The sequence below is a fragment of the Campylobacter sp. BCW_6460 genome, from assembly GCF_001762705.1.
GTDB classification, from domain to species: domain Bacteria; phylum Campylobacterota; class Campylobacteria; order Campylobacterales; family Campylobacteraceae; genus Campylobacter_D; species Campylobacter_D jejuni.
The window spans coordinates 114,244-169,767 of sequence record NZ_MJXI01000002.1; the positions used below are offsets into that span (position 1 = coordinate 114,244).

A 55,524-nucleotide genomic window follows, 5' to 3' on the forward strand; every position below is an offset into this window, starting at 1 on the left:
ACATCGAAGAAAGAGAATGGATTTAAGGAGAATCAATGGCTAATAGTGAAATAAAAGAGTTAGCAAAAGAATTATATGTTGCTGGATTTGATATTTTAAAAATTGCAAAAATTTTAAATCGCAATGAAAAAACAATAAGAAATTACAAAGCAAAAGATGGAGACTGGGATAAAGTTAAAACAAATATTTTAACTTCAAAAATCAAAGATAAAGAAAGCGCTTCTCTTTATGAAAATTTTACAGAGCAGATGTTTTGTGCGATTGAAAATATTAATGCTGATGAAAAAATGAATGCTGAGAAAAAAACCGAAGCTATTGCAAGAATTGGAGATAGTTTTTCTAAGATGAGAAAAGTAGCAAGGCTAGAAGATCCAAGTAATTATCGTTTAAATGTTGCTAAAAAAGTGGTTGAAATTATTATTAATCATTTAAAACACGATAAAGATTGTGTAGCAAAACTGATCGCACTTTTAGAAAGTGGTGCGATTGAAAAAGAAATTCTTAAAATGGATATTTAATGCTTTTTTCAAAAGAAGAATTGAATGAATTTTTAGCAAAAAGTGAGCAAAAACACGAAGACGCCCCTAGTGAACTAAAAAGTGCAATGCAAAGAAAAGACTTTTTAGAATGGATGGAAGAACTTAAAAATGAGTTAAAAACTCAATTTGCTAATGAAAGCCATTTAGATCCTAGTTTAAAAAACGAAAGAATTAAAAGAGCAAAAGTAGATTTTGATTATTTTGCAAGAACTTATTTTCCACATTATTTTACCATTAAAGGTGAATGTGCTTTGCATTTGCACTTAAATAAAGTCTTTACAAAACTTGCACTTAAAAAAGATAAAGGAGAAAAACACGCCATAGCAGCACCAAGAGCACATGGCAAATCAACCTATACCTCGCAACTTTTTCCGCTTTGGTGCTTAATTTTTCATTATAAAAGTTTTATAGTTGAGATTTCAGATGCGGTAGAATTGATGGAAGGAATGCTTGAAGCTATAAAAGCAGAGCTTGAAGATAATCCTCATTTAAAACTTGACTTTCCTGAAGTTGTGGGAGTAGGAAAAACTTGGCGTGTGGGAGAATTTGTAAGTCGTAATGGAGTGAAAATCAAAGCTTTTGGTAGTGGCAAAAGATTAAGGGGTGTTAGATATGGAGTTAAGCGACCCGACTTAGTTATTTTGGATGATTTAGAAAATGATACCAATGTCAGAAGCAAAGAGCAAAGAGATAGATTGGAAGATTGGATTGATGAAGCGGTTTTAAATCTTGGTTCAGCAGATGGAAGCTTGGATGTGCTTTATATTGGAACCATTTTACATAGCGATAGCGTTTTATCAAGAAAATTAAAATTGGGATTTTGGAATGGAATGACTTTTAGATCAATCATGCAATTTCCACAAAGGTTGGATTTGTGGGATGAGTATGCTACTCTTTATAGAAATACTGATTTTAAAACCGCCCATAATTTTTATTTGAAAAACAAAGTATTGATGGATAAAGGAGCTAAAGTTCTTTGGGAAGAAGCTAAAAATTTAGAAGATTTAATGAGATTAAGAGCTGAAAATTTAAAAGCTTTCAATAAAGAACAGCTTAACAATCCAAGGAGCGAAAGTCAAATCTTTAGCTTAGATAATCTTAATTTTTATGAAAACTTGCCTCCTATTAGTCAATACTATATGTATATTGATCCAGCAGGAGAAAAAGCAAAAAGTGATTTTACCGCCATTACAATCATTGGCAAAGCAGAAAATGCCTTTTATGTTGTAGAAAGCATTGTAAAGATTTTAAAAGCTCAAAGCATTATAAAAACTATTTTTAATCTTCAAAAGATTTATAAATGCCGTTTGATTGAAATTGAAACCAATGGGGGACAATTTTTCTTAAAGAAATGGATTCTTCAAAAAAGCTTTGAAAATGGAATATTCCTACCTTTAAGAGGAAAAAATAATAGCACAAGCAAATTCGAACGTATTGAAAGTTTAAGCCTTGCCTTTGAAAATGAAGAGCTTTTTTTGCACAAAAAACATACTTTACTTATAGAACAACTCTTAGAATTTCCAGAGGGTAAAAATGATGATGCGCCTGATTCTTTAGCAGGTGCATTTTTATTAGCAAAAACAAAATCAAGCATTAAAAGAAGAACTCATGATTTTACACCTAGAATAAGACATTATTAAAGGATAATAATGAAAAAAGAAGTAAAAAATAAAACCAAAAGAGAAGTAATCTTAAAAAACAATACTCTTATCGATACTTTGCTTAATTCTAATTTCTTAAAGCTTGAAATGATTAATGAAGCAAATCAAAGAATGATTTTTAAAGATTTAAGCTTTATACAATCTCATCAATCAAGAAGGAGTGTGATTTTATCCAAAGAATTACAAATCATTTGTGAGAATGAAGAGATTAAAAATGTTTTTGAAGATTTATTTCATCCTGATTTAATCTGTCAAATTTTAGAAACTTATTTATATGGACTTAATGTTTTTGAAGTCAATTACAAATTGAAAAATGGTTTTTATTATCCCATTTTAAAGCAAAGAGATTTTAGAAATTTTGGCTTTAACGAAGAGGAAAAGCTTTGTTATTATGGTTTTGGAAATGAAATGCAAATAGAAGATAGAAAAGTTATTTATGGACTTTTTGGATCTAATTTTTTATTCCCAAATGGTGATGCTCTTATTACCAAACTTTACTTTCCTATAAAACTTAAAAACGCCAGTTTAAAATTTTGGATGGAATTCTTAGAACGTTTTGGAAGTCCTTGGGCGATTGCTAAAACAGATTCTGATCCAGATGCATTAGCTTGTGAGGTTAATCAAATGCTAAATGGAGATAGTGCGGTTATTGATAAAGAAGAAGAACTTGATTTGATCCAGCCAAAAACAAAAGCAAATTACAATGAAATAATAGATTATCTTGATAATCAAATAAGAAGTGTGATCTTAGGAGCCAATTTAAGCTCTCAAGTTAGCGGTGGATCTTTAGCAGCAACCGAGTCTCATAATGAAATCAGAAAAGATTTAGCTGAACAAGATGCAAAAATAGTTCTTTTTATTTTAAATCGTGCGCTTAAATTTTTTAAAGAAATCAATGGTTTTAAAGAAGAGCTTTATGTGCAATTTTTTAATGAATCTAATCCAAAAAGCGAACTTTGCGAAAGAGATTTAAAACTCTTTAATATGGGTTTTTGTTTTAATGAAGAATACATTAAAAATACTTACAACGTAGAAGGCAATTTAACTCAAAATCTTACAAAGAATAAAGAAAATGAAAAAGCTTTGTTTGAGAATAAAACTAAGACCAGTTTTAAAGCCATTGATAAAATTGACGCAGCTTTAGAAAGTAAAGAATTTTTAAAAATAGATAAAACCTTAAGAGAAGAGTTAGAAACCACTTTTAACCAGTTTTTAAACGAATCTAATTCTTATGAAGAAGCTTTTCAAAATTTAGAAAAACATTTTAATCAGATTGATAGGAACTCCTTGGAAGATTTTATGTTTAAGGCATTAGCTAATGCAAGTATTTTAGGATATGGGGATTAAAAATGTTTTTTGGCGAGCCAAGCGAAGCAATCTCTTATATTAAAAACAAAAATCCACAAGTTAGCTTTGATTATGATGAAATAGCTTATCAAACACATAATAAAGTTTTTACTATTGCCAAATTAAATGATCTTAATCTCTTAAAAGATATACAAAATTCTTTAATACAAGCTTTAAAAAATGGAGACAAATTTGAAACTTGGCAAGAAGGGATTATCCCAAAGTTAAAATCTAAGGGTTGGTTTGGTGATAAAGTTGAAGTTGTAAATCCAAAAACAGGGGAAATAGAAAATATTAAAGTTGGAGCTTCAAGATTAAAAAAGATTTTTGAAACCAATATGAGAATAGCAAAAGCACAATCTTCTTGGGAAAATATTTTAAAAAGCAATAAAGAATATGTGCGTTGGGTGAGCTTACTTCATGGAAATCGCCGTAAAGAACATCTTGCTCTACATGGAATGATTCTAGCTAAGGATGATCCTTTTTGGGTTAATAATCGTCCCCCTTGTGGATATGGGTGCAAATGTACTTTACAAGCAGTCAGTAAAAGCGAATTAAAACTTTATAATTGGAGTGTTAGCGAAAATGCACCTAGTAATATCGCTGATAAAAATTTTAATTATGATAAAAATTTGGGAGTAGAAAAACTTGAAAAACTTTATAAAGAAAGAGTGCTTGAATTAAGTAAAAATTTTATCAAAATTGGTGCGATTTCACAAGCAAATAATCTCAATCAAAATTCTTTAAATTTTCAAAAAAACAAAGAACTTTATGTTTGGCAAAAAAGCTTGGATGAGATGGTAGATGAAATCATCATCAAAGAAAATCAAAAATATCCCGTTAATTTTATTCAAGTTGGAAAAATAGATAAAACCACCAAAACATTTTTAGAAAAACTGACTAAAAAAGATTTGGAAGATTTGTATTTTACTTTAAGTAAAAACAATCTTTTACACGCAAGTCCAAAAAGAAAAGCAAATTATAACCAAGCCTTAAGCGTGGATGAAATCAAACAGATTGTTAAGGTTTTGGATGAGGCAAAAGAGGTTTATTGGGACAAAAAAGAAAAAAGCTTAATTTATTTTTTTGATGATTTAAGAAATAGCAAAAAAGTGAATAAAATCATTATAAGACCTGATTATCAATTGAAAAAATTTGGAAAAACAAATGCGGTTATTACACTTGGAAAGGTTGATAAAGATAGAAAAAGTTTGAAACATTTAGAAAAAATTAAGTGAAGCGGGTGGGACTCGAACCCACAACACCACCAAAGCTTTAAGCTTCTCGTTGTGCTTACCACTCACATAGAGTTCACATCTTCGCTTCATATTAGATAGAGCGGTGGGACTTGCACCCACAATACGATGTGTTCTCGGACTGGTTACCGCACATCCTCAACTACTACATTGCAACCATCAACTCTATCTAAATTAAGATAATTTTAGCTTGACACAACTGAAAAGGAGTTTAAAATGGTTTTAGCTTTGGGAGAATTCAAATTTAAAGCTTTAAATTTTGATGCATTAGAAAGAAGTTTAGATTTTAAAATCACAACTCAAAACAGATTAAACAATTATAATGCTTTATTTGCTAGTTTTAAAGAAAATGAAAAGATTAAAATACAAGGAAAAACCTTGCCTTTAAGAGGGGATAAAAACACTTATTTAGATTCATTAGAAAAGATGGCAAAAAAGCAAATTTCTTACACCTTAACAGGAGCAAATGGAAGATATTATGGAAAATTTGTCATTTTAAATTTAAGTGAAAATCAAAGTGCATTTGTTGATGGAAGTGGCTTTGTAAGTCAAAGTTTTAGCTTAGAATTAGAAAGGGATTTTGATGAGTAAAAAATATATTGCAAAAAATGAGGAAAGGCTTGATAGCATAGTTTATAATCATTATGGAACGCTTTCATATTTTGATCAGGTTTTAAGGGTTAATCCAAGATTAAATCCTATTTTAAAAACAGGAGATAAAGTGATTTTACCAGAGATTGAAATCAAAGAAGACAAGGAAGAAACTTTATGGTAAGAAAACCGCAATTTAAACTTCTTGCAAAAGGCAAAGATGTTACACAAAAGATCTCTAAAAATCTTATAAGTATCAGTTTTGAAGATAAAGAAAAGGACGAAAGTGATGAAATGAGTTTAAGCATTTTTGGTCTTTATTCTAAAGTACTTTTTGGAGATAGCTTGGAACTTTGGCTTGGCTATGAAAAGCTTTATAAATGCGGAACTTTTAGCGTAAATGTTGTGAGTAAAAATTATATTTCAAATACCACTGAAGTAAGAGCAAGTGCGGTCAATTTTAGTGGAAAAGGAAGCACAAATATAAAAGAAAAAAAGACAAGAAGTTTTGAGAATACAACCCTTTTTGCTATTGCCAAAAAGCTATCAAGTGAAAATAATTTAAAACTAAAAACCACTGGAGAGGATCAAAATATAGTAAGCATTTTACAAAACAATCAAAGCAATTTAGAATTCTTGTATGGTATATGTTTTGATTATGGATTTATTTGTTGTATTAAGGAAAATACACTCATTATAACCCCAAAAGATGGAAAAGTTAGTGATGCTGCTGCCAATATTACTCCAAAAAATCAAAATTTACCCAGCTATGAAATATCTTTAAATGACTGCATTTCATTAGAAATTTCAGAAAGTGCTAGAAATGAATACTCAGCTGTAATAGTAGAATGGCAAGATATCAATGAAGCAAAAATGAAAAGCATAAAAGTAGGAAATGGGAATAATGTTTTTAAAATGCAAATAGCACAACCAAAAAGTGATAATGAAGCTTTTAAAAAAGCACAAGCTAAGCTAAATGAACTTCAAAAAGGCGGCGTAAATGGAAGATGTGAACTTATAGGAAGAGATTTAAGAGCGGGTGGAAAACTAAAGATTAAAGGAATAGAACTTGATATTTATGAGTTTAGTATTAAAAGTGTGAGTCATAATTTTAATGACTCAGCTTATATAATTAGTGTCGAGTTTGAGAGTTAAAACAAACTTGGTTCTAAATTTTCTCTTAATTCTTTAGTGATTAAATAAACAGCATTCAAACTTAAATCGTATTTTTTGGCACATTCTATACTTGCTGCTTTAGTGGTTAAACCTTGTTTTATAAGTGTTTTAAAATCTTGTTTTAATTCTTCATCTCTCATGAGTGTTTTATAGCTTGGAATATAAATATTTGATCCGCCAAATTCTTTTAAAATTTCACGTTTATTATTATTTTTTACAAAATCAATAAAATATTCAAAATATTCATTATTTGAAAGCAAAGTAGTTTCCTAAAAAAGATTTTTTAAAAATTATAGCAAAAAATTAAATTTTATTTCATAGGTTATAATTACAAATAAAGGAGAGATTATGAAAAAAATAATGAGCATTTTATTGTTAAGTTTTACTCTATTGTTTGCTGATAGTTTTAATGAAAGCAAAAAAGAACTTGCTAGATTATATGATAGCTTAGGAAGCGATTATCAGTATGATTTTTATTGCAATGCACCTTTTAAGGTTAATAAGAAAGGAAAATATATTAAATTTGAAGTTCTTCCTTCAAATCAATATAGTCCCAGAAATGAATACACAAAAAAAGGAAAAATCAATCAAAGAGCTAAGCGTATAGAATGGGAACATATTATGCCAGCTTACAATTTTGGAAGACATTTGCCTTGTTGGAAAAAAGGAGGTAGGAAAGCTTGTCAAAATGATCCAGTATTTCAAAAGATGGAAGCTGATAAGCAAAATCTAGTCCCAGCGATCGGGGAAATAAACGGAGATAGAAGCAATTTTAGATACGCACAAGCTCCTTTAAATTTAGAATACAATCAATACGGAAATTGTAAAGTCTATACTGATTTTAAAGCAAAAAGATTTTATCCAGCTGATTATTCTAAGGGTTGGATTGCAAGAAGCTATTTATATATGAGTAAAACTTATAATATTAAATTATCAGATCAAGAAAGAAAGCTTATGGAGGCTTGGGATAAGCAATATCCTATGAGTGAAAAAGAAAAAAGAATTAGAGAATTACTCTAATTCTTCGCAAACTTTAGCCACAATTTCATCTATATCAATCACTAAGCTTTTATCTTTTTCATTAAAACTTTCATCAAGTTTTTCTCTGATATCACAAACCACATTAAGTAAAACCCCAAACTCTTTATCGGTTTTAATTTGATGAGTAATGCTATTATGCATTATTTCAATATTAGTTCCTTTTGTAGCAAAAGCAACTTGAGAATGTTTTTCTATACCTAAGGTTAAAAAAGCTCTGCATCATAAGAATGTATTTCTAAAATCATTTTAATCTCCTTTTGTTTTTTACAGAGACAACATTAGCTTCGTTTAACTGAATGTGTGCTGTTGTTTTCTAAATTTTTAAGTGCTAAAATAATCTTATTGGCTTCTTCTTTATCTAAATACCAAAGATGTAAAGGTCGTTTTTTAATGATATTGTTAATGAATTCTCTCAAAGCCCATCTTGTAGGTTTTTTAGCATTTTTACTCCAAATAGCTTGTATCATATTTAATTGCTTTTGTGTGGCTTTACCTTTTTGGGCTTTTTCTTTTTTTAAATATCTTGCTTTTTTGTTTTTTAAAAATTTCTCTTTATAACCTAAAGTTATGGCAAAATCCTTAAGCTCTTCAAGATTTAAATCTTTACTTGAATTTTTATCATATCTTTGATTTAAGACCCAGCGATAATCTTCATCATTATTCAAATTAGCTTCTTTTTTTAAAGTATGTATGATTTTAATCAAATGTTTTTTTAATGCCTCTTGTGTATTCATTTTTCCAACCTTTGTTTTAACCTTGAAATAAATTTATCTTTATTGGTACTATAAAGTTCGTTTTGTTTTTGCTTATATTCTAGATAATTTTGCTCATAATCTTTGATAGCTTGAGTAGCAATTGGTGTTTTAGCAACAGGTGCAATCTTGATTTGATTATCATAAATAATTTTATTTTGATTTTTAAACATATATTCTATAAGTTTATTATAAAACACCCCAGCAGCAAGAGGTCTTTTTTGCTCATCGCAAAGTTCTTTATTAGCGTTAATATAATAAACACTATCTTCACAATCATAATGCTTTAAAATAGGCTTACCTTTTTCATCATAAGCAATATTGCCATCATAATATTTAAGCACATAAGAGTATGAAAAATCGCCTTTGCGTGTTTGAAAAATAAAACGATTAGAAAAAGAAATAAAAAGCCATTCTAAAAAAGATTCTATATTTTCATATCTTTTCTTTAAATCAAGTTCCGCATAAGCACAAACAAGGGATAATTTTTCATAGCTTGTTCCAACAAATTGCTTTTTTAACATGGTTAAATCATAATATTTTTTAAAGCCTAATATATCTTTAGGTGTTTTTGCCTGAAAGTAAAGCTTTTCTATAGCTACTGCTTGAACTTCACTGATACCAAAAAGTTCTTTTAATACTTCTTTAGCATTATTCATTAAAACCCTTTTTCTAACCAAGAAGCTAACGTCTTTTGATTATCTTTATTTTTGTATTTATTGGCTAACTTTGGAAGCCAAGTTGATTTTAAAGCTCTTTTCCAGCTTTTCAAAGGTTTATTATTTGCCATAAGCCATTTTCCATCATCTTGTTTATAATAATTTATAAAACTATCAGCTATAAAATAAGGAATAGAGCAAGAATTTTTAGCATTAAATTCATCAATAGTTTTTATAATTTCATCTTTGCTCGGTGGAATAAATTTCATTTTTTTCCTTTTTTTAAAAACTTAATTAAGCCCATTAGTTTTAATGGACTTGTTAAATTTTTTGGCTTTTTTTAACATATTTCATTTTTATGTTAAAAATTTTTCATATTTTTAACATTTCAAAAGTTCAGGATTTTCGTGAATATTGCTGATGATTTCTAGGTCGCCTTTTGTATGAAAGCCAAATTTATATGTAAATTCTTTTTTTTCGCCAATGGTAGTGTAAAAAAAACCATCATTTAAATTAAACTCTACTTTCGCTAATGTTTTATTTTCAATCTTTAATATATCCCCCTCATAAATCTTTTTATGATTTCTATCATAGTATCCTGTCCAAAGTTCGATTTCCACGTCTTCATCTTTGAATTCGGATAATCTTACCTTAGCTTCTTTTCCATAAATAAATTTTGATTGACATTTGCAATTTTCATTATTACAGCCTTTATAGTTTTTATCCCAAATCCTAAAATCAAAATCACTTAGTTTCATTTCTCATCTCCATTTATACTTTTAGCAACCTCTTGCCACTCTTCATTGCTTTTAAACTCGCTATTAAGTTCTTTTAAAAGCTCAAGTGTTTCATCATTAGACAAATGATGAAGAATGGATCTTATTCTTTCTATTGGCTTATCCTTATGGATCATTCTAAAGAATTCCTCTTGCTCTTTTATGCTTAAATCTTCAAAAAGTTCAGCAAGATCATCAGCATCTATATCTTCTAAATCACTTGCATCTATACTTGCATTTACATACATTTTTTATCCTTTTGTTTTAAATTAAGTTTTAAAAACTTAATCAAATCCGCCTTAGCGGACTTGTTAAATTTTTCTTTTTCTAGCTCTTATTTTTTGTTTTAAGTTCATCTTCTTTTTTCTTTTTAGATTTCTCTTTTTTACCTTTGGTTTATTTCTAAAATCAAGCTCTTTAAGTCCGTTAAAATAAGTTGTTTTTGCATTAAAAACATTACTTAAAAGACTTGCAGCGATTAAAGAAAGTTTGCTTAGTCTCATTTTTCTATCTCCAAACTTTCAATCTTTGGTTCTATTCTAAAATTATCTTTTGTAACCCTTTTAAGTCCAAGTTTTACTAAAGTGCTATCTTCAAGTTCTACTATGGCTTCTTTGTTAAGTTCTTCTTTGTAAGTGATACACTCATTAAGCCCATAGCTTTTAAAGGCTTTAATTAAACTTTCTAGTTTTTCTTTTACGCGTGGTAAAGATACACTTTTACTTAAGCGATAACCAATCTTGCCAAAGGTAAATTCCTTAGATCTTTTTTCAGCAAATTCATGTTTATTGTTTTCACAAAAAGTGGTGATACAAGCTTCTATATATCCAAGCTCATCGCTTAAAACTTTAATCTCTCCTGCACGGCTTTCTTTGATTTCATTACAAGCTAAAGTTACCTCTCCATTGATTTTTTCTATTTGCACACTAAGCTCTGCCACTTTTTTAAGTGCAAGATTTACATCTTCAAAACTATTTATTTGCATTTATTCTCCTTTAATTTATATTTTTCGATTTGATAATCCCATAAACAAAAACCATATTTTAAAGACATGGCATACTTATTTCTTTTCTTGACTATCCTTAAACCCTTTCTATAAGGGCAACTCTAAAGTCAATTCTTTAATTCCTAGCTTTTTAGCTAATGCTAATTCTTCTTGCATACCTGTTGAATTTTTAGCGTCTTTGTGTTTGCTAAGATAAATATAATCACACGCTTTTAAAAGCTCTCTCCCCATTTGTAAAGCTTTGTCTCTGTGTTTATTCTCTTCCAAATAGCTAAATTGTAGTATGGGTGAAATAGGCGTAAAATCTTCACATTCACGTATAATTTTTAAGCATTCTTGCTCGGCAACGCTTATGGCTAATGATTTGCGTCTGCTTTCTTGCACAGCTAAGCCTTTATAAGGACTTGCTATATAAACTAATGGCATTGTTCTCCTTTTTTTGATGATTTTAGGGTTTTACCCTTTTTAAGTCTTCTTAAAAAAAGACTTAAAAAGAAAAAAACGCAATTAAAGTGCTTTTAAATCAAGCACTTTTATTCAGCTTTTTATTCAAATGAAAATTAAGAATTTTTTGTGCAATATAATCAGGATAAATTCCTTTTAAAACATCCACAAAAGTGCCGCTTTTTTTAAAATAAATACCCGCACCTTTTACTTCAAACAATGAAGCACTATAGTCTGCTTTTTCGCCTTTAATCATTGTTGTCATGATCTACTCCTTGTATTAAATTGTTTCTTTTTGTTTTTTCTTGTTCTATTAAGTCTAAAGTTTCAAAGATAGCAAGCCATTTATCTTTATTTTTAGGACTTCTTAATTTTTTAATAGCGTGTTTATAGATTTGATGAACACGTGTCAATGAAATACCCAGTTCTTTTGCTATCTCTTCAAAGGTCATTTTTTATCCCAACATTAAAAATGAAGCCGCAGCTTCGATGTGTTTAATTTCTACATCAGCCCCATCTGCAAAATCTCTAGCTCTTTTTAAAAGCTTTTCGCTTTTTCTAAAATTGCCACGAGCTAAGTTAAAAACCAAATCAATTGCTTTTTTATCTTCTATATTAAAATAGGAGCAAAGAGTTTTCAAATCTTCATTTTTTAAACCTTCTTTGTTTTGATAGCAAAGTCCTTTTAATTCCCATTTGGCACCAATTCTAGAGCTTAATTGCCCATATTCGTTATAATCATTTCTGCCAATACCTGTTAGATTGTTTTTAAGTTTTTTGGTGCCTACTAAGATCAAAGCTGTATTTGAAAAATCATATATGCGTCTTAAACATTCCAAAGCACGAAATGGCAAATGCTCACTCTCATCAATAATTAAAACTTTTGAAGTTCTTGCAAGTTCAGCAGCAATACCTCTGATTTTATCATCAAGTGAGCCTTTAAAGCATACATTTAACTTATTCTCAAGACCCACTAAAAGCATTCTTTTACTAGTTTCTGTGGTTGCTTCAAAAAGAACCACTCTTGTTCCATTTTTATTAGCATATTCTTTAATAGCACGACTTTTGCCAGTTCCTGCTTCTCCAATGATTACTCCCATTTCACGATTACTCATAGCACTTTCAATCGTTACATTGATAGCTTTTGCATCTTTGGTAGCAATAAATGGGGTTTGAAGTTCTTTTACACTTTTTTCTTCCACGAAACTTTTGATATATTTTTCAAGTAAAGGCTCAACTTTTAAGGCGTATTTATAAGCACTTCCTTCCTTCATGTATCCCACCATGTAGCTTCTGTTAATTCCCAAACGATCAGCTAAGTTGTTTTGAGAGATGTTTTGGGTGTTTAAAAATCTCTTGGTTTGTTCAACTAAATCCATTTTATTTCCTTTTGTTTTTTTATGAGTAAAAACTCTTTAAAACTTGAATTAATCAAGCTTTAAACAGCTTTTAACCTGCAAAATACTTTTTATCTACAAAAGCATCCATATCAAATTCTTCATCATTTTTAATTTCTTTTTTGGCATTTAAGATAAGCTCATCAGCATTAGCATTATTTTTAATCTTTTCTAATTCTCTTTGAGTTTTTAAACTTTCTTTAGCAAGTGATTTTTGATGTACTTCTTTAACCTCTGCAAGTGAGTTTTCAAAAACATTTTTCAAATCATTTAAATCCGCTTTAATATTAAGTTTAGTAAAGGCAGTAATTTCATCTTTTTTAAGCACTTCTTTAATCGCTTTAACTTCGCTTTCATATCCTTTTTTAAGCATTTTAAAGCTTTCTTTACTAAGCTTAGCTATACTTTCATCAAGAGCTAGACAAAGGAAGTTTCCGCTTAAATCATAAATGAAAAGCTCTTTGACATTGTCGATATTTTGTACACATTTTACTTTTGTGCCAACGCTTGGCAAATTTGCACTCTTATAAACCCTATCTTGAAATAAAATTCCTTTTTTATTAACTACTCTAATTTCTTTGTTTCCAGCGTTAAATAAAAACTCTTCATAAGATATTTTTACAATAGCTCTATCACAAGAGTTCCAAAGTTCAAGTGGAGTTTTAACGCCTTTTTTACGACGAACTTTACTCATATTCCATTTAATCACTTCAGCTTCTAAAAACTCACAAGCTTCGCTAAAGGTAAGAAGTAATTTTTGATTAGTTTTTTTAGTAAAACCATATTCATCTTTAGCTTTTCTTTCTTTTTTAGGAGTTTTTTGCTCTATCATTTCTCTTTTGGCAAGATTATTGCCAATATATCCATGCATTTTAGAAATTCCTGCATGTTGAAGTGTCCCAAAGCGTCTTTCAACTAAAGCTTTTTGCTCTCCTGCATAAGCAATAGCTGCATCATAGGTAATATTAAGCCCATCAAGTAGGCTTTGAAAATCTTTAGAAAGATAATCTTTTCCATTATCTCCTTTTATCATATCAGGCTTACCAAATTTATCAATTGCTTTCCATAAAAGACGCGTTAAGCTTAAAGAATTTGATTTACTTACTAAAGTAGCCACACCCATACCGCTAAAAACATCAACGACACTTAAGATGTGAGGGCGAAAAGGTTCTAAGGTTTCATCATCTCTTACTATAATATCAGCTGGAGAGCTATCGATTTGCCAACACATGTTTTTCATGTCATAAAGCTCTCTTTGATTGCCTTGTGCAGGTAGAAACTTACTTTTTGCTTTATCTAAACCTTGAGTAATAATGCAATGTTCTAATGGTTTATCTTTGTAGTAGTTTTTAATAAAGTTTTGTAAGGTTTTTACACTAAAAAGTGGCTTTACCTTTCCCAAATCAAAACCTATGAAATCATAGCTTTCCTTTTGCGCTGCCTCTTTGTGAATTTGCCACCAAAGTTCAGTAAAGTTAAATCCACCTGATGCAAAGGTGCGATACTCTCTTAAGGCATATTCTTGCATCCAAGTGCTAAGCTTGGTTTTATCTTTGCGATGAAAACCTCTTGTATCAACTAAACCTAGAATGCCATTTTCTTTATACGCTTTACGCATTCTTTCAAAAAGTCTTCTATTAATTCTTTCTATTTTTAAGGCACGAGCGATACTTAATCCACTCTCAATATACTTTTCAATTTGTTTAAGCGTCTTTACTTTAGCTCTAGCATCTTGTTTAACTTCATCGCTTAAATTTTCGAATTTTAAATTTAAAACAGCCAAATCATTCTTTATTTTTGACTCTGTTAAATTTAAATCATTCTCTTTTGTAATGCAAATTGCATTACTATTGTTAATATCACTCAAATTCACTTTTTGCATTTTTTCATCAAAAATTAAAGTATTTTTACTGATTAATTCTTGATTAATTGCAGTTAAAATCTGTTCTTTGCTTATTTTAAAAAATAGTTTTTTACCACCCCTGCCACCATTGGCATTATCTACTTTTAACCACTCATATTTATTTGAATTTCTAGTTACTGCAAGCCTTAAAGCTCCCTCGCTTACATTATAAACTTGTGCAGCTTCTTTGGTTTCTAAAAAATAAATCACACACAAACCTCAGGAAGTTTATCAATAATTTTAAGTTCTAAGAGTTTTTCAAATACGGCTTTAGTATTAGCTTTTGCTTTATATTTTTCAGAATAAAGTCCATTTACTACGCGAAATAAGCTCATATAATGAAGATTATGTTTTTGGGCAAATTTTTTAAGATTAATACCATTATCTTCAAAGTATTGTTTTAGCAAAATATCTCCTTCAATTTGTAATTTTTATTTCAAATTGATATTTTTTAAGATACAATTTGTAAATAATTTTTCAAATTATAATGCAAAATGTATTATTTGTCAATATAAATTATGCATTTTTGATAATAAATTATTCAAAAGGTATTATTATGGATTATAAAAATATTAGAGAAATTTTTGACAAAATCATTGAAATTCATAACCTTGAAAAAGATGAAGAGTTAGCGGAGCTTTTGCAAGTTAATTTTAATACTTTAAAAAGCTGGCTACAAAGAAAGCATATTCCATATAAAGATAGAGAAAAAGTTTATAATGCTTTAAGTATTAACCAAATAAATACTAATCAAAAAGAAACTAATTTTTATTCTATACCAAAACTCAATATTTCAGCTTCTGCTGGCGGTGGTAATGAATTAATTGGACTTGAAGAGTATGAAACTGGAGAAATGCTTGAGCTTAGCAAAGCATTCTTTAAAACAATTCCAAAAAATGTAAAAGCTATTAGAGTTGATGGTTATTCTATGATTCCTATGCTTTTGCCTGATAGCTGGGTTATATTTGAAGAAGTGCATGAATATCAAGGAGATGGGTTATATATTTTAAACTTTGATAATCAACTCATGGTTAAACTTTTACAATTAGATCCAATAAGTAAAATTTTAGACATTATCAGTGTAAATAAGGATTATAAAAGCTATAGTATAGATTTAAAAGATTCACAAATCGAATTAATTATACAAGGTAAGGTTTTGCGTTCTATTATATAGTTTAAAGGATTTTAAAATGAATGCAGTATTATCAATATTAGCAGTTATTTTTATTTTTCTTTTATGTAATTATTTATATAGAAAAATAAAAGGAATACCAGATAAACCATTAAAAGAAATTTGGAATGAAATTAAGTTTGAGTGGAGTAAATACAAGCAAGAAAGTAAAGAAGATTGGATTAAGTATAAGCAAAAAATACAAAAAATAAATGAAAAATTTAAAGAAGAAAATAAACAAAAGAAAGACTTAGAAGAAATAGAAATCATAGCCAATTATTATGAAATTTCTTTAATAGAAGCAGCAAAAATTCATTATGGTAAAGCTATTATTACAGAAGAAATAATCGAAAGATTAGAAAGACCTTATCGAAAATTATATGAACAATATAAAAAACTTTCTATAAATGAACAAAGAAAATTTTTGCATGATTTAATTTTAAATAATCAAGACGAATATGCAGAAGCAATAAGATTTATTCAAATTGCAGAAGAAAGCGTTAATATAGCCTTAAAATCAAAAAATAAAGATATTGCAGAAAGCAGAAGAAAACTTGCATTAGAAATAGAACAAAAAATACAGGAAGGATATCCTAAAGCCTATGGCTTAATTATAGATACAATTCAGCTTTTAGAAGATAATTATGATGTAAATCTTTTTGAAAATCAATGTATTAAGTATTATGAAGAAGCTCAAAAGTTAAAAACCATTAAATCTAAGCAAAAAAGAATTGATTATATAAATGATTTAATAAAAGAAGCTGAAATAAATCCTAAAATCGATGAGAAATTTGTTAATTTTTGGAAAAATAAAGTCAAAGAAATATTATAATTTACATTTTAAGTTTAAGCTTTATAGAAAAATAAAATGACGTATTTTTGCGACATTTTATTTTTCTAATAGGTCATTTTATTTTTCCGCCGACACATTTTTATCAAGCTTAGAAATAAATCCATCATTATCTTTCGCCAAAGGTTCAAGTTTTTCTCCTACATTAGATACATAAACATAGTTTTTATCTACAAAAATACTTTCAGGGCTTTTAAAACCATCAAATTCTTGATATTTTAATTCACTTGCACCAAGCAAACTTCCAAGAAGCGCTAAACTTAAAACATATTTTTTCATATTTTCTCCTTTATTTAAAAATATTTTCATTGAATTATATTTATTTAGATAAAAAAAATGTGCTAGTTTTTTGATAAAAAATACAAGTTTTTTGTTTTTTGATATTGCTTAGGAGTTTGCTCATATTTCTCTTTAAATCTTTCAATAAACCAAGCTACTGAAGAAAAAGCGCACTCATTAGCTATTTCATTGATATTTTTTTTAGAAAATTTAAGTAAAATCTTTGCTTTTTGCAACCTTTTTTCATCTAACCATTTTTTAGGACTTTGTCCAAAACATTTCTTAAATTCTTTAGAAAAAGTTGCTAAATCTAATTTCGCAAAATTAGACATTTCATTTACGCTTAAAAATTCTCTACCACAATACTCAAAAAGTTAGGAAAGATCAAGGCGAAATTCTTTTAAAATTCCTGATAAAAAACTAATAAAATAAATATTCTTATTTAAAAGTAAATGTAAAAAAATCTCTTCAAATTTCAAACTCACTATAGGATCTAAAATTTGCGTATTTTCTTCAAAATGCGGTGAAAAACTTTCCAAAATTCCTTGCAAAATCTTATCATTTTTTACCCAAAAAATTTCATAGTTTTGAAACTTTTGATCTAGTTTAAAAAAATCTTTATACTTATAAATAAGCTCAATTAAAAATGCATTGTCAAAAAAAAATAAATAAGCTTCATAAACTCCTTTACTAAGTCCTACATTGCTTAAAGTATAGCTCCCAGCTTTTAAAAACAAAGTTTCATAAGAGTTAATCTTATAATCTTTTGATGCAGTGTGTAAAATTTTATATCCTTTGCGAACAAAAGTTAAAAGATGACTTCCTATATTAACAAAAGTAGAATGCGAAGTATCCGTTTGTGTATATTTAGCAAAAGTGCAAGATTTAATTTTTTTATAATTGACACCTTTTAATTGCTTTAAATCTTCTGGTAAAGAAAGAATTTTATTCATCGTAAATTTTGCCTACATTCTAAAAGATACTTTTTAAGATCTTTTTCTTTCATTAAAATTTCACGCATACAAACACCTGCTATATTTATATCTTTAAAATTTTCTATATTTTGAGCATTGATACCGCCTATGGCATAAAGTGGAATTTGACTAAATTCAAGTAAGGATTTTAAAAAATCAAGCCCTTTAGGTTCTAAACCCGCCTTACAAGAACTTTCAAAAATATGCCCTACAAAAGCATAATTTACCTTATAACTCATCGCCTCTAAAAGCTCTTCTTTGCTATGGACTGAAGTGCCAAGTATATGAAAATATTTTACTAATTTAGACTCTTTTCTTAGCAAAGAAAGCGGTGCGTGAAAATAACGATGTCCCAATTTTAAACACTCCCTATCAAAAAAATGCAAAAAACAAGTCACTTTTTGCTTTGTACAAATGCTTAAAACTTCTTTTGCTAAGTCATAATACTCAAATTCGCTTAAATCTTTTTCTCTTAAAACTATAGCATCTACCTTAGCCTTAGCAAGTTTTTCAATCTGCTTTAAGAAGTCTATTTCCACACATTTTCTATCGCTTATGGCAATGATTTTTTTATCCCACATAAATGCTATCACTCATCACAGCTTGCAAATTTGATCTTTTAAGCATGCTTAAAATTTCATCTACACTTCTATCATCTGAAATTTCAAACTGCTCATCGCCCTTTTTTTCGCCCTTATGTTCACCTATGCCCACACTCACTCCTGCGCTCATTTTAGTAGCCCCAAGCTTAATAACCTCATCTCTAAAACCTATTCTTTCACGGCTTGAAATGGTAATACCCGCAAAAGGCAAAAAGAGCCTATAAGCACAAAGCACTTGCAAAAGGCGTTTTTCACTCACATCTTTAGGATGGATTTTGGCATTATTGATAATAGGTCTTAAACGTGGTACTGAAATAGAAATTTCAGCATGCGGATAAGCTTGTTGTAAAAAATGCGCATGAAGTGCCGTAGCAAGGGCGTCTTTTCTAAAATCATCTATACCCAAAAGTGCCGCAAAAGCCACTCCACGCATACCCGCTTTTAAAGCTCTTTCTTGGGCATTAAAGCGATAAGGAAAAATGCGTTTTTCACCAGCTAAATGAATTTTAGAATATTTTAAAGGATTGTAAGTTTCTTGAAAAACAGTCACATAATCACAACCCTTTTCATGTAAAATTTTATATTCATCTTCATTCATAGGATAAATTTCAACGCCTACAACCTTAAAATACTCTCTAGCTATTTTACAAGCATTTGCTATATATTCTACACTTGCAAACTCCCTACCCTCGCCTGTTAACATTAAAATTTCTTCTAAACCACTTTTAGTAATGGCTTGCATTTCTTCGTGAATTTCAGCTTCATTTAGCTTAGCTCTTGCGATTTTATTGCCTTTTTGAAAACCACAATAAACACATTTAGAATTACAATAATTTGACAAATAAAGTGGGGTAAAAAGAGAGATAGAATTTCCAAAATATTTTTGCTTGACTTTAGCGGATTTAAAGGCTAATTCTTCTATGAAATCTTCTGCTGCGCTTGAAAGCAAAGCTTTTAAATGTTCTATACTTAAATGTGTTTGATTTAAAGCATTTTTAACATCTTTAGCGCTAAATTGACTCTCATCATAGCTTTGAACTTGACTTAAAACCTTGTTTAAAATTTCGCTTTTTATTTCCTGCATATGAGGTAAATGCTGCATATAATCTTGCATGATTAATCCCTTAAAAAGCCTGTTAATGGAGAACTTGCTTTAGCCTCGCTCACACTTGCCAAACCTGCTAAAAAAGCCGCTCTTCCTGCATTTACCGCCAAAGAAAAAGCTCTAGCCATCAAGGTTATATCTTTAGCTTCAGCTATAGCTGTATTTACCATCACCGCACTTACTCCCATTTGCATAGCTTCACAAGCTTGTGCAGGACTTCCAATACCCGCATCTACAATGATAGGCAAATCAATTTCATTAAGCAAAATTTGTATAAATTCCTTAGCACATAAGCCTTTATTACTCCCAATAGGTGCTGCTAAAGGCATGATAGCCGCAGCTCCTGCATCACGCATAGCTCTAGCTGCGTAAAGATCAGCATGCATGTAAGGTAAAGGCGTAAAGCCCTCTTTAGCTAAAAGCTCACAAGCTTTAATCGTTTCATAATTATCAGGCAGCAAATACCTACTATCGCTTATCACTTCTATCTTGATAAGTTCTCCACAACCAAGCTCTCTTGAAAGCCTTGCAATACGTAAGGCTTCATCGGCGTTTCTTGCGCCTGAAGTGTTGGGTAAAAGTGTGATATTTTTAGGGATATAATCAAGTATATTAGCAATTTCCCCTGTATTTGCACGGCGTAAGGCTAGAGTGATAATCTGCGCTTTAGCTTCTTCTATGGCTGATTTTATAAGCTCTAGCGAATATTTTCCAGAGCCTAAAATAAATCTTGAATCAAACTCGTATTTGCCTATTTTTAATTTATCATTTTTTAAATTTTCTTGCATTTTTACTCCTTATTTGCTAAAAGCTCTAAAACAAGATTACTTTGATGTCCTGCACAAATATTTACCCTTGGTGCCATAAGTCCATTTCCCACCTTAGCACCATTTACCAAATCCCCACATACATAGAAATTTTTAGCAATTTTTCTTGTTTGTATGCTGTTGCTATCACCATAGCCCGCAAGCCCTGAAGCACAGATTAAAATACTATCTTTGTAAAATCTATGAAAATTTTGTGCCATCATCGCTTTTGCGATAGCACCATCAAAGGCTTCGCAAACTATATCTATATCTTTAAACAAAGACTTTAAATTATCCTCATCGATTTTTAAAGTGCAAATTTCAACGCTGATATAAGGGTTAATCTCGCTAATTTGCTCCTTTAAAGCTTCGGTTTTAAATTTACCCAAATCACTCACACGATAAGCTTGGCGATTCAAATTACTAGGCTCAATCACATCAAAATCAATCAACTTTAAAAACCCCACTCCACTTCTTGCCAAATTTATCGCTATATGTGAGCCAAGCCCACCTAAACCACAAACTGCCACGCGCCCATTTTTAAGTTTATCGTGAAGTTTTGGTGTATGTCTTGCTCTCATCATAGCATCTAGTGCATCTTTTGGAGGTAAAGTATTTTTTTCTATGCAAAAAAGCTCATCATCTTCGTTTAAAGCGATATTCTCTTTTGTTGCAAAACCATTGATAATCCAAACATCATTTTCATTTTTGCTGATATTTTCAAAAAATTCCAAACTTGTTTTAAAGTCTGTATCAAGTTCTTTGCCATTGAATTTCACTCTCATCAACCGCCTCCTACAAAGCTTACGATTTCAGCTTTATCGTTTTCTTTTAAAATCAAATTTTCAAATTCACTTTTTGGTATGATTTCTCCATTTAATTCTAAAGCGATAAGTTCGATTTTAAAACCTTTTTCTTTAATAAAATCCATAAATTTAAGCTCTTTTAACTCAAGCTTTTGTCCATTGATAATCATTTTAAACCTTTAAAAATTTTCTATCAAGTCTTTAAAAACAAGGCAAAGTTTTTCAAATTCTTCTATACTTACTCTTTCATCAATAGCGTGAATTCTATCATTGCAAACCCCAAATTCCACTACCTTTACACCGTATTTTGCAAAATATCTTGCATCACTTGTACCGCCTTTGGTATTAAGCTCTGGCACTTCATGAGTGATTTTTTGAACGCTTTCATTCATTTTTTGAACGATTTTATTATCGATATTTGTCAAGAAAGCTTCGCTTGATTGTTTTAGCTCTAACTCATAGTTTAAACCGTGACAAATTTTTTCTACATAGCTTTTTACATCTTCTAAGCTTGTATCAGGAGAATTGCGAACATTAAACATAAGTTTTAAATCATTTGGCGTAACATTACACACCCCCATACCTCCGCGAATATCAGTTATAACGATTTTTGAAGGACTAAATTCAGCACTTCCAGGATCAAGATCAAAACCCGCTAAAAGCTTTAAAACTGGTGCAAAATCATGCACAGGATTGATACATTTTTCAGGATAAGCAACATGCCCTTGTTTTCCACGGATTAAAAGTTTTCCATTGATAGAACCGCGACGCCCTATTTTAATGCTATCACCAATTTTTTTAACACAGGTTGGCTCGGCAACCACAGCATAATCAGGTAGCATATCTCTTTCTTGCATCCATTCTAAAACAGCCTTAGTTCCATATATAGCTTCACCTTCTTCATCACTTGTTAAAATAAGACTCAGTCTAGCTCCTTTAAAATCCGCATTCTTTACCGCATCTACAAAAGCCGCTACTCCGCTTTTCATATCTTGAGCACCTCTTGCATAGATAAAGCCTTCTTTTTCCATAGGCACAAAAGCATCACTACTCCAACCCTCGCCTGCAGGCACTACATCTACATGCCCACCAAAAGCTAAATGCTCACCCTCGTCTTTAAATTTTTTAGTGAGTAAAAGGTTTTTAATGCCTTCTTTTTCTATGAAAAAAGCTTCAAAATCACTCAGTTCCATAGCGATGAAATTTAAAGCTCCATCATCATTTGGCGTAACAGATTTAAATTTTAAAAGTTCGATTAAAAATTCTTTTGCATTCATTTTTTATCCTAAGAAAGTTTTATATAATAAATTAAGAGCAAAATACTCTATAATTATAGCTGAAATTATATTGATTATAAAAACAACTTTTGCACTAAAAACATGACTATATCTTGCCACCACAAAAGCTAAAGCACTTACCCAAAAAAGTATAGCCACAACAAGCCCTAAAGTCATCAAATAAGCATGATCACTACTTAAAACCACGCTTGCAGCACTAAGCCAAAATCCTATCACAAAAGGATTTGAACCATTTAAAAAAGCTCCTTTAATATAACTTTTCAAAAGACTTTCTTTAAATTCTTTATGCTCTAAATTTAAGCTTTCTTTCTTTTTTCTTAGCATCAAGTACGCCATATAAGTTAAAAAACAAAAACCAAAAATCGCCAAAGAACGCATAAAAATAACATTGTCTAAGAAATTTAAAAGCCCAAATTGAAGCAAAAAAAGATAAAGCATATCTATACTAAATGCTCCAAGTCCTACAGCTATGGAATTTTTAAAAGCTTTTAGTGCATAAGTTAAAATCAAAATATTTACAGGTCCAAAAGGCACACTCACTCCAAAGCCCAAAAAAACTCCACTTAAAAAAGAATCAAACATTACCATCTTTCATAAAATTTTCTATATCAAGTGCGATTTTATCAATAGCGCTTATAATATCTTCTATATAGATTTTATCAAAATACCGCTCTAAATTCGCATCTTTTTCGTAGATATTTAAAATACTTTTTTCGCACATTGAAGCATAACGCCCTACAGGCAAAACCGCCCCACTTGTGCCTACGCTGATAAAAAGCGAAGTTTGATTTAGCAAAGAATAAAGCATAGCATAAGCAGGAGCTTGCTCTTCAAACATGACTATATTGTGTCTTAAATCCTTACTTTTGCATTTTGGGCATTGTTTATCTGTGATTTTTTCATAACCTATATTAAAAATTTCTTCGCATTTTAAGCAGCGAAGTTCGGGCAAAAAGCCATGCAAATGCACTACATCTTTACACCCTGCACGCTCTAGCAAATCATCTACATTTTGCGTGATAACAAAAAGATTTTTACCCCATTTTTCTTTTAATTGTGCGATTTTTTCATGAGCATGATTTGGCTTTACATTTTGAAGTTGCGCCCTTCTTGCATCGTAAAAATCAAGCACTTTTTTAGGGTTTTTTCTAAAACCTGTTGCGGAGCAAACCTCCATCACATCGTATTCTTCCCAAAGTCCATCATTATCTCTAAAAGTTTTAAGTCCACTTGGAGCAGACAAACCCGCTCCACTTAATATCATAATGTTTTTCATAATCTCACCACCTTAGCACCAAAGCCACCTTGATTGATCGGTGCGTCATTAAAGCCTTTAACACTTTTATGGGTTTTTAAAAACTCTCTTACCGCAAAGGCAAGCTTTCCTGTGCCTATACCATGATAGATCAAAACCTCATCAAATCCCGCTATTAAAGCATCTGAAATAAATTTATCAAGCCTTGAAATAGCCTCATCACTCCTAAGTCCATGCAAATCCAAAGTTACGCTTAGATTGCTTGGTTTGCTTACGCTTATACTTGTTTTTGCTACTTTTTTTGGCATTGCACCACTTTTTTTAAGCAGTTTTAAAGGCACACGAAGTTTGATCCCATCGCTTTCAACCATAGCATCGTTTTTAGAAATGCTTATGATTTTACCCTTAATTTTTTCATATTTTACAAAATCCCCCACACGCAATTCTTCGTTTTGCTCCATACTTGGCAAGATGATTTCTTTTTTAAGTTCATTGGCTTTATTAAGGCTTCTTTGCTTATCTTTTGTGTCTTTAAGCTGTATGGTTTTCTTAGCTTCTTCTATGGCTTTGTGAAATTTAAATTCTAAATTTCTCAAACTCGTGCGAAATTCTTGTTCATTTTTTTCTTTTTGATCTTTTAAAGAAAGTAAAATTTCATCGACTTTTTGCTCTTTTTTCTCAACATTTTCAAGCTTAGCTTTTAGTTCTAATTCAAGATTGATATTTTTACCCACAAGCTCTTCTAAATTTTCTTTATCCTCGCCATAAAGCTTTTTAGCCTCGCTAACTAAATTCGGCGGAATCTGATAACGCAAAGCGGTTTCAAAGGCATAAGATTTTCCTATAGTACCTTTTAAAAACTCATATTTTGGGCGTGAAAGCTCTTCATCATATAAAGCAGCAATGAGTTCAACTTGCTCATTTTTTGCTAAAAGCATGGCAAGGCGTTTGTGGTGCGTGGTGATGATGATTTTAAGATTATTAGCTATGAGTTTTGAAATTAACACACTATACAAACAAGCCGCTTCTTCAAAATCTGTTCCAAGCTCTATTTCATCTATACCTAAAAGCAAATTTTTCTTAGAAAAAAGTCTAGAAAAATGCAACATTCTTCCTGCAAAAGTTGAAATGTCGTTTTTAACATTTTGCGGATCTTCTATGATGGCATCAAATTCTTTAAAAGTACCAATTTTACTTTCACTTGCTTTGATATGCATAGGCAAAAGATGTTTAGCTAAAAATGCTGCGCTTAGCATGGATTTTAAAAGCATGGATTTTCCGCCTGCATTTACCCCTGTGATGATTAAAACTTGTTTTTTAAATTCCAAACTCACGCTTTTTGGATTTTTTAAGGCAGGATGAGCGAAATTTTTAAGCACTAAATCCGTACTTTGATCACACAAAACAAATTCAAAATCCTTTTTTTTAGCAAGCAAAACCCTAGCACTATAATGATCAAAAAGATCAAAGGCTGTATTGATAAATTTTAAAAAAGGTAGGTTTTTTGCTAAAAAAGCTGAGAAATTTTTAGCGTATTCATAATAAATTTCTTCTTTTTGATTTTTGATTTTTTCTATATCATTTTGCAAATTTTCAACACTTAAAGGCACGATATAAAAGCCACCGCCACTACTTCTACCTATGATTTTTGCTTTAATAGCGTGATTAAACCCGCCTCTTACAAGCAAGGCTTCAAGATTGTTTATAAGATGGATTTGTGTATCGATAAGATAAGGCATTAAAGCTTTTGTATAGCAAAATTTCTTAAACTCAGCTATTATGCTTTCATTTTTCAATCTTAAAGCGGCATTAAGATTTACAAGTCTTTCATCTAAACTTTCTTTTAATTCCCCTTTCTCATCGAAATTCAAACAAAGCTCCAAAGCCCCGCTAACAAATTCTATCTTTTGTAGCCAAGAGTCTAAATTTGTTCCTAGTTTTATTTTTTTTAACTTTTCAAAATAACGAAAAATTTTTACAAATTCAAAAATTTCATCTAAATGTAAAATTCCTTGCTTGCTTAAATGAACTAAGGCTTTATCAAGATTGCTAAGCTCTGGTATAGTAGGAAATTCCACCTCGCAAAGCTCATGTATGCGTTTAAAATGAAGATTAGAATCTCCTTGTAAAAAAATCTCCTTATCTCTTGCAAAAAGGGCTTTAAACTCTTCTAAATAGCTGTTTAAATCAAGCTTTGAGATCAATTCTTCTTTTGCATCATTCATCATTTAACCTGCAATCTTTAATATCTATGATTAAAGAATTAAAACTTTGATTATTATCTTTTGAAATAAAACTTCCTGTACCAAATTCATAGTTAAAATACGCCTTAGATACATTAATATCTTTACATAAAATATTTTTATTTTGATTAAAAGCTACGATAATATCTGTTCTTAAACGACTTTTTTGCGTATTTTCAAATTCAAAAAATACCGCTAAAATGATAAAGATCACAAGCAAAATACCAAAAAAAGGTTTGGTTTTTTTGCCTAATTTTTCACGCAAAGCAAAAGTGATTAAGGCTAAAATTAAGATAATTAAAAGATATAAAAAAAACCTACTCATTTTTTTGCCTTAATTTATTGCTAATATCTCCCGCACCAAAACCTATAATAAGCCCTTCTTCAAAAACCTGCCCCTTAGAAGCTACCAAAAATTTACCCTCTCTTTTAATATCTTCTACAAACAAAGCCTTAGGAAAAACCGCCTTTAAATCAAGTTCTATAGACTCTTCTCCTGCGGCATAAACAGGTAAAATTACAAGCTCATCAACACCTTCAAAAGCCTTTGCAAACTCCTTTAAATTTGCGGCCAAACGCGTGTAGCGGTGAGGTTCAAAAATGGCTGTGATTTTTTTATATCCACCTAATTTTGCGTATTCTTGTGCTGCACTTAAAGTCGCTTTTATTTCGGTAGGATGATGACCATAATCATCGATTAAAACCAAATTTTCATCAGCATGTAAAATATCAAAACGCTTTTTAATACCTTGATAATTTTTAAGCCTAGTTTTTATCGTTTCTATATCTAAAAAATTTAGAGCCGCCAAAATCGCCAAAGATGCATCAAGCGCTAAATGATATCCCATACCAAAAACCTTAAATTCACCCCAATCTTTCAACTCAAAACTTGTAAAAGGTTTGAAATTTTCTATACACATGGTGCAGTTTTTGATATCTTTGCTCGGATAAAGCTTGATTGACTCATTTTTATAATTTTTCAAAAACTCATCTTCAGCATTAATCACGCGAATTTTAGCCGTATCTAAAAACTCCACATAAGCATGATGGAGTTTTGAAACTTCATTGCCATAATGATCTAAATGCTCTGCTTCTGCATTGGTAACTATAGCCAAATAAGGATTTGAATTTAAAAAAGAACTATCGCTCTCATCAGCTTCAAAAACAAGGTTTTGGCTTTCTTTATAAATCATATTTGAACCAAATTCTTTTAAAATCGCTCCGATAATCACAGAAGCATCATCAAGCAAAGAAGCTAAAATGCTTGAAGTTGTGCTTTTTCCATGTGCTCCTGCAACTGCAAAAACACACTTATCTTCTAAAATAAGAGGCAAGGCCTCCTTGCGTGAAAGACATTTAATGCCTAATTCTTTAGCGTGTTTAAATTCAGGATTTTCTTCTTTAATTGCAGCAGAGTAAATAACTAAATCTTTGTTTAAAATATTGTCTTTATGATGAGGGATACTGACCTTAACCCCTTCTTTTTCAAGTTCTTTAGTAATTTTACTTTCCTTAAGATCACTCCCACTAATCTTAAAGCCTTTTTCTTTTAAAAATCTTGCTAAAGCGGAAATTCCTATACCGCCTATGCCGATAAAATGGATATTTTGCATCACTTAAACCTTTATACTTTAAAGGCTAAATTTTAGCACTTTTTTACTAAAAAGAAAATATATAATTTTAATTTTTAAAATACCCGATTTTAATAGTCTTTGCGGAAATATTAAATATCTTAAATATTATTAACATTAAGCTTATATTAAAAAAATATTTATAATAATGAGCAATAAGATTAGGGAGTATTTTATGAATCTATTAAAGGTTTTTAGCAATGTAAATTTAAGTTGGCTTATAAGACATTATATCTTTGGAATTATTATTTTATTATTGTTTTATTTTGCTTTGCCTACACATGATTTTTATTTATTTTTTGCTTTAATAATCAACTTAATATTTTTTCCTTTTGCATGTTTTGTATGGGAAGAACTAAAAAATATACTATTAGGTGACAATGTGTTTATTGTTAATGCTATATTTTTACTTTTGAGTAAAATCATTATTAAGCTAATCTTGTTTATGCTTGCTATACCTATTGGAATTATTGGCTTTTTAATTCTTTGGTTTATAATTAACAAAAAACAAGAATTATAAAATCATGCCTTAGTTAATATATTAAACTTATTTAAATAACCTTAACATAAATTTAGTCTTTAAAACCCTTAATCATCTTATCAAAACCCCAAAGTTTTCTTGCTTCATCACTTTTTTTAGGCTCTATGATAAGCATTTCTTCTTCAGAACCTAATCTACTTTCTATCTCGCCAAAAGCATTGATAAACAGAGTATCGCCGTAAAAATTCCACTCATCTTTTGTTTTGCCTATGCGATTTACTCTTAAAATGCTTGTAGAATTTAAAAAAGATCTTGTTTTTAAAAGTTCTTCCCATCTTTGTTTACTTTCAAAGGTACAAGCACTAGGAACGATAACCAAATCAATTTTTTTCGCCATAATCTGTTGCCAAAAAATATCAAAATGCGTCTCAAAACCAAAAAGTAAAGCACATTTTAATTTTTCATAATTAAAAGTAAAAATTTTTAATTCTGATGGAGTTTTGTTGCTGAAAAATTTTTCTTCATTCCAATGTTCATAAGGCATTAAAATTTGCTGTTCATAACTTTTAACACCATTTGGAGTCACTTTTAAGCAAAGTTTTTTATAACTTTTAGCTTCAACGCTTACATAAGGAGCGATGATTTCTAATTCATATTTTTTAGCAAGTTTAATCAAGCTTTCTTTTTTAGCTTCACTTTGTTCTTTTATCATATTTTTTGGCATGTGTAAAAGTTCTGTAAAAAAACTATTAATCACATATTCGCCCAAAACTACCAAATTTGCCCCATTGTCTTTTGAAGCTTTAAGATAATAATCGAGCCTTGATTCACTTAAAGCTAAAGTTGGAAACTGTAAAGCTGCTATTTTACTCATCGATTTGCTCCACTTCTAATTTTGCTTTTTCAAGCTCAAGTCTTGCTTTTTTGATACTCTCTAAACCTTCTTTGTAAATTTTTACACTTTCATCTAAGGCAAGCTCTTGATTGTTTAATTTTTCCAAAGATTCATTAGCGTGTTTTAAATTTTCTTCAAAACTCATTGATGATTAACCTTGTAATTTGGTGCTTCATGAGTGATAGTAACATCATGTACATGACTTTCTTTAAGCCCTGCAGTAGTGATTTCAACAAATTCAGCTCTTTTTTGAAAATCTTCTATATCTTTAGCCCCAACATAACCCATAGAAGAACGCAAACCTCCTAAAAGTTGATGCACCACGCTTCTTATACTTCCCACATAAGGAACACGCCCTTCTATACCTTCAGGAACAAGTTTATCTTGAGCAGTACCTTGCTGAAAGTATCTGTCTGAACTTCCTTTTTGCATAGCCCCAAGTGAACCCATACCACGATAAGACTTATATTGTCTTCCTTGATAAGTAAAAAGCTCTCCTGGACTTTCATCTGTTCCAGCTAAAAGCGATCCTATCATAACAGAACTCGCACCTACAGCTAAAGCTTTTGCAATATCACCTGAATATTTGATCCCGCCATCGGCTATCACAGGAACGTCAAATTTATTTGCTTCTTCCACGCACTCATCAATGGCTGAAATTTGCGGCACACCCACACCTGAAACAATGCGTGTAGTACAAATACTTCCTGGCCCAATACCTACTTTAACCGCATCTACCCCTGCTTCACAAAGTGCTTTTGCTGCGGCTGCAGTAGCGATATTTCCTGCGATAAGATCTAAATTTGGATATTTAGTTTTAATTGCTTTTACCGTATCAATAATACCCTTAGAATGTCCATGCGCAGAATCAAGCACAACAACATCAACGCCAGCTTCAACTAAAGCATCCACACGATCCATTTGCCCTACTCCTATAGCCGCACCCACACGCAATCTTCCAAAACCATCTTTATTGGCATCAGGATATTCTTTGCGTTTTTTAAGATCTTTTATAGTGATAAGTCCTTCCAAGCGTCCTTGTTCATCAACTATAGGAAGTTTTTCTACTTTGTTGGTGCTAAAAATTTTTTCCGCATCGTCTAGAGTGCAACCTTTTGGAGCAGTGATTAAAGGCATTTTAGTCATAACATTTTCAACCAAATTTGAAAAATCACTCTCAAATCTTAAATCACGATTGGTAAGTATGCCTATTAGTTTCTTATCTTCATCTATTACAGGAACACCTGAAATTCTATACTCTGCCATGATTTCTAAAGCCTCTGCAACACTTGCTTTAGGACTTACAAAAATAGGATCGATAATCACCCCACTTTCGCTTTTTTTCACTCTTTTTACTTCTCTAACTTGTGAAGCTATATCCATATTTTTATGAATTACCCCAAGTCCTCCAAGTCTTGCCATCATGATAGCAGCTCTGTGTTCAGTAACTGTATCCATAGCCGCAGAGATTAAAGGCATATTTAAAGTGATATTTTTTGTTAGTTTAGTGTGAATTTTTACTTCCTTAGGTAGAACTTCAGAATACCCAGGACGCAGTAATACATCTTCAAAAGTTAAAGCTCTTTTTACAATTTTCATCTTTCATCCTTAATTTTTAATCATTTGTTCTAAACTTAAAGCCCCATCTAACAAGGTTTGTTCATCATAAGCTTTGCAAATCAGTTGTGCTGATATATTAAGCCCTTCTTTATCTTTTGCAACAGGCACACTAATGCCTCCAAGTCCTGCTAAATTTACAGAGATAGTATAAACATCTTCTAAATAAGTTTGCATAGGGCTTTTTTGAGTATCAAATTTAAAAGCCGTTGTAGGAGTTACAGGCATAAAAATAAGATCACAATCTTGCAAAATTTCTTCATATTTTGCCTTGATAAAAGCTCGAGCTTTTTGTGCTTTGATATAATACGCATCATAATATCCACTGCTTAAAACAAAAGTTCCTAACAAAATTCTTCTTTTTACTTCTTCGCCAAAACCTTCACTGCGTGTATTTATATACATTTCTTTTAAATTTTGGATATTTTCAGAACGCTTGCCATAACGCACCCCATCATAACGACTTAAATTTGCACTTGCTTCAGCTGTTGCGATGATATAATACGCTGCGATATCAAACTTAGAATCAAGCAAATTTTTATATACAATCTCATGTCCATTAGCTTTTAACATATCTATGGTTTTTAAAAGTGCGTTTTTTACTTCGCTATCTGCATCATTGACATAATTTTCAATCACTGCGATTTTTAATTTTTTATTTGCATTTAAATTTGAAGTGGTTTTGATAAACTCGATATTTGCACTCGTGCTATCCATTTTATCATATCCTGCGATCGCATCATATAAAATTGCCGCATCTTCTACATTTTGCGTTAAAACCCCGATTTGATCCAAACTTGAAGAATAAGAAGCCAAACCATAGCGACTCACTCTTCCATAACTCGGTTTAAATCCTACACAACCACAAAAAGCCGCAGGTTGGCGTACAGATCCACCTGTATCAGAACCTAAACTTGCTAAAGCCAAGCCACCCGCTACCGCAGCAGCACTTCCACCACTTGACCCACCTGGAACACGCTCAAAATTTAAAGGATTTAAAGTTTTTCCATAACAAGAACTCGCTGTTGAACTTCCCATAGCAAATTCATCCATATTGCAACGCCCAAAAGGAGAAAAACCGTTAGCCTTTAAATTAACAATCGCACTTGCATCATAAGGAGCGATATAACCTTGTAAAATCTTACTCGCACTAGTAAGCTCCCAGCCCTTTACACTGATATTATCTTTTATAGCTACAGGCACACCTTCACCTGAAACACTTAAGTCTTTATCTAAAAATTGTTCGATATAAGCACCTATTTTTTTTTCTTTTTTTGCTTTTTCATTGAGTTCTTTTTTTAAATTTTCAAGTTCTTCTTTGGAGTATTTTAAAGCTTCTTTTAAAGTTATCATTTATTTTCCTTTGTTTTTTTTGATCAAAAATACTGCTAAAGCACTAAAAGCCAAAACCACCGCTATAGTTGCAATGATAATACTATTTGGAATCGGATTTTCTAACATTAAACCCCTTTTAAAACTTCTTCACATCTTAAACAAGGTGTTTCTTCATTTTTACTTTGAAGTTTCCAACATCTTGGACATTTACAAAGCGAAGATTTGGTGATTTTAAATTTCTCATTCTCTACTTCAAATTCAGCTAAAATTTCTTCATTTTCATTGCTGATTTGACTCACCATAAACCAATCGGCTAATTCCTCATTTGGGAATTTATTAAAACTAATGTTTAAATTTAATTCCAAGGTGGATTTAATGATTTTATCTTTTTTAAGCATATCAATTTGTTCAAAAAATTTCTCTCTAGCACTCATTAAAAATGTATCATCTATACCAAAATCATAATCAAAATCCTGAGTTAAACTCAAATCAAATACATCTTTTGCATCGCCTTTGATTAAAACATTAGCATGTTCTAAAGCCTCATCTACACTATAGCTTAAATTTGGAGCAAGTAAATTTAAAAGTTCTTTTGCTATCAAAGCCATAGCCACTTGAGCAGATTTTCTTCTTTGAGCATTTTCACTATCACAATAAAGTCTATCTTTACTGATATCAAGATAAATCCCACTTAAATCCGCACTTAAGAAATTTAAAAGCAAACTAAAACCTTTAGCAAATTCATAAGCAAAAAATGCTTCTTTACTTGCTTTAAAAACTTTGGTTGCACGACTTAATATCCATTTATCAATAAAACTAAATTCTTTAACTTCTAAATCTTTTAAGTCATTTGTATTGGCAAGTAAAAATCTTATAGTATTTCTTATTTTGCGGTATTGTTCGCCCACTTGTTTTAAGATATTGTCTGAAATTTTTAAATCACTTGAATAATCACTTAAAAGTATCCAAAGTCTTAAAATTTCAACTCCATAGGTTTTTGCTACATATTCAGGAGCAATCACATTGCCTTTAGATTTAGACATTTTTTGCCCTTTTTCATCCGTAGTAAAACCATGAGTTAAAATGCTTTCATAAGGCGCGCTTTCATTGATCGCTGTACCTACAAGCAAAGAGCTTTGAAACCAACCCCGATGTTGATCGCTTCCTTCTAAATACATACTTGCTCTTTTTTCTCCTGCGTCATAAAGTCCGCTATTTAAAACCGCATTAAAAGTACTTCCACTATCAAACCAAACATCTAAAATATCATATACTTTTTCTAAATTTTCAGCTTTATATTTTGAATTTTCAGGAATTAAATCTTTGATTTCAAACTCCCACCACGCATCAGCACCGTGTTTTTCAAAAATAGCTACTACAAAGTCAAAAAGTTCATCATCAAAAATCACTTCTTTAGTGTTTTTATCTCTAAAAAAGGCTATAGGCGTTCCCCAGTCCCTTTGTCTTGAAATACACCAATCTGGGCGATTTTCCACCATAGAACCTATTCTTTTTACCCCACTTTGCGGATAAAAGGTTGTTTTTAAAAGTTGTTCTTTTGCACACTCTCTTAAAGTTTTTCCTTGAAGTTTTGGTTCATCCATTAAAATAAACCATTGTTTAGTAGCTCTATAAATCACAGGCTTATGCGTTCTCCAACAAAATGGATAAGAGTGTATAAATTTAGAAGAATGTAAAAGTTTTTCGCCTAAAAGTTCTAAAATTTTTTCATTGGCCTTAAAAATATGAAGACCTATAAACTCTTCAAGCAAATGAGAAGGCAAAAGCCCTTTAGCTCTTAAAGTTTCATCATAACATCCACTATCATCAACAGGCATTAAAACCTCAATACCGTATTTCAAACAAGCATAGTAATCATCTTCGCCATGTCCTGGTGCAGTATGTACAAGTCCACTTCCACCATCCATCAATACATGCTCGCCCATAATTAAAACAGATTTTCTTCCATTTAAAGGATTGATAGCTTCAAGTTTTTCAAATTCTTTTGCGTTTAATTCTTTTTGAATTTCTCCACTTGTAAGTCCTTTTTCTACCATACTTTTAAGTAAAGCACTTGCAAAAATCAAACCTTCTTTAGTGATCACATAATTTTCGTTAGGATTTAAGGCTATAGCTTGATTAGCCACCAAAGTCCAAGGCGTAGTTGTCCATATCACTGCACTTGCTTTTGAAACGCCTAATTTTTCACAAGCTTTTATATCCAAATCAAAAGCCACAAAAATAGAATAATCCTCTTTATCTTGATATTCTACTTCAGCTTCTGCTAAAGCTGACTTTGCCGCCCAACTCCAAAAAACAGGTTTAGAACGCTCACAAAGTAAGCCTTTTTTAGCAATCTCACATAAAGTTCTATAAATCGCTGCTTCAAACTCAAATTTCATAGTCAAATAAGGCTTATCCCAATCTGCAATAATGCCTAAATTTTTAAATTCTTCTCTTTGGATATCTACAAATTCACTCGCATGTTGTCTGCAAAACTCACGAATTTCTTTCTTGCTTAAGCTTTTTTTCTTTTCTCCAAGCTTTACTTCTACTTGTTGCTCTATAGGTAAACCATGACAATCCCACCCTGGAGTAAAACGCACACTCTCACCTTTAAAATAATGCGTTTTGATAATAGTTTCTTTTAAAATTTTATTTAAAGCATGTCCTATATGGATATGTCCGTTAGCATAAGGGGGGCCATCGTGTAAGGTAAAACTTTTTTTCGCATTTTTGCGATTTTCTTTCATTTTTTCATAAGCATAACTTTGCTCAAACCATTTTTTAAATCTTTGCGGTTCAAGTTCCGCTAAATTCGCCCGCATAGCAAAAGTAGTGCTGGGCAAAAGTAGAGTTTCTTTGTAGTCCATTTTTTCCACCTAATTTTAATAAGCTTAAATTCTACTCAAATTAGCTTTAATTTCTACTTTGTTTTTGGCTATAATTATAAGAAAAAAAGGAAAATTTATGAAACATTTGCTTTATCTTATAGGAGATGAGCTTACTATAAACGAAAAATTCAAAAATTATATTTATAGAACTTATGAAGAAAAATTTAAAGAAATTAACGAAATTCGCATACAAAATAAAACCGATAAAGATTTACCCTTTTTGCTTGAAAACCTCTTAAATCAGTATGATTTTATCACTTTATTTACAAGCCCTTTGCATTATGCGACTGTTGCTAAAATTTTAGCAACTTTAAATGATGATAATCTTATCTTAAAAGATGATACCTTGGTTCCAGATAAAGCAGAATTTAGTAAAAATAGCTTTGTGTGTAATTTTTCAAATTCAAAAATCAATGTCGTTAAAATAAATCCAAGCGAAAAATTACCCAATCTTCTTGGGCATATAAAATTAAATTTTGCATATTTTTGCATTTTTGGTATGGATGATGAAAGCGCTATATTGCTACTGCAAACCCTAACAAAATCTTATGAGATAAGTATAAAATCAACCAAGCTTTTAGATAATCTTGTGCTTATTAAGGCCACTTGCGCTAATTTTGGAAAACTTGATGGTTTTTTAAATAGCGTAAAAAATCTTTTTGGACAAAAGGTGTTTTTGGGTAAAGATCCTATACATTTTATAAACTCTAAACTTTTAGAAAAAAAATTAAAAATTTCTTTTGCTGAAAGTTGCACAGGTGGACTTTGTGCAAGCACCTTAACCAAAATTTCAGGTGTAAGTGAAATTTTTGAAGGTTCTATTGTAAGTTATTCCAACCGCATCAAACACGAATGGCTTGGAATTAGCGAAAGCGTCTTAGAAAATAATGGCGAATACAGTGAACGTTGTGTTTATTTTATGCTAAAAGGTATTTTTAAAACAGCTAATCCTGATTTTGCCTTAGCTATTAGCGGAGTAGTTGGCGAAAAAGATGAGGGAAAAATAAAATCAGGCACTATTTATATAGGTGCAATGTTTAGAGATGGAACTTTTATCCAAGAAACGCTTTATTTAGATGGAGATCGTGAATTTATGCAAGAACAAGCTGTTTTGGCAACTTTTTGCCTACTTTTAAAATTAAAACCTGAGATTTTTGAAATTTAAGGGATTTAAAAATGAAAGAAATTAAGCTAAAAGAAGACTTGGAAAAAATTTATCCCTTGATAAAACAATTAAGAAATAACCTATCTCTGAAAGATTTTTTAGACAAAATCCAACTTGCTACACAAACTCAACATTATAAACTTTTTGCCTATGAAAATGAGAGAAATTACAAAGCAGCTTGCGGGGTCATACCCTTTAATCTACTTTATCATAATCATTGTCTTTATATTTGTGATTTTGTCGTAGATGAAACTTTAAGAGGAAAAGGTATAGGTCAAGCTTTTTTGAAAAAAATCCAAATTTGGGCAAAAGATCAAGGATATGAAGAATTAGAACTAAGTTCAAGTTTTTTTAGAACACAAGCTCATGAATTTTATATCCAAAAAATGGGTTTTGAAAAATCCGGTTTTGTTTTTAAGAAAAATATCAAACTATAATATTTTTTGATTAAGCTTTGCATTTTATAATTAATATTATTATTTTTGATTTTAAGGAATAAAATGAATTTTAAAGAACTAATTTCAAAACGCAGAGCTTGTAAACTTTTTAATGATAAAAAAATCAATGAAAAGGATTTGCATTGTATCTTAGAAAGTGGAGTCTTAGCCCCGAGCTCACATGGATTTGAGCCTTGGAAATTTGTAGTATTAGAACAAAAAGAACACAATCTTAAACTCTCAACTCTATGTTACAATCAACAAAATGTAGCAAGTGCGAGTCATAATATTATTTTTCTAGCAAGAAAAGATCTTCAAAGCAAAGATGAATTTGCACAAAAACAAGTGCGTCGTTTCTCAGGTTCTAGCGAAGAAAATTTTCAAAAAATTTTAGAAATTTACACCCATAAAACCAATGCAATGAATGATGATGAGCTCTATCATTACGCACAACTTCAATGCTATCTTGCTATGATGCAAATGTCGCTAGCTGCAATGAGCTTAGGTATTGATTCTTGTATGATAGGTGGCTTTGAAAAAACTAAGGTTGATGATTTTCTTCATTTAACTTATCCTTTTGAAACTGCTGTAATTTTATCCTTGGGATATAAAGCCCACGAACCAAAATATTCTACTCAACGCTTAAATTTTAATGAAGTCGTCGAATTTTACAAGGAAAAATAATGAAAAAAGAACTTGAAATTTTTAGCACAAGATATTCTTGTAGAAATTTTAAAAATGAAAAACTCAAAAAAGAGGATTTAAATTCTATTTTAGAAATAGCAAGATTAAGCCCCAGTTCCTTAGGACTGGAACCTTGGAAATTTATAGTAGTGCAAGATGAGAAAAGAAAAGAAGAACTTTCTAAAATTTGCAACCAACAAAAACATGTAAAAGATTGCGCTGCATTAATTATCATCATTTCAAGACTTGATTTTTTAGATTATTTTGAAGAAAAACTTAGAAAAAGAGATATGAGTGAAACAGAAATTCAAAAACGCTTAGATACTTATATGCCTTTTTTAAAATCTCTAAATCAAGAACAAAAAATATCTTATGCAAGAGAACAAGCTCATATAGCTCTAGCTAGCATAATTTATAGTGCTAATGCTTTAAATATAGCAAGTTGTACTATAGGTGGTTTTGATAAAGAAAAGCTTGATTCTTATTTATCACTTGATATTCAAAAAGAAAGATCAAGTTTGGTGGTGGCTTTAGGATATTGCAACAATGAAAAAAATCCTCAAAAAAATCGTTTTAGTTTTGATGAAGTTGTAAAATTTATTTAAATTTTGCTTAAAAGCAAAATTTAAATAAAAATAAACTGATTCTTTTTTGTATTTTTACTAAGTCTTTGCTTAAATTTTATACAATTTTGATTATAATTTTACATTTAATTTCACAAGGCTTGTTATGAATTTACCCAATATCTTGGCGGTTTTTAGAATGGTTTTAGCGCCTTTGCTATTTTTTTTATTAATTCATCATTTTGAAAATATTCATCAAAGTTGGATTAACTATTTTGCTGCTTTAACTTTTTCATTAGCAGCTTTGAGTGATTTTTTTGATGGATACATTGCAAGAACTTGGAAACAAACTACAAAACTGGGCGGAATCTTAGATCCATTAGCCGATAAAATGCTTGTTTTAGCAGCTTTTTTAGGGCTTTTGCTTACAGGAAAAGCTAATGAATGGGTAATTTATATTATATTAGTAAGGGAATTTTTTATCACGGGTTTTAGAGTTGTGATGATCAGTGAAAATTTAAATGTCAATGCTTCTTTTGCAGGCAAACTTAAAACCGCTTTTCAAATGACTGCGATAGGATTTTTAATCATGGAGTGGATAGGCGGAGAAATTCTACTTTACATAGCTTTGATTTTAACTCTTTATTCTGGATTTGAATACATCTATACTTATACAAAAGCTCAAAAAAAAGGAGAAAAATGAGATCTTTATTGTTTTTAATTATTATTTTGATTTTAGGAATTAAATTTTATTCTATTGAATTTTTAGCAACTGTTTTAGTCATCTCATTTTTAATCTTCTTTCACGAATTAGGACATTTTTTAGCTGCAAGATCTTTGGGTGTAAAAGTTGAAGTCTTTAGCATAGGATTTGGAAAAAGTCTTATAGAATGTGAATTTAAAGGCACAAACTATCGCTTAAGTGCTTTGCCACTTGGAGGATATGTTAAACTTAAAGGACAAGATGATATGCGTCCTGGTTTTGAAAATCTAGACAAAGATAGCTATAGCATTTTAAGCCCCTTAAAAAAGATTTATATTCTTTTTGCTGGACCATTTTTCAACCTGATTTTAGCTTTTTTTCTTTATATTATCATAGGAAATTTAGGCTTAGAAAAACTTGCTCCACAAATAGGAAACATAGCGCCAAACTCTGCTGCACAAGACATAGGACTTCAAAAAAATGATACTATCTTAGAAATCAACGGTATAAAAATTCAAAGCTTTGATGAAATTTCAAAACATTTAAGTTTAGAGCCTTTGAAAATATTAATCAATAGAGAAGGAAAAAATTTAGAATTTATTTTAACTCCAAAAATAGGACAAGGATATAATGACTTTGGGCAAATTATTGAAAAACCTCAACTTGGAATCAGTCCAAATGGTACAAGCACTCTTGTAAAACATCAAGGTTTAGAAAGTTTTAAATATGCCGCACAAGAAAGTTTTCAAGCTTCTACACTCATCATCAAGGGTATAGTAAAACTCATAAGTGGTGAAGTTGAAGCAAAAAATTTAGGTGGTATTATTACCATGACTGAAATTACCTCAAAGGCTGCACAAAATAGCTTTACTTTACTTTTATTTATCACTGCTTTAATTTCTATAAATTTAGGCATTTTAAATCTTTTGCCTATTCCTATGCTTGATGGAGGACATATACTTTTTAATATTTATGAAATGATTTTTAGACGCAAGGTTCCACAGCGTGCTTTTGAATATCTAAGTTATGCAGGCATGGCAATACTTTTAAGCTTGATGCTCTTTGCAACTTATAATGATATATCAAGGATTGCAGGTGAATAAAAAATTTTCCTACCCTATTCCAAATTTTACTGATAGAAGAAAAAGTATCATCTTTTGGCGCTATTTGCGTTTTCAAGCAAGAAAAATTCTATATTTTCCTCAAGTAAGACTTCTGGAAAAAACGCTTAATGAAGAAAAAAATAAACATTTAAAAGACTTTTTCTCTCAAAGACCCTATGCTTGCTACAATGCTACAAGAAGATTTTGCGATAAAAGTTTTAAAGCAAATGAACGCGTTAAAACACTTATTTATGATGTTGATAAGGGACTTACTTGTTTTAAATTTCTTCCCGAAGAACAAATGATTTTTTCTTTTGATAAAGATTTTGAGCTTTTTTTAGGATATAACCATAATGTTTACGAAGAAGGTTTTTGGGCTTTTTCTTTAAAATTTAAAAAATACACTATTTCACAATGTAATTTTTGCTTTACTTTAGAAAATAATCTTCTACTTTCTTGCATACAAGGATATAAATACAAAGATTTCAATATTTTAGAAATTAATAAAATTTTAACTAAAAAATGTCACGGTTTGCGCCCTGTTGCTTTACTTATAGAATGCTCTAAGATGCTTTGTGAAATTTTAAAACTTCAAGCTACTTTAGGTGTACATGAAAAAAATCAAATCCGTTCTCAAAAAGGAAAAGAAAAGGGCTATTTTGTAGATTATCAAAAAATTTGGCTAGAAAATGGTGGAGAATTAATAAAAATTGATAAACACAAATACTACAAGCTCCACCACTCGCAAAAAAACCTAGAAGAAATCCCTTCGCAAAAACGCTCCATGTATAAAAAACGTTTTGCTATGCTTGAAAATATTAAACAAAATTTATTCCAAATTTTATCTAAATAATACTTTTTAAATATTCTACACTTTTCTCGCAACCTTTTTTTTGAAGTTTTAAAAGCCTCTCTAAGCATTCTTGAGATACTTCTTGGGGATAATAATACTGCATAGCTTTTAAATCTTCAAATAAAGCTTTTTCTATCTTAAAAGCCCCTTTACCTAATTCTTTAACCCCGCCTGTTCCTTTTTCTCTTTTAAAAGTCGCACAATAAGGATAACATTGCTCTACATTAATACGGTCAAGTCCTTCTTTTTTAAGAATTTCTACACAAGTTTTAATGTCTAAATTTCCTTCTCCTAAAGGAACGCCACAAACATATTCTACACCCTCTTCAATGAAAACTATATGATCTTTACAATGCGTGCTAAAAGTATATTTAGCCATGTCTTTGCAAGCTTTTATAGGATCTTCATAGGCCATCATGGAATTTCCAAAATCATATAAAAATCCTATTTTAGGATGATTGATCAATTTCAACAAATCAAGCAAATCCTCTGAAGTTTGATACTCATGATTTTCTATAGCAAGTTTTAAATCATATTTTTCCAAAATCGGTATCAAAGCTTTTATTTCATCCTTTGTAGCTAAAAAATCTTCTTTATCGAATCTAGCAGTAATTTTAGAATCATCATAAGCCCCATCGCTAGCATGTTTAACCTTTTTATTTTTATCGGTTAAGGGCACATAAGAGCGTATAATTTTAGCGCCTAAAATAGAAGCTACTTTAGCAATTTTTTCAAATTTATCTTTATTAAAACCCTTAGAGTCGATCTCACAATACATATTGTATTCATCCAATTTAGCTTTAATTTTTTTAAGATGATTTTCGTCATCGCTTCCTAAGCATCCCCATTCTTCATCCAAACCAAAATCTTTAATGATATTTATAATCACACCCTCACAGCCCAAATTTTTAGCAAAATCGATATAAGAAAATATATCCATCCTGCCATTTTGAAACCATAAATGCATGCTTTCAGTTTCTAAACCTATTTTCATGATACCACTCCTTTTAATGCTTTTTTTCTAGCTATCATCTTAAGTAAAATCGTAGTTACAATCACACCACAAATAGCAAAAATCCCCATTAACGCAAAAACAATTTGATAGCCTAATAAACCTTTAAAATGATCGATCATAAAACCATAAAGCGCAAAACAAAAAAGTTGTGGAGAATAACCAAAAATACAAGCTATACTCATAGCAGCTCCGCTAATTTCTCTAGGTACTTCTATCTCATCCACAGGTGCAAAAAATGTCGCACGCATAGTAAAAACAAGAGCGGCAAAACCTAAGGTTAAACTCATACCAAAATAAATATTTAATTTCTCATGAGGCATAAAAACAAAAATTAATATGGCCAAGGCTCCTAAAATCAAAGCAAAACGCAAATATCTTGTTGAAGATTTAAAGGTTTTATCTGCTAAATATCCCCCGATTGGCCCACCTACTAATTTTAAAGTGTATTGATTGATAATACCATAAGCACCGACCAAAGCCACAGGCATACCATAAATATCTTTTAAAAATGGAATAAAATAAGTCAAACCACAATACACAGAATAAATAGTAAAAATGGTCAAAGATACCACCCAAATTTCAGGAGTTTTAATCGCTTTGATAACTCCATTCCAAGCGACTTTGTTTTTACTGATTTCATTTCCTTGCTCATCTTGGGTATTAATTTTGTCATCTTCAAGTAGAAAATATGCCAAAATACCTGCTATAATCACACAAGCGCTATAAAATAATATAGCAGCCTTAAGTCCACCTGCGCCAGACCCTAAAAGTAAAAAAATTCCCAAAGCACTAAAAGCAACTATAGTATCTATAACACCACGTCCTGCTTCTAAAAATCCAAAAAGTCTTCCTTGTTGAGTAGAATCTCCAAGCAAGCGAATGGCTTTAAGCAAAACAGGCCAATACACAACTTCTCCAAATAAAGAAAGCAAACCCCAAGCTATTAAAATTCCATAAAAAGAAGGAAAAGTAGAAATATAAATTCCAACCAAACCCACACAAACCAATGAAAAAGGAATGAGTATTTTTTTAGAAAATCTATCTGCTATATAAATGGATGCAAAATTTCCCACCGTTTGCACTATGCCATAAACTGAGAGCGCGAGTCCAATTTGTGTATTGCTAAGATTCATAAATTCTTGCATAGGCACATAAAAGGCATCTTTTAAAGAGGAAAGTTTAAAAACAGTTCCTCCGCCAATAACTAAAACGATAAAAGTAAACCAACGAATAGGTTTCGTACTATTCATATCCACCCTCCTTTTTTAACAATTCGCAACTTAAATTAATTATATCACGGATTAAGATAAAAGGTTAAAATTTCACCTTTAAATTATAAACAGTAATTACAAAAAGTTACAACACTTATTGAAGTATAAATTAAGTATATTTTGATATAATTTAGTCTTGCTTTATGCAAAATCCTTGCTCATGAAAATGGGCTTTAATATCCATAAGGAGAAAAGATGAAACATTATGAGGTTTTATTTATCTTAAAACCAACACTTACCGAAGAGGAAGTGAATGCGAAGTTGGAATTCGTTAAAGAAGTCCTAACCAAAAATGGTGCAGAAATTGAAACTGTTGTTCCAATGGGCACTAGAAAATTAGCGTATAAAATCAAAAAATACGAAAGAGGAACTTATTTTGTGATTTATTTCAAAGCTCCTACAAACTTGATCGCTGAGCTTGAAAGGGTGTTAAGAATCACTGAAGAAGTAATAAGATTTTTAATCGTAAAATATGAAAACAAAAAAGAAATTGCAGCTTGGGAAAAACTAAGCCACGGGATTAAGCAATCTAAAAAAGAAATCAAACCTTTAGATGCTCCTGAAATTCAATAAGGAAAAAGATGTTTAACAAAGTTGTTTTGGTTGGAAATCTTACACGTGATATAGAAATGCGTTATGCACAAAGCGGTAGTGCTATTGGGGCTTCTGCTATCGCAGTAACAAGAAGATTTACCACAAATGGAGAAAAAAGAGAGGAAACTTGCTTTATTGATATAAGCTTTTATGGTCGTACCGCAGAAGTTGCAAACCAATACCTTACAAAAGGTTCAAAAGTACTCATAGAAGGACGTTTGAGATTTGAACAATGGAGTGATCAAAATGGGCAAAATCGCTCTAAACATAGCATTCAAGTTGAAAATATGGAAATGCTTGGCGGCAATTCCAATGCTCCACAACAAGGTGGAATTGGCAATAATAGCTTTTCAAACAACAATTATAGTGGAAACTATGAAAATCAAAGCTATGATCCTTATATGAGTGAAAATCAAAATTTTAATAAAGCAAAAGCAAACCCTGCTCCACAAAGAAACCAAAACCCACAACACGAAGAAAAATTAAAAGAAATTGATATCGATGCTTATGATAGCGATGATACTAATTTACCATTTTAAAGGATAAACTATGGCAGAAAAAAGAAAATACTCTCGCAAATATTGCAAATACACTGAAGCAAAAGTTGAATTTATTGATTATAAAGATACAGCAATGTTAAAACATGCTTTATCTGAAAGATTTAAAATCATGCCACGCCGTTTAACAGGTACAAGCAAAAAATACCAAGAAATGGTAGAAGTTGCAATCAAACGTGCAAGACATGTAGCTCTTATCCCTTATATAGTGGATAGAAAAGAAGTAATCAATAATCCTTTTGAAGGACTATAATCTTTTAAAAGCAAACTTTTTACAAGTTTGCTTTTATATACATTTATTCTCAAAATAAAATTAAACCAAAGTATATTCTAAAACATCACTAAAAGTATCAACAGCAATGATTTCCATATTGTCTCTAACCTCACTAGGAATATCTTTTAAATCCCTTTCGTAATTTTTTCTTGGGATTAAAGCTATTTTTATATCTGCTTTATAAGCCGCAATTAATTTTTCTTTTAATCCACCTATTGGTAAAACTTTTCCTTTTAAATCTATTTCACCTGTCATTGCAATATCTGCTTTAACCTTTCTATCACTAAAAATAGAAGCAATAGCTGTGCTTATCGTAATGCCTGCACTTGGGCCATCTTTTGGAGTAGCTCCATCTGGCACATGTATATGAATATTATAACTATCATAAACATTAACTTTAGGATCGATAATTATTTTTTTAGGTATTTTTATTTTTCCTTCATCGATTAAAACTTTTATCATGCTAAAAGCAATTCTAGCTGATTCTTTCATTACATCACCCAAACTTCCCGTGAGCGTTAATTCTCCTTTACCTTTAATTTTTACAGCCTCTACTTTTAAAACATCTCCACCTACACTTGTCCAAGCCAAACCATTAACCTGACCTACTTGATTTTCTCCATTATTTTTTTCTATTTCAAAAACTTTTTTATCTAAAAATTCATTCAAATTTTTTGTATTAATAATGACTTTTTTAATATTTTCTAAAAGTAGTTTTTTAGCACTCTTACGACACAACTCTGCCACTTTGCGACGCAAATTTCTAACTCCTGATTCACGAGTATAATCACTAATGATTAACTCTATAGTTTCATCATCAATAGATAATTCATTGGATTTTAAGCCATGTTTTTTAAGCTCATCTGGAATTAAATATTTTTTCATTATATGAAATTTTTCACTTGGAGTATAAGAGCTAAGTTCTATAAATTCCATTCTATCTCTTAAAGGTGCAGGAATATTGCTAATATCATTTGCCGTTGCTATAAAAATGACTTTACTTAAATCAATATTAAAATTTAAATAATAATCCCTAAATTTAGAATTTTGCTCTGGATCTAAAATTTCTAAAAGCACCGCACTTGGATCTCCTCTAAAACTACGATTTAATTTATCAATTTCATCCAATACAATTACAGGATTAATTTGTTTTGCCTCTATAAGTCCTTGGGTAATACGTCCAGGCATAGCGCCTATATAAGTTCTACGATGACCACGTAGCTCATTAACATCTTCAAGTCCACCTAAGGCTATACGAATAAGCTCTCTTTTTAAAGCTTTTGAAACAGAATTTGCCAGTGAAGTTTTACCCACGCCAGGAGGCCCATAAAGACAAAGTATAACTTTAGCACCATCTTTTTCTGCTATTTTTCTTTTTTCTAAAAGTTCCCTAACTGCAAAATATTCTTCTATGCGTTCTTTTGGTTTATTTAATGCATAATGATCATGGTTGAGCTGTTTTGAAACTTCTTTAATATCAAGTTTTTTCTTAGAAATTTTTTCAAAAGGAATATCTAATGCTGTTTCTATGTAAGTTTGAATCATCGATGCTTCGGAATTATCTTGATGAATGCGTTCGAATTTTTCAATTTGTTTTTTGATTTCTTTATAAGCGTCTTCGTGCATAAATTTCTTCTTTAACTCCAGACGCTTTTGATATTCTCTAACCTCATCTTCTTTTTGTGTATCAGAACCAAGCTCTTTTTGAATTTGTCTTAATTGTTCTTTTAAAAAATATTCTTTATTTACCTTGTCAATACGAGAATGTACTTTGTTTTTAATTTCTTTTTGAATTTTATTGGCTTCTATTTCTTGAGCAATTAAATCTATTAATTTTACTAATTTTTGCTCAAGATCTGTTAAAACAAAAAACTCATAAGCAACTTGTTTTTTAATACGCACAGTATTTAAAATCAAATCACAAATCCTAGATGCATCAAAGCCTTCTTCAATTGTTCTTAAAAGATCCGGAGAAAAATAATGACTAATATTTGCCAAATTTTTTACCTTCTCTTTTAAAACTTCAAGAAGTGCTTCTTTTTTAGTTCCTTCTAAAAAGTCTTCTTTTATAAGTTCTATCTTGGCTTCCAAAGGTTTATTAGAAATTTGCTCTATAATTTTACCCTTAGCATATCCTTGAAAAAGTATTTTCACTCTTCCATCAGGTAAAGGAACTTTTCGCATGATAGTCCCAATCACTCCACAATTATAAATTTCATCAAAATTTCTTCCATTTTCCAACCTTGAAGGTGCAACAAAAAGCATACTATCATTTTTAATCGCAAGATCTAAAGCTTTCATATTGGATGAATCGTTAATAAAAATAGGAGTTATCATAAAAGGATATAAAAATAATTCATCTTCAACCAATACTGGTAAATTTGCTGGATAATTTTGTATCTCTTCAATCTGCATTTATTTTCCTTGTTTATTAAAATCTTTCAAATATACTTCTATACCAAGGAAGCTCAGGTTTGATAATACTTTGCTGATAAAATTCACTTTCTTGAAGTCTTTGTTTATAAATTTGTGCACTTTCATCATGCCCTATGCGCTGGTATAGATTTTCTATAGTACTATTAAGATAAAAAACCGCTAAATTAAATTTTGCAAGCATTGTCTGAACCAAAGGTTGATATTCTGTATAAGGATAATCTTTCAAAAAAGTATCTATTTCTTTTTGGCTTTCAAGCATTAAAGCCTGATTACGATTTGGCACTGCAAATGCATCAAATTTTGCTTTAATTTTAAGATAGCGAATATAATCAGCATTGCGTGAATTTCCAAATTTTTTATTATATTCATCTAAATAAAATTCAGCTAACTTATATTCCTCTTCATCCATATGAGCTTGTGCTAAAATAATTAAAGTAGTTTCCAATAAAGGATCGGCAACGTGCTCACTTGCCATACCATTATAATGATCATCGGCTTTTTCCAAATCCTTGTCCTGCAAATCTTTAATAATTTGCTTATACCACTCACTAGCACTAAGATTGTATAAACCTTCATCATTTTTCGTACTACACGCATTAAAAAAAACACTTAAAAAAACCAATAAAAAAATACCTTTTTTCATACTTCACCTTGATTTATATTCTCAAAAATCTATATTTTAACGATTTTATAATTATGTTCTTCTAAAATTATAATAAAATTAATTAAATAATTTAAAATTTTGGAATGATTATTGCTTATTTTATGTTAAAATATTAAACATTATAACTTGAGGAGAAAACATGACCCTAGCTGTTAAATGCCCTATCTTAGGTTTTGAAGAAACCAAAAATATGGAATTTTCAACTATCGATGAAGTATTTGTAAGACTTAAAAGTCTTGATGGTAAAGACTTTTCTTTTGTTTTAATTAATCCTTATTTAATTAGACCTGATTATGAATTTGATATACCAACTTATTATCAAGAGCTTCTTTCTTTAACACCTGAATCTAATATGAAAATTTTTAATATAGTAGCCATAGCAAAAAGCATTGAAGAATCGACAGTGAATTTTCTAGCTCCAGTAGTCATTAATCTTGATAATAATACTATGGTACAAGTGATACTAGATACAGTTAATTATCCGGACTTTTTTCAAGCTGATCAAATTGCTAATTATATTAAAAAATAATGCTCTATATACTTGCAAATGGAGCTATGGCAACAGCCTTAGCCTATGGATTAAAAGATGATTATGAAATTTGTATAGTAGGAAGAAGTATAGAAAAACTTCAAGCCCTCACCAAAGAAGGCTTTAAAACCTTACTTTACAAAGATTTTAACATAGAAGGTAAAGATGTTATTTTAGCATTTAAACCCTATGCTTTAGAAAATATTGCTCAAATACTAAAAGGACAAGCACGTATCTTAATCTCTGTTTTAGCCAATGTTGATTTTGAAAAACTACAAACCATCAAAGCTCAAAATTATGTTAGAATAATGCCTAATACAGCAGCTAAATACAAGACTTCAACCACACCATATATACTTAAAAACTCTCATTTTGAAAATGAAATTTTAGACATTTTAAAAACTTTTGGCTCGGCTTATAAATTAGATAATGAAATACAAATGAATGCAGCTATGGCGATTAGCGGCTGCGCTCCTGCTTTTTTAGCACTTATAGCAGAAAGTATTGCTAATGCTGGAGTTTATGAAGGTTTGTCAAAAGAACTTAGTCTCAATCTTACGCGCTCTTTATTTAAAAGCTCTAGTACTTTACTAGAACATGAACATCCAGCTATTATCAAAGAAAATATTTGCTCCCCTGGCGGAGTTACAATAAAAGGCATAAAAATACTCGAACAAAAAGGAATTCGCGGAAGTTTTTTTGAAGCCATAAATGCTAGCAGCGCTAAATGAAAAAGGCTTTCATACTTATAGAAAGTATTAGTGCTATAACGATCATATCTTTAATTTTCATTGGTATTTTTTATTACTATACTCAACTTTACAAAAACTATGAAAATTTAAATATTTTTGAAAGACTCTATAAACTTCAAGAAGAATTATATGAAAAGCCCATTTTTAAAACCATCATACTTCAAACTTCAGCCTTAAAACCTATAGTTTTACAAGAACAGTTTGTTAATGATGGTATATTTCAATTTCAAAAATTATACTTTCAAGATCAAAATTATAGCGTTTATTTTAAAGAATGAGCAAAGCTTTTACACTTTTTGAACTTATAATATCACTAATACTTTTTACTTTTATAACTAGCTTACTTTCAAAACCTTTAATGGATTTTTATCATTTAAATTTCACTGCTTTACATACAAACAATCTTATCACTCAAACACATTTAAACTTGCTTAAAATAGAAAAATTAATACAAAATTGTATTAATATTACATTTTCACAAAATACATTAAAATGTCTTTTAAAAGATGAGTTAATTAGCCTAAAAGATAATAAACTTTATCTTATTAACTCTGCTCTTATTTTAGAAAATAATCATACACTTTATTCACCTCATTCTGATTTTAAAACACAACTCCAAAACAGAAAAGATTTATATAACGACAATGAGCATATTAGCTATGCTTATAAAATTAATAAGATTGAAAAAATATCCATCTTGGAAAATGGTATATCTGCAAATTTTACAGGTAGTTTTATTCCTTTGCAAGCTCAATTAGTTATCAAATTGCAAAATGAAGGACTTATATATGAAATAAAGCCAAAATTTAATGAACAATTAAACCAACAAGGATTAATTTCTAAAAACATAAGCTCATTTAACCTGCAAAACAATAAATTAAAAATTTGCCTAAAAAGACAAACAACATATTGCCTTGAAAAAAGAATTTTACTATGAAAAAAGCTTATGTTTTAATTTGGACAATTTTTTTAATATTACTAATAAGTCTATGGATGAGCTTAACCTTAAACATATCCAGCTACACTCCAAAAATAATCCAAGATAGTTATTACTACCTTCAAGCTCAAATTTTAAGTCATAATGCAACACAATTTTCTAAATATTTTTTATATCAAGCAAAGCAAGAAAATAAAGAATGTTTAGATAATATATATTTTAATTACGCAAAAGCTTTGATTAAAATAAAATACTTTTATCCTATTGCACAATGTGTTAATTTTAAATTTTCCAACTTTAATCCCGATGCAAATTTAAGCAAAGATGGTGTTATTATAGCCCACATTAGCATTGCTTTAAATCGTGATAAAAATGTCAATGATGAAATTTTACTCACAAAAAGCATTATTATTTATCCCAAAGAAAATTTTTGGAATTTAAAAAATTAAACCAAAGTCTTAGCAAGCTTAACACACTCTAAAAGACTTTGATTTTCGCATATATAAAGATTTTTAAAATTTAAAAGCTTCTTTGCTGTGCTTTGTCCTATAACTACAACCTTATCTTCTTCTTTTAAGCTATAAAATTTTAAAAAATTTTCTACACTTAAAGGAGAGGTAAATATAAAAATAGCAGGATGAGTAAGTTTTTTATCACCTTTTTTAAAAACATTTTCATAAACAATCATTTCATCTAAATCCACACCTGCATTTTTAAGATCCAAATTTAAAGTCGAAACAATATTTTTAGCCCTTAAATACAAACATTTTTGCGTTTTTAATTCCTCTTTAAATTCAAGAAAAAGATCTTTTCCGTAAGCCTTTGATGGAATTTTAATCTTTTTAAAACCTAAATTTTTAGCGTATTGAGCTGTACTTTGTCCCACAGCGTATAAATTGAGTTTGAAATTTAAAGTGATTTTTGCATGTTGCAAAGCTTTTAAAGCATTTTTTGAGGTGCAGATTAAAGCATCATATAAACTCAAATCCACACTAAAATCATAAAAAACAATCTCATTTAAAATAAGATTTTCCACCCCTTCAAAAGGAGTTTCATTTAAGAGGTAAATTTTCATAGATTTTACACTTTAGATCTTTAGCTGCCAAAAAAGCATCTTTAGCATCCATGATCGCCCTAACCACAGCCACACCGCTTAAATTTATACCCTTTAACTCAACAAGTGCTTCTTTATCAATCCCTCCTATGGCTACAACCCCTATAGGACTTTTATCACAAATTTGACTTAAAAGCTCAAGGCTTAAAAGCGAACTTTCTTTAGTAGGTGTTGTCTTAATGGCTCCACAACCTAGATAATTTGCTCCTTGTATAAACTCAAGTTGTTCTAGCTTTTTAAGGCTTAAGCCTATGATTTTTTCATCTCCTAAAAGCTTTCTAGCTAGTTTTACTTCTAAATCTTCCTGCCCTAAATGCACCCCATCAGCATCTAAAGCTAAAGCTATGTCCACTCTATCGTTAATCAAAAAAGGTATTTTATAGGCCTTGCAAAGTTTTTGTACCTTTAAACCTAGTTTATAAAATTCTCTTGCATTAAGCTCTTTTTCACGAAGTTGTATGATACTCACTCCACCTTTTATAGCATTTTCTAAAGTATTTAAAAAACACTCCTCGCTTTTATTTCCCTGAGAGGCAACTAGATAAAGACTAAGATCTAATTTATTTTTCATCTAAAAACTTAAAAAAATGATTTGTAGGACCACAACCTTTTCCGAGATTGAGTGAATAATAAATCGCATTTCTTACATATTCTTTAGCTTCACTAACGGCATGAAATAAATCCTTGCCTTTAGCTAAATTACTAGCAATAGCCGAAGAAAGCGTACAACCTGTACCATGAGTATTTTTAGTTTCTATGCGTTCGCCTTTTAAAATATAAATTTCTTTTCCATCATAAAGCACATCATTGGCATTTTCTTCACTATGTCCGCCTTTAAGTAAAACTGCCTTAGCCCCCAAGCTACATAAATGCTTAGCTGCCTTTATCATCTGCTCTTCATTAGTGATCTTAAAACCACATAAAAACTCTGCTTCAGGAATATTAGGCGTAAGAATGTCTGCAAATTTTACTATGGTTTGCTTGAAAAAATCACAATTTTCTTGCGGCATTAAAGCATAACCATTTTTAGCAAACATTACAGGATCGATCACTATGTTTTGAGGTTTAAACTCGCTTAAATTTTTAGCTACACAGCTCATTAATTCACAAGAACCTATCATTCCAATTTTAGTTGCCTTTGGCATTATATCTTCAAATACGGCAAGCATTTGTTCATCCACACTTTGAGTAGGTATATCGTGTACAGAAATCACCCTTGCGGTATTTTCAGCTACCACACTTAAAACCACACTCATACCAAAAAGATTGTGCGCACTAAAGGTTTTAAGATCGGCTTGTATCCCTGCTCCACCACTACAATCACTCCCTGCTATAGTTAAAACAGGTATAAGTTCGCTTCCTTTTGCTTTCATAAATCTTCCTTTAAAATTTTGATCCATTCTTCACCCTTAGAGCTTAATTTTTGTCCTTTAAAACTCTGTTTTGCAAAAGCTACGATCAAAGCATGAAAAATTTGATAAAGTTCGCAAAGTTCGCATTTTCTCCCTAAAATTTTACACAAATTTTCTTGCTCACTCTCTATACCACTTTGAAAAAATTCTCTTAATTCTTCATAATTTTCAAACTCATAGCCTAAGTGAAAAGCCAAACGCAAACTATAATTATCTACAACCAAAATCTCTCTTTTACAAAGATAATTTAAAATACCATCAACACTTTCAAAACCCAAACCTTTGATATTTAAAAGCCACTCTCTGCTTACATTTGTTTTAAAATTTTCTAAATTTTCATAAGTGTTTATGATACTTTCTACTAAGCCTTTTAAACGCTTGGCTTTGGTATTATAAAATCCGCTAGGCTTAATTAAAGTTGCAAGTTCTAAATTGGATAAAGTATTGATTTGTTCTAAACTTGTAATATTTTCTTTTTTTAAATTTTCTAAAGCTTTTAAGACATTTTTCCAATTTGTATTTTGAGTTAAAATCACAGAAATTAAAAGCTCAAATTCACTCAATCCTTGATTTTCAAGCCAATCAAAATCATGATAATTTAAATCCAAATTTAAAAGCTTGGTAAAAATTTGCGCTCCAGTCATTTAAAATTCTCCTTAAAAGCCAAATAAAATTGCTTTGCAGTACGACCACTTCTACTTGCTCTTAGAGTAGCAAATTCTTTAGCTTTAGCGTGTAAAAGCTCTTTATCACAAGAATAATCTTTAAAATAAAAATCTATCATCTTTAAATACTCTTCTAAATTTCCCTGATAAAAACTTAACCACAAACCAAATCTATCACTCAAGCTTAATCTTTCTTCAGCAGCATCGCTTAAATGAAGTTCTGTATGTGCAATTTGCGTATCAAGATTATCAATAATGCTTTCACTTAATAAATGCCTACGATTTGAACTTGCATAAATAATTATATTATTTGGGGCTTTTTCTATGCTTCCCTCAAGTAAAGGTTTTAAAAATTTATAACTATCATCTCCCTTCTCAAAAGAAAAATCATCACAAAAAAGTATGAATTTAAAATTTTCTAATCTGATTTCATCGATGATATCTACTAAGGCAAATAAATCTTCTTTATTTAATTCGACAAGTCTTAAGCCCTGTTCTTTAAATTCATTAAATGTAGCTTTAATTAAACTTGATTTTCCAGTGCCCTTAGATCCCCATAAAAGTGCGTGATTTGCCCCTTTATTTTGAATAAAATTTAAAGTATTTTCATAAAGTGCTTTTTTTTGACTTTCCATACCTACTAAATCTTTTAAAGTGATAGGATCGATTTCAAAAATAGGCTTTAAATAGTCTTTTCTTGCTCTATAAATTGCTGCATAAGTTTTATTCCAATCCATTTTAAGCCTTTCTTAAATGCGTTAAAATTGCCTCTAAAATATCATCATCGTCTTTGCTTTTTGCTTTGATGAGTTCTTTTTCATCATTTAAAGCAGTAAATTGAATATTTTGCTCATAGTTGCTAATACTTTTAAATTTATTTAAAGCTAAAATTTTAATAATAATCAAAGATAAAAATTGCTTAGTATAAACATCAAGTTTTCCAAAGCGATCTTCAATTTCACCTTCGATCTCATAAACCTCATGAACTTGCTCACACTTGCTAAGTCTTCTATAAAGTTCTAATCTTAGGCGATCTTCGCTGATAAGCTCACTATTTAAAAAGGCATTAACATTGAGTTTTAAATCAAGTTTATTTTCTTTTTGATCCACTTCATTTTTACTTAAAGCATTAAGTTCATCTTCTAACATTTTAAGATATAAACTATATCCAATTTGCTCGATATGTCCACTTTGATCTACGCCTAATAAATTTCCACCGCCACGAATTTCAAGATCATGATAAGCCAAAACAGAACCTGCGCCTAAAAAAGAATTGCTTTCTAAAGAAACTAGACGCTTTAAAGCATCTTTTGTGATAGCATTTTTATCTTCGATTAAAAAATAACAATAACCTTGCTTATCACTTCTTCCTACACGCCCACGCAATTGATGCAAATCAGCCATACCAAAACGATCGCTTTTTTCTACTATGATAGTATTTGCATTAGGTAAATCAATCCCACTTTCTACGATAGAGGTGCTTAAAAGCAAATCATATTCTTTGTTTTCAAATTTCAACATTTCTTCTTCTTGCACCTTGGCATCGATTTTAGAATGTAAAATCAAAATACGCAAAGTAGAAAAAAGTTCTAATAAATGTTTTTTGCATTGCTCTATACTTGCAATATGATTATGAATATAAAAAATTTGCCCACCACGTCTTAACTCTCTTGCTATAACTTCTTTTAAAAGCGCGTCATCATTTTCTTTAACAAAGGTTCTTACATCCATCCTATCTTCTGGTGGAGTTTGCAAAACACTATAAGATTTTATAGAGCTTAAAGCTTGATTTAAGCTTCTTGGTATAGGAGTTGCTGACATAGATAAAATATGTGAATTTTGAGTGATTTCCTTAAGCTTTTCTTTTTGCTTCACTCCAAATTTATGCTCTTCATCAATAATAACAAGAGCTAAATTTTCACATTCTACACTTAAAAGCGCATGAGTTCCTACAACTACACAAGCTTTATTTTCTTTTAAATTTTGTAAAACTTGTTTTTTTTCTGCACTACTTGTAAAGCGATCAAGTTTAAAAACCTTTATACCAAAAGGATCAAAACGCTTTTTTAAGGTTTTATAATGCTGATGAGAAAGCAAAGTTGTAGGCGCAAATAAAAATGCGCAAAATCCACTTTTAACCACTGGATAAATAGCATTCATGGCAACTTCAGTTTTTCCAAAACCCACATCACCGCTTAAAAGCCTATCCATGACTTTTCCACTTTGAAAATCTTGCAAAATTTCATGACAGGCTTTATCTTGATCACTTGTATAATTAAAACCTGCACTAGCTATAAAATCAGCTTGTCTATTTAAATCCATTGTGATTTTTTTTGCTTGCACCAAAGATCTTTTAGCGGCCATAATAACAATTTCAGAAGCTATAGCTAAAAGTTTAGTTTTTAATTTTTCTTTAAGTTTAATAAAACTTGTTTTACCTAGTTTATCTAAGCTTGGAATAGATCCACTCACACCCAAATATTTATCAATCAAATAAAGATTTTCCACTGGTAATAAAAGCTTATCAGAATTTTGATACTCTATAGCAACAAACTCTTTTTTTGCTCCGCTTATCACTATCATCTCAAGACCTAAAAATTTGCCCACCCCATAATCTTCGTGCACTATATAATCCCCATTTTTAAGCTCATCTATAATCAAACTAGCTTTTTTTCTTGTTTTTTGTTTTTCTTTTTGATTTAAAGAAATGATTAGCTCTTCAGGACTAATAAGATTAAGCCTTAAATCACTTTTTATAAAATGGATATTTTGAATATCTTCAAGCTCTAAAGCTTTAAATAAAGCTTCGTTTTTAGCTAAAAGTGTGATTTTTTTATTTTTATGAAATTCAAAAAAATCTTTATTGTAAGAACTTTGCAATTCTTTAAATTTTTTAGCTTGAGGTAAAATTTTTGCATTCACAAAACTTATATCTTTTTCATATTCGTTAATATTAAACTTTTCACAAGCTAAAAAATCAAGTTCTAAATAATCAAAAAAATCATC

At 30.3% G+C, this 55,524-nt stretch carries 68 protein-coding genes and 3 pseudogenes (2 of these 71 cut by a window edge); 27 read left to right on the forward strand and 44 right to left on the reverse strand.

The window, feature by feature from the left end; all coding sequences use genetic code 11:
• From AJ881_RS01225 to AJ881_RS01260, 8 genes are all read left to right on the forward strand, one after another.
• Positions 1-43: the 3' end of a phage protein Gp36 family protein gene (locus AJ881_RS01225; protein ID WP_070282411.1), read on the forward strand. It extends 410 nt beyond the left edge of the window; only the last 43 of its 453 coding nucleotides appear in the window; its start codon lies beyond the left edge, outside the window; it ends in the stop codon at positions 41-43.
• Positions 36-518, forward strand: a complete 483-nt coding sequence (locus AJ881_RS01230) for a DUF1804 family protein (protein ID WP_070282408.1) — start codon at positions 36-38, stop codon at positions 516-518. The genes AJ881_RS01225 and AJ881_RS01230 overlap by 8 nt, the downstream gene beginning before the upstream one ends.
• A complete protein-coding gene (gene terL, locus AJ881_RS01235; protein ID WP_070282406.1) occupies positions 518-2,179 on the forward strand; it encodes a phage terminase large subunit in 1,662 nt (553 codons plus the stop codon). Before AJ881_RS01230 ends, terL begins: the two co-directional genes overlap by 1 nt.
• Positions 2,180-2,188: 9 nt before the next feature.
• Entirely contained in the window at positions 2,189-3,547 is a 1,359-nt protein-coding gene (locus AJ881_RS01240; protein ID WP_070282404.1) for a DUF935 family protein, read from the forward strand.
• Between the two features lie 2 nt (positions 3,548-3,549).
• Positions 3,550-4,785 carry a phage minor head protein gene (locus AJ881_RS01245; protein ID WP_070282402.1) on the forward strand — a complete coding sequence of 412 codons (1,236 nt, stop codon included), beginning with the start codon at positions 3,550-3,552 and terminating at the stop codon, positions 4,783-4,785.
• Positions 4,786-5,019: 234 nt separating this feature from the next.
• A complete protein-coding gene (locus AJ881_RS01250; RefSeq protein ID WP_070282400.1) occupies positions 5,020-5,394 on the forward strand; it encodes a phage tail protein in 375 nt (124 codons plus the stop codon).
• Complete coding sequence (locus AJ881_RS01255; protein WP_070282398.1) at positions 5,387-5,578, forward strand: tail protein X; 192 nt, start codon at positions 5,387-5,389, stop codon at positions 5,576-5,578. Before AJ881_RS01250 ends, AJ881_RS01255 begins: the two co-directional genes overlap by 8 nt.
• Positions 5,572-6,549, forward strand: coding sequence for a phage late control D family protein (locus AJ881_RS01260; RefSeq protein ID WP_070282396.1), 978 nt, complete (start codon positions 5,572-5,574; stop codon positions 6,547-6,549). The genes AJ881_RS01255 and AJ881_RS01260 overlap by 7 nt, the downstream gene beginning before the upstream one ends.
• Here the strand turns inward: AJ881_RS01260 and AJ881_RS01265 are convergent.
• Complete coding sequence (locus tag AJ881_RS01265) at positions 6,546-6,830, reverse strand: Mor transcription activator family protein (protein WP_070282394.1); 285 nt, start codon at positions 6,828-6,830, stop codon at positions 6,546-6,548. The two genes, AJ881_RS01260 and AJ881_RS01265, sit on opposite strands and share 4 nt — an antisense overlap.
• 88 nt (positions 6,831-6,918) lie before the next feature.
• On the opposite strand from AJ881_RS01265, the gene AJ881_RS01270 reads away from it, so the two are divergent.
• Positions 6,919-7,590, forward strand: a complete 672-nt coding sequence (locus AJ881_RS01270; RefSeq protein WP_070282392.1) for an endonuclease — start codon at positions 6,919-6,921, stop codon at positions 7,588-7,590.
• On the opposite strand, the gene AJ881_RS09385 is transcribed toward AJ881_RS01270, so the two are convergent.
• From AJ881_RS09385 to AJ881_RS01335, 14 genes are all read right to left on the reverse strand, one after another.
• Positions 7,582-7,752: a hypothetical protein gene (locus tag AJ881_RS09385; protein ID WP_186820426.1), complete on the reverse strand. Its 171-nt coding sequence runs from the start codon at positions 7,750-7,752 to the stop codon at positions 7,582-7,584. The two genes, AJ881_RS01270 and AJ881_RS09385, sit on opposite strands and share 9 nt — an antisense overlap.
• 137 nt (positions 7,753-7,889) lie before the next feature.
• Entirely contained in the window at positions 7,890-8,345 is a 456-nt protein-coding gene (locus AJ881_RS01275) for a phage protein GemA/Gp16 family protein (protein ID WP_070282390.1), read from the reverse strand.
• Positions 8,342-9,022 (reverse strand): hypothetical protein, encoded by a 681-nt coding sequence (locus AJ881_RS01280; RefSeq protein ID WP_070282388.1) that lies wholly within the window; start codon positions 9,020-9,022, stop codon positions 8,342-8,344. Before AJ881_RS01280 ends, AJ881_RS01275 begins: the two co-directional genes overlap by 4 nt.
• Complete coding sequence (locus AJ881_RS01285) at positions 9,022-9,291, reverse strand: hypothetical protein (protein ID WP_070282386.1); 270 nt, start codon at positions 9,289-9,291, stop codon at positions 9,022-9,024. Before AJ881_RS01285 ends, AJ881_RS01280 begins: the two co-directional genes overlap by 1 nt.
• Positions 9,292-9,402: 111 nt before the next feature.
• A complete protein-coding gene (locus tag AJ881_RS01290; RefSeq protein ID WP_070282384.1) occupies positions 9,403-9,780 on the reverse strand; it encodes a YopX family protein in 378 nt (125 codons plus the stop codon).
• Positions 9,777-10,046 carry a hypothetical protein gene (locus AJ881_RS01295; protein WP_070282382.1) on the reverse strand — a complete coding sequence of 90 codons (270 nt, stop codon included), beginning with the start codon at positions 10,044-10,046 and terminating at the stop codon, positions 9,777-9,779. Before AJ881_RS01295 ends, AJ881_RS01290 begins: the two co-directional genes overlap by 4 nt.
• A 63-nt stretch (positions 10,047-10,109) precedes the next feature.
• Entirely contained in the window at positions 10,110-10,301 is a 192-nt protein-coding gene (locus AJ881_RS01300; RefSeq protein ID WP_070282380.1) for a hypothetical protein, read from the reverse strand.
• A complete protein-coding gene (locus tag AJ881_RS01305; RefSeq protein WP_002873715.1) occupies positions 10,298-10,783 on the reverse strand; it encodes a host-nuclease inhibitor Gam family protein in 486 nt (161 codons plus the stop codon). The genes AJ881_RS01300 and AJ881_RS01305 overlap by 4 nt, the downstream gene beginning before the upstream one ends.
• Before the next feature lie 108 nt (positions 10,784-10,891).
• Complete coding sequence (locus AJ881_RS01310; protein WP_032592032.1) at positions 10,892-11,230, reverse strand: DUF4406 domain-containing protein; 339 nt, start codon at positions 11,228-11,230, stop codon at positions 10,892-10,894.
• 97 nt (positions 11,231-11,327) lie between these two features.
• Entirely contained in the window at positions 11,328-11,513 is a 186-nt protein-coding gene (locus tag AJ881_RS01315) for a hypothetical protein (RefSeq protein ID WP_011049637.1), read from the reverse strand.
• On the reverse strand, positions 11,497-11,700 hold the full coding sequence (locus AJ881_RS01320) for a sigma factor-like helix-turn-helix DNA-binding protein (protein ID WP_002891557.1): 204 nt from the start codon (positions 11,698-11,700) through the stop codon (positions 11,497-11,499). The genes AJ881_RS01315 and AJ881_RS01320 overlap by 17 nt, the downstream gene beginning before the upstream one ends.
• Positions 11,701-11,703: 3 nt before the next feature.
• Complete coding sequence (locus AJ881_RS01325) at positions 11,704-12,627, reverse strand: AAA family ATPase (protein WP_070282377.1); 924 nt, start codon at positions 12,625-12,627, stop codon at positions 11,704-11,706.
• Positions 12,628-12,697: 70 nt separating this feature from the next.
• Positions 12,698-14,755, reverse strand: coding sequence for a DDE-type integrase/transposase/recombinase (locus AJ881_RS01330; RefSeq protein ID WP_410002317.1), 2,058 nt, complete (start codon positions 14,753-14,755; stop codon positions 12,698-12,700).
• Positions 14,755-14,955, reverse strand: coding sequence for a hypothetical protein (locus AJ881_RS01335; RefSeq protein WP_002804142.1), 201 nt, complete (start codon positions 14,953-14,955; stop codon positions 14,755-14,757). Before AJ881_RS01335 ends, AJ881_RS01330 begins: the two co-directional genes overlap by 1 nt.
• Positions 14,956-15,104: 149 nt before the next feature.
• Between AJ881_RS01335 and AJ881_RS01340 the strand changes: the two genes are divergently transcribed.
• Together AJ881_RS01340 and AJ881_RS01345 are read left to right on the forward strand one after the other, a co-directional pair.
• A complete protein-coding gene (locus AJ881_RS01340; protein WP_070282373.1) occupies positions 15,105-15,722 on the forward strand; it encodes a helix-turn-helix transcriptional regulator in 618 nt (205 codons plus the stop codon).
• A gap of 16 nt (positions 15,723-15,738) precedes the next feature.
• Positions 15,739-16,551, forward strand: a complete 813-nt coding sequence (locus AJ881_RS01345) for a hypothetical protein (protein ID WP_148122994.1) — start codon at positions 15,739-15,741, stop codon at positions 16,549-16,551.
• 96 nt (positions 16,552-16,647) lie between these two features.
• Here the strand turns inward: AJ881_RS01345 and AJ881_RS01350 are convergent.
• The 13 genes and pseudogenes from AJ881_RS01350 to murC form a co-directional block, all read right to left on the reverse strand.
• Positions 16,648-16,848, reverse strand: a pseudogene (locus AJ881_RS01350) (ATP-binding protein); the annotation flags it as partial.
• Positions 16,849-16,910: 62 nt separating this feature from the next.
• Positions 16,911-17,801, reverse strand: a pseudogene (locus AJ881_RS01355) (helix-turn-helix domain-containing protein).
• Complete coding sequence (locus tag AJ881_RS01360; RefSeq protein ID WP_002861772.1) at positions 17,798-18,403, reverse strand: thiamine phosphate synthase; 606 nt, start codon at positions 18,401-18,403, stop codon at positions 17,798-17,800. The pseudogene AJ881_RS01355 and the gene AJ881_RS01360 overlap by 4 nt, the downstream one beginning before the upstream one ends.
• Entirely contained in the window at positions 18,393-19,538 is a 1,146-nt protein-coding gene (thiH, locus tag AJ881_RS01365; RefSeq protein ID WP_002861773.1) for a 2-iminoacetate synthase ThiH, read from the reverse strand. Before thiH ends, AJ881_RS01360 begins: the two co-directional genes overlap by 11 nt.
• A 2-nt stretch (positions 19,539-19,540) precedes the next feature.
• The gene (locus AJ881_RS01370) at positions 19,541-20,317 is read right to left on the reverse strand and encodes a thiazole synthase (protein ID WP_002861774.1); all 777 of its coding nucleotides are present in this window, start codon (positions 20,315-20,317) and stop codon (positions 19,541-19,543) included.
• Positions 20,318-20,319: 2 nt separating this feature from the next.
• Positions 20,320-21,123, reverse strand: coding sequence for a thiamine biosynthesis protein ThiF (gene thiF, locus AJ881_RS01375; RefSeq protein WP_079860830.1), 804 nt, complete (start codon positions 21,121-21,123; stop codon positions 20,320-20,322).
• Positions 21,120-21,311, reverse strand: a complete 192-nt coding sequence (thiS, locus tag AJ881_RS01380) for a sulfur carrier protein ThiS (protein ID WP_002830937.1) — start codon at positions 21,309-21,311, stop codon at positions 21,120-21,122. The genes thiF and thiS overlap by 4 nt, the downstream gene beginning before the upstream one ends.
• Positions 21,312-21,320: 9 nt before the next feature.
• On the reverse strand, positions 21,321-22,418 hold the full coding sequence (gene dapE, locus AJ881_RS01385) for a succinyl-diaminopimelate desuccinylase (RefSeq protein WP_002861776.1): 1,098 nt from the start codon (positions 22,416-22,418) through the stop codon (positions 21,321-21,323).
• A gap of 3 nt (positions 22,419-22,421) precedes the next feature.
• The gene (locus AJ881_RS01390) at positions 22,422-23,021 is read right to left on the reverse strand and encodes a LysE family translocator (RefSeq protein ID WP_002861777.1); all 600 of its coding nucleotides are present in this window, start codon (positions 23,019-23,021) and stop codon (positions 22,422-22,424) included.
• Positions 23,014-23,715 carry an SIR2 family NAD-dependent protein deacylase gene (locus tag AJ881_RS01395; RefSeq protein ID WP_070210240.1) on the reverse strand — a complete coding sequence of 234 codons (702 nt, stop codon included), beginning with the start codon at positions 23,713-23,715 and terminating at the stop codon, positions 23,014-23,016. The genes AJ881_RS01390 and AJ881_RS01395 overlap by 8 nt, the downstream gene beginning before the upstream one ends.
• Positions 23,712-25,922 (reverse strand): endonuclease MutS2, encoded by a 2,211-nt coding sequence (locus tag AJ881_RS01400; RefSeq protein ID WP_083259441.1) that lies wholly within the window; start codon positions 25,920-25,922, stop codon positions 23,712-23,714. Before AJ881_RS01400 ends, AJ881_RS01395 begins: the two co-directional genes overlap by 4 nt.
• Complete coding sequence (locus AJ881_RS01405; protein WP_044779174.1) at positions 25,912-26,262, reverse strand: hypothetical protein; 351 nt, start codon at positions 26,260-26,262, stop codon at positions 25,912-25,914. Before AJ881_RS01405 ends, AJ881_RS01400 begins: the two co-directional genes overlap by 11 nt.
• Positions 26,255-27,553: a UDP-N-acetylmuramate--L-alanine ligase gene (gene murC, locus AJ881_RS01410; RefSeq protein WP_079861367.1), complete on the reverse strand. Its 1,299-nt coding sequence runs from the start codon at positions 27,551-27,553 to the stop codon at positions 26,255-26,257. The genes AJ881_RS01405 and murC overlap by 8 nt, the downstream gene beginning before the upstream one ends.
• Positions 27,554-27,743: 190 nt before the next feature.
• Here murC and AJ881_RS01415 point away from each other — a divergent pair, with 190 nt between their 5' ends.
• Positions 27,744-28,088, forward strand: coding sequence for a hypothetical protein (locus AJ881_RS01415; protein WP_070282365.1), 345 nt, complete (start codon positions 27,744-27,746; stop codon positions 28,086-28,088).
• Positions 28,089-28,140: 52 nt separating this feature from the next.
• Here AJ881_RS01415 and AJ881_RS01420 read toward each other — a convergent pair whose 3' ends face one another.
• The 6 genes and pseudogenes from AJ881_RS01420 to ileS all read right to left on the reverse strand — a co-directional run bounded on the left by AJ881_RS01420 (position 28,141) and on the right by ileS (position 34,769).
• The gene (locus AJ881_RS01420; protein WP_070282363.1) at positions 28,141-28,923 is read right to left on the reverse strand and encodes a carbon-nitrogen hydrolase family protein; all 783 of its coding nucleotides are present in this window, start codon (positions 28,921-28,923) and stop codon (positions 28,141-28,143) included.
• Complete coding sequence (xseB, locus tag AJ881_RS01425; RefSeq protein ID WP_002853034.1) at positions 28,916-29,089, reverse strand: exodeoxyribonuclease VII small subunit; 174 nt, start codon at positions 29,087-29,089, stop codon at positions 28,916-28,918. The genes AJ881_RS01420 and xseB overlap by 8 nt, the downstream gene beginning before the upstream one ends.
• Complete coding sequence (gene guaB, locus AJ881_RS01430; protein ID WP_070282361.1) at positions 29,086-30,543, reverse strand: IMP dehydrogenase; 1,458 nt, start codon at positions 30,541-30,543, stop codon at positions 29,086-29,088. The genes xseB and guaB overlap by 4 nt, the downstream gene beginning before the upstream one ends.
• A gap of 9 nt (positions 30,544-30,552) precedes the next feature.
• A complete protein-coding gene (gene gatA, locus AJ881_RS01435; RefSeq protein WP_070282359.1) occupies positions 30,553-31,914 on the reverse strand; it encodes an Asp-tRNA(Asn)/Glu-tRNA(Gln) amidotransferase subunit GatA in 1,362 nt (453 codons plus the stop codon).
• Positions 31,911-32,022, reverse strand: a pseudogene (locus AJ881_RS01440) (hypothetical protein). Before AJ881_RS01440 ends, gatA begins: the two are co-directional and overlap by 4 nt.
• Positions 32,022-34,769 (reverse strand): isoleucine--tRNA ligase, encoded by a 2,748-nt coding sequence (gene ileS, locus AJ881_RS01445; protein ID WP_070282357.1) that lies wholly within the window; start codon positions 34,767-34,769, stop codon positions 32,022-32,024. The pseudogene AJ881_RS01440 and the gene ileS overlap by 1 nt, the downstream one beginning before the upstream one ends.
• A 97-nt stretch (positions 34,770-34,866) precedes the next feature.
• Between ileS and AJ881_RS01450 the strand changes: the two genes are divergently transcribed.
• The 7 genes from AJ881_RS01450 to AJ881_RS01480 all read left to right on the forward strand — a co-directional run bounded on the left by AJ881_RS01450 (position 34,867) and on the right by AJ881_RS01480 (position 40,298).
• Positions 34,867-35,955, forward strand: a complete 1,089-nt coding sequence (locus AJ881_RS01450; RefSeq protein ID WP_070282355.1) for a CinA family protein — start codon at positions 34,867-34,869, stop codon at positions 35,953-35,955.
• Between the two features lie 11 nt (positions 35,956-35,966).
• Positions 35,967-36,392, forward strand: coding sequence for a GNAT family N-acetyltransferase (locus AJ881_RS01455; RefSeq protein ID WP_070282354.1), 426 nt, complete (start codon positions 35,967-35,969; stop codon positions 36,390-36,392).
• Between the two features lie 63 nt (positions 36,393-36,455).
• Positions 36,456-37,076: an NAD(P)H-dependent oxidoreductase gene (locus AJ881_RS01460; RefSeq protein ID WP_002880780.1), complete on the forward strand. Its 621-nt coding sequence runs from the start codon at positions 36,456-36,458 to the stop codon at positions 37,074-37,076.
• The gene (locus AJ881_RS01465; protein ID WP_070282350.1) at positions 37,076-37,681 is read left to right on the forward strand and encodes an NAD(P)H-dependent oxidoreductase; all 606 of its coding nucleotides are present in this window, start codon (positions 37,076-37,078) and stop codon (positions 37,679-37,681) included. Before AJ881_RS01460 ends, AJ881_RS01465 begins: the two co-directional genes overlap by 1 nt.
• Before the next feature lie 124 nt (positions 37,682-37,805).
• Positions 37,806-38,342, forward strand: coding sequence for a CDP-diacylglycerol--glycerol-3-phosphate 3-phosphatidyltransferase (gene pgsA / locus AJ881_RS01470; RefSeq protein ID WP_044780215.1), 537 nt, complete (start codon positions 37,806-37,808; stop codon positions 38,340-38,342).
• On the forward strand, positions 38,339-39,445 hold the full coding sequence (gene rseP / locus AJ881_RS01475; protein ID WP_070282348.1) for an RIP metalloprotease RseP: 1,107 nt from the start codon (positions 38,339-38,341) through the stop codon (positions 39,443-39,445). The genes pgsA and rseP overlap by 4 nt, the downstream gene beginning before the upstream one ends.
• The gene (locus tag AJ881_RS01480; RefSeq protein WP_002870550.1) at positions 39,438-40,298 is read left to right on the forward strand and encodes a VirK family antimicrobial peptide resistance protein; all 861 of its coding nucleotides are present in this window, start codon (positions 39,438-39,440) and stop codon (positions 40,296-40,298) included. Before rseP ends, AJ881_RS01480 begins: the two co-directional genes overlap by 8 nt.
• Here the strand turns inward: AJ881_RS01480 and AJ881_RS01485 are convergent.
• Together AJ881_RS01485 and AJ881_RS01490 are read right to left on the reverse strand one after the other, a co-directional pair.
• Positions 40,291-41,292, reverse strand: a complete 1,002-nt coding sequence (locus AJ881_RS01485; RefSeq protein ID WP_002870549.1) for a sugar phosphate isomerase/epimerase family protein — start codon at positions 41,290-41,292, stop codon at positions 40,291-40,293. The two genes, AJ881_RS01480 and AJ881_RS01485, sit on opposite strands and share 8 nt — an antisense overlap.
• Entirely contained in the window at positions 41,289-42,563 is a 1,275-nt protein-coding gene (locus AJ881_RS01490; protein WP_052857605.1) for an MFS transporter, read from the reverse strand. The genes AJ881_RS01485 and AJ881_RS01490 overlap by 4 nt, the downstream gene beginning before the upstream one ends.
• 216 nt (positions 42,564-42,779) lie before the next feature.
• Between AJ881_RS01490 and rpsF the strand changes: the two genes are divergently transcribed.
• Genes rpsF through rpsR form a run of 3 tightly spaced genes read left to right on the forward strand, consistent with a single transcriptional unit; the run spans position 42,780 to position 43,988 of the window.
• Positions 42,780-43,157: a 30S ribosomal protein S6 gene (rpsF, locus tag AJ881_RS01495; RefSeq protein WP_002812868.1), complete on the forward strand. Its 378-nt coding sequence runs from the start codon at positions 42,780-42,782 to the stop codon at positions 43,155-43,157.
• A gap of 8 nt (positions 43,158-43,165) precedes the next feature.
• The gene (locus AJ881_RS01500; protein ID WP_002861797.1) at positions 43,166-43,717 is read left to right on the forward strand and encodes a single-stranded DNA-binding protein; all 552 of its coding nucleotides are present in this window, start codon (positions 43,166-43,168) and stop codon (positions 43,715-43,717) included.
• Between the two features lie 10 nt (positions 43,718-43,727).
• On the forward strand, positions 43,728-43,988 hold the full coding sequence (gene rpsR, locus AJ881_RS01505) for a 30S ribosomal protein S18 (protein ID WP_002853032.1): 261 nt from the start codon (positions 43,728-43,730) through the stop codon (positions 43,986-43,988).
• A gap of 60 nt (positions 43,989-44,048) precedes the next feature.
• Here rpsR and lon read toward each other — a convergent pair whose 3' ends face one another.
• The gene (gene lon / locus AJ881_RS01510) at positions 44,049-46,424 is read right to left on the reverse strand and encodes an endopeptidase La (RefSeq protein WP_070282346.1); all 2,376 of its coding nucleotides are present in this window, start codon (positions 46,422-46,424) and stop codon (positions 44,049-44,051) included.
• 16 nt (positions 46,425-46,440) lie between these two features.
• Entirely contained in the window at positions 46,441-47,088 is a 648-nt protein-coding gene (gene bamD, locus AJ881_RS01515; RefSeq protein ID WP_070282344.1) for an outer membrane protein assembly factor BamD, read from the reverse strand.
• 160 nt (positions 47,089-47,248) lie between these two features.
• On the opposite strand from bamD, the gene fliW reads away from it, so the two are divergent.
• The 5 genes from fliW to AJ881_RS01540 are packed head-to-tail and all read left to right on the forward strand — an operon-like array spanning position 47,249 to position 49,776.
• Complete coding sequence (gene fliW / locus AJ881_RS01520; protein WP_002852982.1) at positions 47,249-47,638, forward strand: flagellar assembly protein FliW; 390 nt, start codon at positions 47,249-47,251, stop codon at positions 47,636-47,638.
• Positions 47,638-48,369, forward strand: a complete 732-nt coding sequence (locus AJ881_RS01525) for a pyrroline-5-carboxylate reductase (RefSeq protein WP_044780209.1) — start codon at positions 47,638-47,640, stop codon at positions 48,367-48,369. The genes fliW and AJ881_RS01525 overlap by 1 nt, the downstream gene beginning before the upstream one ends.
• On the forward strand, positions 48,366-48,668 hold the full coding sequence (locus AJ881_RS01530; RefSeq protein WP_002855822.1) for a transformation system protein: 303 nt from the start codon (positions 48,366-48,368) through the stop codon (positions 48,666-48,668). The genes AJ881_RS01525 and AJ881_RS01530 overlap by 4 nt, the downstream gene beginning before the upstream one ends.
• Entirely contained in the window at positions 48,665-49,327 is a 663-nt protein-coding gene (locus AJ881_RS01535) for a hypothetical protein (protein WP_002870543.1), read from the forward strand. Before AJ881_RS01530 ends, AJ881_RS01535 begins: the two co-directional genes overlap by 4 nt.
• Positions 49,324-49,776: a hypothetical protein gene (locus tag AJ881_RS01540; protein WP_002870542.1), complete on the forward strand. Its 453-nt coding sequence runs from the start codon at positions 49,324-49,326 to the stop codon at positions 49,774-49,776. Before AJ881_RS01535 ends, AJ881_RS01540 begins: the two co-directional genes overlap by 4 nt.
• Here the strand turns inward: AJ881_RS01540 and AJ881_RS01545 are convergent.
• The 6 genes in view from AJ881_RS01545 to AJ881_RS01570 are tightly spaced (at most 1 nt apart) and all read right to left on the reverse strand, a layout consistent with a single transcriptional unit that may run on beyond the window.
• On the reverse strand, positions 49,773-50,402 hold the full coding sequence (locus AJ881_RS01545) for a uroporphyrinogen-III synthase (protein ID WP_002870540.1): 630 nt from the start codon (positions 50,400-50,402) through the stop codon (positions 49,773-49,775). The two genes, AJ881_RS01540 and AJ881_RS01545, sit on opposite strands and share 4 nt — an antisense overlap.
• Positions 50,380-51,012: a thiamine phosphate synthase gene (thiE, locus tag AJ881_RS01550; RefSeq protein WP_070252707.1), complete on the reverse strand. Its 633-nt coding sequence runs from the start codon at positions 51,010-51,012 to the stop codon at positions 50,380-50,382. The genes AJ881_RS01545 and thiE overlap by 23 nt, the downstream gene beginning before the upstream one ends.
• Positions 51,002-51,814 carry a bifunctional hydroxymethylpyrimidine kinase/phosphomethylpyrimidine kinase gene (gene thiD, locus AJ881_RS01555; protein ID WP_044780282.1) on the reverse strand — a complete coding sequence of 271 codons (813 nt, stop codon included), beginning with the start codon at positions 51,812-51,814 and terminating at the stop codon, positions 51,002-51,004. Before thiD ends, thiE begins: the two co-directional genes overlap by 11 nt.
• Entirely contained in the window at positions 51,811-52,497 is a 687-nt protein-coding gene (locus AJ881_RS01560; RefSeq protein WP_044780207.1) for a 3-methyladenine DNA glycosylase, read from the reverse strand. Before AJ881_RS01560 ends, thiD begins: the two co-directional genes overlap by 4 nt.
• On the reverse strand, positions 52,494-53,255 hold the full coding sequence (locus AJ881_RS01565) for an ATP-binding protein (RefSeq protein WP_002870536.1): 762 nt from the start codon (positions 53,253-53,255) through the stop codon (positions 52,494-52,496). Before AJ881_RS01565 ends, AJ881_RS01560 begins: the two co-directional genes overlap by 4 nt.
• A gap of 1 nt (position 53,256) precedes the next feature.
• Positions 53,257-55,524, reverse strand: the 3' portion of a protein-coding gene (locus tag AJ881_RS01570) for a DEAD/DEAH box helicase (RefSeq protein ID WP_070282342.1). The gene runs 669 nt beyond the window's last position; the window shows 2,268 of its 2,937 coding nt (coding positions 670-2,937); the start codon falls outside the window, past its right edge — the gene reads right to left on this strand; its stop codon occupies positions 53,257-53,259.

Bases quoted from the DNA above. Each gene is read 5' to 3' on its own strand.
- rpsR (WP_002853032.1), top strand. From the start codon at position 43,728: ATGGCAGAAAAAAGAAAATACTCTCGCAAATATTGCAAATACACTGAA.
- thiD (WP_044780282.1), bottom strand. From the start codon at position 51,814: ATGAAAGCAAAAGGAAGCGAACTTATACCTGTTTTAACTATAGCAGGG.
- AJ881_RS01320 (WP_002891557.1), bottom strand. From the start codon at position 11,700: ATGACCTTTGAAGAGATAGCAAAAGAACTGGGTATTTCATTGACACGT.
- AJ881_RS01285 (WP_070282386.1), bottom strand. From the start codon at position 9,291: ATGAAATTTATTCCACCGAGCAAAGATGAAATTATAAAAACTATTGAT.
- AJ881_RS01405 (WP_044779174.1), bottom strand. From the start codon at position 26,262: ATGAGTAGGTTTTTTTTATATCTTTTAATTATCTTAATTTTAGCCTTA.
- AJ881_RS01540 (WP_002870542.1), top strand. From the start codon at position 49,324: ATGAAAAAAGCTTATGTTTTAATTTGGACAATTTTTTTAATATTACTA.
- pgsA (WP_044780215.1), top strand. From the start codon at position 37,806: ATGAATTTACCCAATATCTTGGCGGTTTTTAGAATGGTTTTAGCGCCT.
- AJ881_RS01300 (WP_070282380.1), bottom strand. From the start codon at position 10,301: ATGAGACTAAGCAAACTTTCTTTAATCGCTGCAAGTCTTTTAAGTAAT.
- rseP (WP_070282348.1), top strand. From the start codon at position 38,339: ATGAGATCTTTATTGTTTTTAATTATTATTTTGATTTTAGGAATTAAA.
- thiE (WP_070252707.1), bottom strand. From the start codon at position 51,012: ATGAAAAATAAATTAGATCTTAGTCTTTATCTAGTTGCCTCTCAGGGA.
- AJ881_RS01455 (WP_070282354.1), top strand. From the start codon at position 35,967: ATGAAAGAAATTAAGCTAAAAGAAGACTTGGAAAAAATTTATCCCTTG.
- lon (WP_070282346.1), bottom strand. From the start codon at position 46,424: ATGCAGATTGAAGAGATACAAAATTATCCAGCAAATTTACCAGTATTG.
- bamD (WP_070282344.1), bottom strand. From the start codon at position 47,088: ATGAAAAAAGGTATTTTTTTATTGGTTTTTTTAAGTGTTTTTTTTAAT.
- AJ881_RS01560 (WP_044780207.1), bottom strand. From the start codon at position 52,497: ATGACTGGAGCGCAAATTTTTACCAAGCTTTTAAATTTGGATTTAAAT.
- AJ881_RS01315 (WP_011049637.1), bottom strand. From the start codon at position 11,513: ATGACAACAATGATTAAAGGCGAAAAAGCAGACTATAGTGCTTCATTG.
- AJ881_RS01250 (WP_070282400.1), top strand. From the start codon at position 5,020: ATGGTTTTAGCTTTGGGAGAATTCAAATTTAAAGCTTTAAATTTTGAT.
- AJ881_RS01360 (WP_002861772.1), bottom strand. From the start codon at position 18,403: ATGTGGGATAAAAAAATCATTGCCATAAGCGATAGAAAATGTGTGGAA.
- AJ881_RS01450 (WP_070282355.1), top strand. From the start codon at position 34,867: ATGAAACATTTGCTTTATCTTATAGGAGATGAGCTTACTATAAACGAA.
- AJ881_RS01275 (WP_070282390.1), bottom strand. From the start codon at position 8,345: ATGAATACACAAGAGGCATTAAAAAAACATTTGATTAAAATCATACAT.
- AJ881_RS01255 (WP_070282398.1), top strand. From the start codon at position 5,387: ATGAGTAAAAAATATATTGCAAAAAATGAGGAAAGGCTTGATAGCATA.
- AJ881_RS01545 (WP_002870540.1), bottom strand. From the start codon at position 50,402: ATGAAAATTTACCTCTTAAATGAAACTCCTTTTGAAGGGGTGGAAAAT.
- ileS (WP_070282357.1), bottom strand. From the start codon at position 34,769: ATGGACTACAAAGAAACTCTACTTTTGCCCAGCACTACTTTTGCTATG.
- AJ881_RS01345 (WP_148122994.1), top strand. From the start codon at position 15,739: ATGAATGCAGTATTATCAATATTAGCAGTTATTTTTATTTTTCTTTTA.
- AJ881_RS01415 (WP_070282365.1), top strand. From the start codon at position 27,744: ATGAATCTATTAAAGGTTTTTAGCAATGTAAATTTAAGTTGGCTTATA.
- AJ881_RS01310 (WP_032592032.1), bottom strand. From the start codon at position 11,230: ATGCCATTAGTTTATATAGCAAGTCCTTATAAAGGCTTAGCTGTGCAA.
- AJ881_RS01490 (WP_052857605.1), bottom strand. From the start codon at position 42,563: ATGAATAGTACGAAACCTATTCGTTGGTTTACTTTTATCGTTTTAGTT.
- AJ881_RS01240 (WP_070282404.1), top strand. From the start codon at position 2,189: ATGAAAAAAGAAGTAAAAAATAAAACCAAAAGAGAAGTAATCTTAAAA.
- AJ881_RS01500 (WP_002861797.1), top strand. From the start codon at position 43,166: ATGTTTAACAAAGTTGTTTTGGTTGGAAATCTTACACGTGATATAGAA.
- thiH (WP_002861773.1), bottom strand. From the start codon at position 19,538: ATGCAAGATTATATGCAGCATTTACCTCATATGCAGGAAATAAAAAGC.
- terL (WP_070282406.1), top strand. From the start codon at position 518: ATGCTTTTTTCAAAAGAAGAATTGAATGAATTTTTAGCAAAAAGTGAG.
- AJ881_RS01395 (WP_070210240.1), bottom strand. From the start codon at position 23,715: ATGAAAAACATTATGATATTAAGTGGAGCGGGTTTGTCTGCTCCAAGT.
- AJ881_RS09385 (WP_186820426.1), bottom strand. From the start codon at position 7,752: ATGCATAATAGCATTACTCATCAAATTAAAACCGATAAAGAGTTTGGG.
- AJ881_RS01465 (WP_070282350.1), top strand. From the start codon at position 37,076: ATGAAAAAAGAACTTGAAATTTTTAGCACAAGATATTCTTGTAGAAAT.
- AJ881_RS01400 (WP_083259441.1), bottom strand. From the start codon at position 25,922: ATGATGAATGATGCAAAAGAAGAATTGATCTCAAAGCTTGATTTAAAC.
- AJ881_RS01295 (WP_070282382.1), bottom strand. From the start codon at position 10,046: ATGTATGTAAATGCAAGTATAGATGCAAGTGATTTAGAAGATATAGAT.
- AJ881_RS01485 (WP_002870549.1), bottom strand. From the start codon at position 41,292: ATGAAAATAGGTTTAGAAACTGAAAGCATGCATTTATGGTTTCAAAAT.
- AJ881_RS01525 (WP_044780209.1), top strand. From the start codon at position 47,638: ATGCTCTATATACTTGCAAATGGAGCTATGGCAACAGCCTTAGCCTAT.
- AJ881_RS01565 (WP_002870536.1), bottom strand. From the start codon at position 53,255: ATGGATTGGAATAAAACTTATGCAGCAATTTATAGAGCAAGAAAAGAC.
- AJ881_RS01290 (WP_070282384.1), bottom strand. From the start codon at position 9,780: ATGAAACTAAGTGATTTTGATTTTAGGATTTGGGATAAAAACTATAAA.
- xseB (WP_002853034.1), bottom strand. From the start codon at position 29,089: ATGAGTTTTGAAGAAAATTTAAAACACGCTAATGAATCTTTGGAAAAA.
- rpsF (WP_002812868.1), top strand. From the start codon at position 42,780: ATGAAACATTATGAGGTTTTATTTATCTTAAAACCAACACTTACCGAA.
- AJ881_RS01340 (WP_070282373.1), top strand. From the start codon at position 15,105: ATGGATTATAAAAATATTAGAGAAATTTTTGACAAAATCATTGAAATT.
- AJ881_RS01325 (WP_070282377.1), bottom strand. From the start codon at position 12,627: ATGGATTTAGTTGAACAAACCAAGAGATTTTTAAACACCCAAAACATC.
- AJ881_RS01270 (WP_070282392.1), top strand. From the start codon at position 6,919: ATGAAAAAAATAATGAGCATTTTATTGTTAAGTTTTACTCTATTGTTT.
- AJ881_RS01230 (WP_070282408.1), top strand. From the start codon at position 36: ATGGCTAATAGTGAAATAAAAGAGTTAGCAAAAGAATTATATGTTGCT.
- fliW (WP_002852982.1), top strand. From the start codon at position 47,249: ATGACCCTAGCTGTTAAATGCCCTATCTTAGGTTTTGAAGAAACCAAA.
- AJ881_RS01370 (WP_002861774.1), bottom strand. From the start codon at position 20,317: ATGCAAGAAAATTTAAAAAATGATAAATTAAAAATAGGCAAATACGAG.
- AJ881_RS01390 (WP_002861777.1), bottom strand. From the start codon at position 23,021: ATGTTTGATTCTTTTTTAAGTGGAGTTTTTTTGGGCTTTGGAGTGAGT.
- dapE (WP_002861776.1), bottom strand. From the start codon at position 22,418: ATGAATGCAAAAGAATTTTTAATCGAACTTTTAAAATTTAAATCTGTT.
- AJ881_RS01245 (WP_070282402.1), top strand. From the start codon at position 3,550: ATGTTTTTTGGCGAGCCAAGCGAAGCAATCTCTTATATTAAAAACAAA.
- thiS (WP_002830937.1), bottom strand. From the start codon at position 21,311: ATGATTATCAATGGACAAAAGCTTGAGTTAAAAGAGCTTAAATTTATG.
- gatA (WP_070282359.1), bottom strand. From the start codon at position 31,914: ATGATAACTTTAAAAGAAGCTTTAAAATACTCCAAAGAAGAACTTGAA.
- AJ881_RS01420 (WP_070282363.1), bottom strand. From the start codon at position 28,923: ATGAGTAAAATAGCAGCTTTACAGTTTCCAACTTTAGCTTTAAGTGAA.
- guaB (WP_070282361.1), bottom strand. From the start codon at position 30,543: ATGAAAATTGTAAAAAGAGCTTTAACTTTTGAAGATGTATTACTGCGT.
- AJ881_RS01460 (WP_002880780.1), top strand. From the start codon at position 36,456: ATGAATTTTAAAGAACTAATTTCAAAACGCAGAGCTTGTAAACTTTTT.
- AJ881_RS01280 (WP_070282388.1), bottom strand. From the start codon at position 9,022: ATGAATAATGCTAAAGAAGTATTAAAAGAACTTTTTGGTATCAGTGAA.
- AJ881_RS01530 (WP_002855822.1), top strand. From the start codon at position 48,366: ATGAAAAAGGCTTTCATACTTATAGAAAGTATTAGTGCTATAACGATC.
- AJ881_RS01305 (WP_002873715.1), bottom strand. From the start codon at position 10,783: ATGCAAATAAATAGTTTTGAAGATGTAAATCTTGCACTTAAAAAAGTG.
- AJ881_RS01260 (WP_070282396.1), top strand. From the start codon at position 5,572: ATGGTAAGAAAACCGCAATTTAAACTTCTTGCAAAAGGCAAAGATGTT.
- AJ881_RS01535 (WP_002870543.1), top strand. From the start codon at position 48,665: ATGAGCAAAGCTTTTACACTTTTTGAACTTATAATATCACTAATACTT.